55 protein-coding genes and 1 pseudogene (2 of these 56 cut by a window edge) are annotated in these 54,900 nt (G+C 70.8%); 23 read left to right on the top strand and 33 right to left on the bottom strand.

Features of this window, described 5'->3' with window-relative positions; all coding sequences use genetic code 11:
- On the bottom strand, positions 1-324 hold the 5' portion of the coding sequence (locus ACQEU8_RS18340) for an NAD-dependent epimerase/dehydratase family protein (protein WP_433101876.1). 663 nt of this gene lie to the left of the window's left edge; the window shows 324 of its 987 coding nt (coding positions 1-324); its start codon is at positions 322-324; its stop codon lies beyond the left edge, outside the window.
- A 122-nt stretch (positions 325-446) separates the two neighbouring features.
- Positions 447-1,079, bottom strand: a complete 633-nt coding sequence (locus ACQEU8_RS18335) for a hypothetical protein (RefSeq protein ID WP_433101874.1) — start codon at positions 1,077-1,079, stop codon at positions 447-449.
- 472 nt (positions 1,080-1,551) lie between these two features.
- On the opposite strand from ACQEU8_RS18335, the gene ACQEU8_RS18330 reads away from it, so the two are divergent.
- Positions 1,552-2,571, top strand: coding sequence for an endonuclease/exonuclease/phosphatase family protein (locus ACQEU8_RS18330; RefSeq protein ID WP_433101872.1), 1,020 nt, complete (start codon positions 1,552-1,554; stop codon positions 2,569-2,571).
- A 24-nt stretch (positions 2,572-2,595) separates the two neighbouring features.
- Here the strand turns inward: ACQEU8_RS18330 and pspAB are convergent, their stop codons facing one another.
- Both pspAB and htpX read right to left on the bottom strand, forming a co-directional pair.
- Positions 2,596-3,183, bottom strand: a complete 588-nt coding sequence (pspAB, locus tag ACQEU8_RS18325) for a PspA-associated protein PspAB (RefSeq protein ID WP_433101870.1) — start codon at positions 3,181-3,183, stop codon at positions 2,596-2,598.
- Between the two features lie 112 nt (positions 3,184-3,295).
- Positions 3,296-4,207 carry a zinc metalloprotease HtpX gene (htpX, locus tag ACQEU8_RS18320; RefSeq protein WP_433101868.1) on the bottom strand — a complete coding sequence of 304 codons (912 nt, stop codon included), beginning with the start codon at positions 4,205-4,207 and terminating at the stop codon, positions 3,296-3,298.
- 299 nt (positions 4,208-4,506) lie between these two features.
- Between htpX and ACQEU8_RS18315 the strand changes: the two genes are divergently transcribed.
- Positions 4,507-5,421 (top strand): Cof-type HAD-IIB family hydrolase, encoded by a 915-nt coding sequence (locus ACQEU8_RS18315; RefSeq protein ID WP_433101866.1) that lies wholly within the window; start codon positions 4,507-4,509, stop codon positions 5,419-5,421.
- 43 nt (positions 5,422-5,464) lie between these two features.
- On the opposite strand, the gene ACQEU8_RS18310 is transcribed toward ACQEU8_RS18315, so the two are convergent.
- Positions 5,465-6,340, bottom strand: a complete 876-nt coding sequence (locus ACQEU8_RS18310) for a LysR family transcriptional regulator (RefSeq protein ID WP_433101864.1) — start codon at positions 6,338-6,340, stop codon at positions 5,465-5,467.
- Between the two features lie 179 nt (positions 6,341-6,519).
- On the opposite strand from ACQEU8_RS18310, the gene ACQEU8_RS18305 reads away from it, so the two are divergent.
- Complete coding sequence (locus ACQEU8_RS18305) at positions 6,520-7,380, top strand: EamA family transporter (protein ID WP_433102503.1); 861 nt, start codon at positions 6,520-6,522, stop codon at positions 7,378-7,380.
- A 7-nt stretch (positions 7,381-7,387) separates the two neighbouring features.
- Positions 7,388-7,771, top strand: a complete 384-nt coding sequence (locus ACQEU8_RS18300) for a VOC family protein (RefSeq protein WP_433101862.1) — start codon at positions 7,388-7,390, stop codon at positions 7,769-7,771.
- Here the strand turns inward: ACQEU8_RS18300 and cydD are convergent.
- The 4 genes from cydD to hisC all read right to left on the bottom strand — a co-directional run bounded on the left by cydD (position 7,757) and on the right by hisC (position 15,247).
- Positions 7,757-11,329: a thiol reductant ABC exporter subunit CydD gene (gene cydD, locus ACQEU8_RS18295; RefSeq protein WP_433101860.1), complete on the bottom strand. Its 3,573-nt coding sequence runs from the start codon at positions 11,327-11,329 to the stop codon at positions 7,757-7,759. The two genes, ACQEU8_RS18300 and cydD, sit on opposite strands and share 15 nt — an antisense overlap.
- A gap of 15 nt (positions 11,330-11,344) precedes the next feature.
- The gene (cydB, locus tag ACQEU8_RS18290; RefSeq protein WP_433101858.1) at positions 11,345-12,352 is read right to left on the bottom strand and encodes a cytochrome d ubiquinol oxidase subunit II; all 1,008 of its coding nucleotides are present in this window, start codon (positions 12,350-12,352) and stop codon (positions 11,345-11,347) included.
- Between the two features lie 30 nt (positions 12,353-12,382).
- Complete coding sequence (locus ACQEU8_RS18285) at positions 12,383-13,921, bottom strand: cytochrome ubiquinol oxidase subunit I (RefSeq protein WP_433101856.1); 1,539 nt, start codon at positions 13,919-13,921, stop codon at positions 12,383-12,385.
- Positions 13,922-14,140: 219 nt separating this feature from the next.
- On the bottom strand, positions 14,141-15,247 hold the full coding sequence (gene hisC / locus ACQEU8_RS18280; RefSeq protein WP_433101854.1) for a histidinol-phosphate transaminase: 1,107 nt from the start codon (positions 15,245-15,247) through the stop codon (positions 14,141-14,143).
- 411 nt (positions 15,248-15,658) lie between these two features.
- Between hisC and ACQEU8_RS18275 the strand changes: the two genes are divergently transcribed.
- The 3 genes from ACQEU8_RS18275 to ACQEU8_RS18265 all read left to right on the top strand — a co-directional run bounded on the left by ACQEU8_RS18275 (position 15,659) and on the right by ACQEU8_RS18265 (position 20,139).
- Positions 15,659-16,834 carry a LacI family DNA-binding transcriptional regulator gene (locus ACQEU8_RS18275; protein ID WP_433101852.1) on the top strand — a complete coding sequence of 392 codons (1,176 nt, stop codon included), beginning with the start codon at positions 15,659-15,661 and terminating at the stop codon, positions 16,832-16,834.
- Positions 16,835-17,709: 875 nt separating this feature from the next.
- Positions 17,710-18,894, top strand: a complete 1,185-nt coding sequence (locus ACQEU8_RS18270; protein ID WP_433102501.1) for a metallophosphoesterase — start codon at positions 17,710-17,712, stop codon at positions 18,892-18,894.
- Positions 18,895-19,182: 288 nt separating this feature from the next.
- Positions 19,183-20,139, top strand: a complete 957-nt coding sequence (locus tag ACQEU8_RS18265) for a hypothetical protein (RefSeq protein WP_433101850.1) — start codon at positions 19,183-19,185, stop codon at positions 20,137-20,139.
- Positions 20,140-20,201: 62 nt separating this feature from the next.
- Here ACQEU8_RS18265 and ACQEU8_RS18260 read toward each other — a convergent pair whose 3' ends face one another.
- The 4 genes from ACQEU8_RS18260 to ACQEU8_RS18245 form a co-directional block, all read right to left on the bottom strand.
- Positions 20,202-21,380, bottom strand: a complete 1,179-nt coding sequence (locus ACQEU8_RS18260) for a cystathionine gamma-lyase (protein ID WP_433101848.1) — start codon at positions 21,378-21,380, stop codon at positions 20,202-20,204.
- A gap of 80 nt (positions 21,381-21,460) precedes the next feature.
- The gene (locus tag ACQEU8_RS18255; RefSeq protein WP_433101846.1) at positions 21,461-22,381 is read right to left on the bottom strand and encodes a fructosamine kinase family protein; all 921 of its coding nucleotides are present in this window, start codon (positions 22,379-22,381) and stop codon (positions 21,461-21,463) included.
- Positions 22,381-22,875, bottom strand: coding sequence for a low molecular weight protein-tyrosine-phosphatase (locus ACQEU8_RS18250; RefSeq protein WP_433101844.1), 495 nt, complete (start codon positions 22,873-22,875; stop codon positions 22,381-22,383). Before ACQEU8_RS18250 ends, ACQEU8_RS18255 begins: the two co-directional genes overlap by 1 nt.
- Positions 22,876-22,907: 32 nt before the next feature.
- Entirely contained in the window at positions 22,908-23,285 is a 378-nt protein-coding gene (locus ACQEU8_RS18245) for a phage holin family protein (protein ID WP_433101842.1), read from the bottom strand.
- Between the two features lie 48 nt (positions 23,286-23,333).
- Here ACQEU8_RS18245 and ACQEU8_RS18240 point away from each other — a divergent pair, with 48 nt between their 5' ends.
- The gene (locus ACQEU8_RS18240; RefSeq protein WP_433102499.1) at positions 23,334-23,651 is read left to right on the top strand and encodes a cupin domain-containing protein; all 318 of its coding nucleotides are present in this window, start codon (positions 23,334-23,336) and stop codon (positions 23,649-23,651) included.
- Positions 23,652-23,806: 155 nt separating this feature from the next.
- On the top strand, positions 23,807-24,025 hold the full coding sequence (locus ACQEU8_RS18235; protein ID WP_433101840.1) for a DUF5326 family protein: 219 nt from the start codon (positions 23,807-23,809) through the stop codon (positions 24,023-24,025).
- 79 nt (positions 24,026-24,104) lie between these two features.
- On the opposite strand, the gene ACQEU8_RS18230 is transcribed toward ACQEU8_RS18235, so the two are convergent.
- Positions 24,105-25,583 carry a YibE/F family protein gene (locus ACQEU8_RS18230; RefSeq protein WP_433101838.1) on the bottom strand — a complete coding sequence of 493 codons (1,479 nt, stop codon included), beginning with the start codon at positions 25,581-25,583 and terminating at the stop codon, positions 24,105-24,107.
- Positions 25,584-25,782: 199 nt separating this feature from the next.
- Here ACQEU8_RS18230 and thiC point away from each other — a divergent pair, with 199 nt between their 5' ends.
- Positions 25,783-27,585, top strand: coding sequence for a phosphomethylpyrimidine synthase ThiC (gene thiC, locus ACQEU8_RS18225; protein ID WP_433101836.1), 1,803 nt, complete (start codon positions 25,783-25,785; stop codon positions 27,583-27,585).
- 270 nt (positions 27,586-27,855) lie between these two features.
- Positions 27,856-28,359 (top strand): NUDIX domain-containing protein, encoded by a 504-nt coding sequence (locus ACQEU8_RS18220; protein ID WP_433101834.1) that lies wholly within the window; start codon positions 27,856-27,858, stop codon positions 28,357-28,359.
- A 1-nt stretch (position 28,360) separates the two neighbouring features.
- Here ACQEU8_RS18220 and ACQEU8_RS18215 read toward each other — a convergent pair whose 3' ends face one another.
- The 4 genes from ACQEU8_RS18215 to ACQEU8_RS18200 all read right to left on the bottom strand — a co-directional run bounded on the left by ACQEU8_RS18215 (position 28,361) and on the right by ACQEU8_RS18200 (position 33,678).
- Positions 28,361-29,803 (bottom strand): pyridoxamine 5'-phosphate oxidase family protein, encoded by a 1,443-nt coding sequence (locus ACQEU8_RS18215; protein WP_433101832.1) that lies wholly within the window; start codon positions 29,801-29,803, stop codon positions 28,361-28,363.
- A gap of 94 nt (positions 29,804-29,897) precedes the next feature.
- Positions 29,898-31,355 (bottom strand): globin domain-containing protein, encoded by a 1,458-nt coding sequence (locus ACQEU8_RS18210; protein WP_433101830.1) that lies wholly within the window; start codon positions 31,353-31,355, stop codon positions 29,898-29,900.
- A gap of 211 nt (positions 31,356-31,566) precedes the next feature.
- On the bottom strand, positions 31,567-32,274 hold the full coding sequence (locus ACQEU8_RS18205) for an HAD family hydrolase (protein WP_433101828.1): 708 nt from the start codon (positions 32,272-32,274) through the stop codon (positions 31,567-31,569).
- A gap of 96 nt (positions 32,275-32,370) precedes the next feature.
- On the bottom strand, positions 32,371-33,678 hold the full coding sequence (locus ACQEU8_RS18200; protein WP_433101826.1) for an MFS transporter: 1,308 nt from the start codon (positions 33,676-33,678) through the stop codon (positions 32,371-32,373).
- A gap of 174 nt (positions 33,679-33,852) precedes the next feature.
- Between ACQEU8_RS18200 and ACQEU8_RS18195 the strand changes: the two genes are divergently transcribed.
- Together ACQEU8_RS18195 and ACQEU8_RS18190 are read left to right on the top strand one after the other, a co-directional pair.
- Entirely contained in the window at positions 33,853-34,314 is a 462-nt protein-coding gene (locus ACQEU8_RS18195) for a MarR family winged helix-turn-helix transcriptional regulator (RefSeq protein WP_433101824.1), read from the top strand.
- Between the two features lie 43 nt (positions 34,315-34,357).
- Complete coding sequence (locus tag ACQEU8_RS18190; protein WP_433101822.1) at positions 34,358-34,861, top strand: N-acetyltransferase family protein; 504 nt, start codon at positions 34,358-34,360, stop codon at positions 34,859-34,861.
- Positions 34,862-34,893: 32 nt separating this feature from the next.
- Here ACQEU8_RS18190 and ACQEU8_RS18185 read toward each other — a convergent pair whose 3' ends face one another.
- Positions 34,894-35,331 (bottom strand): MarR family winged helix-turn-helix transcriptional regulator, encoded by a 438-nt coding sequence (locus tag ACQEU8_RS18185; RefSeq protein WP_433101820.1) that lies wholly within the window; start codon positions 35,329-35,331, stop codon positions 34,894-34,896.
- 118 nt (positions 35,332-35,449) lie between these two features.
- Here ACQEU8_RS18185 and ACQEU8_RS18180 point away from each other — a divergent pair, with 118 nt between their 5' ends.
- Entirely contained in the window at positions 35,450-36,433 is a 984-nt protein-coding gene (locus tag ACQEU8_RS18180) for a quinone oxidoreductase family protein (protein WP_433101818.1), read from the top strand.
- Here the strand turns inward: ACQEU8_RS18180 and ACQEU8_RS18175 are convergent.
- Positions 36,387-36,935, bottom strand: coding sequence for a YunG family protein (locus ACQEU8_RS18175; protein ID WP_433101816.1), 549 nt, complete (start codon positions 36,933-36,935; stop codon positions 36,387-36,389). The genes ACQEU8_RS18180 and ACQEU8_RS18175 overlap by 47 nt on opposite strands.
- Positions 36,936-37,202: 267 nt before the next feature.
- On the bottom strand, positions 37,203-38,057 hold the full coding sequence (locus ACQEU8_RS18170) for an alpha/beta fold hydrolase (RefSeq protein ID WP_433101814.1): 855 nt from the start codon (positions 38,055-38,057) through the stop codon (positions 37,203-37,205).
- 76 nt (positions 38,058-38,133) lie between these two features.
- Here ACQEU8_RS18170 and ACQEU8_RS18165 point away from each other — a divergent pair, with 76 nt between their 5' ends.
- Positions 38,134-38,718, top strand: coding sequence for a CGNR zinc finger domain-containing protein (locus tag ACQEU8_RS18165; protein WP_433101812.1), 585 nt, complete (start codon positions 38,134-38,136; stop codon positions 38,716-38,718).
- Between the two features lie 64 nt (positions 38,719-38,782).
- On the opposite strand, the gene ACQEU8_RS18160 is transcribed toward ACQEU8_RS18165, so the two are convergent.
- Together ACQEU8_RS18160 and map are read right to left on the bottom strand one after the other, a co-directional pair.
- On the bottom strand, positions 38,783-39,319 hold the full coding sequence (locus tag ACQEU8_RS18160) for a GNAT family N-acetyltransferase (protein ID WP_433101810.1): 537 nt from the start codon (positions 39,317-39,319) through the stop codon (positions 38,783-38,785).
- 255 nt (positions 39,320-39,574) lie between these two features.
- Positions 39,575-40,342 (bottom strand): type I methionyl aminopeptidase, encoded by a 768-nt coding sequence (gene map, locus ACQEU8_RS18155; RefSeq protein WP_433102497.1) that lies wholly within the window; start codon positions 40,340-40,342, stop codon positions 39,575-39,577.
- A gap of 121 nt (positions 40,343-40,463) precedes the next feature.
- Between map and ACQEU8_RS18150 the strand changes: the two genes are divergently transcribed.
- Positions 40,464-40,739, top strand: coding sequence for a helix-turn-helix domain-containing protein (locus ACQEU8_RS18150; RefSeq protein ID WP_433101808.1), 276 nt, complete (start codon positions 40,464-40,466; stop codon positions 40,737-40,739).
- A gap of 21 nt (positions 40,740-40,760) precedes the next feature.
- Here ACQEU8_RS18150 and ACQEU8_RS18145 read toward each other — a convergent pair whose 3' ends face one another.
- The 3 genes from ACQEU8_RS18145 to ACQEU8_RS18135 form a co-directional block, all read right to left on the bottom strand.
- A complete protein-coding gene (locus tag ACQEU8_RS18145) occupies positions 40,761-41,375 on the bottom strand; it encodes a class I SAM-dependent methyltransferase (RefSeq protein ID WP_433101806.1) in 615 nt (204 codons plus the stop codon).
- 177 nt (positions 41,376-41,552) lie between these two features.
- Positions 41,553-42,350 carry a MerR family transcriptional regulator gene (locus tag ACQEU8_RS18140; protein ID WP_433101804.1) on the bottom strand — a complete coding sequence of 266 codons (798 nt, stop codon included), beginning with the start codon at positions 42,348-42,350 and terminating at the stop codon, positions 41,553-41,555.
- The gene (locus ACQEU8_RS18135; RefSeq protein WP_433101802.1) at positions 42,334-43,266 is read right to left on the bottom strand and encodes an alpha/beta fold hydrolase; all 933 of its coding nucleotides are present in this window, start codon (positions 43,264-43,266) and stop codon (positions 42,334-42,336) included. Before ACQEU8_RS18135 ends, ACQEU8_RS18140 begins: the two co-directional genes overlap by 17 nt.
- 178 nt (positions 43,267-43,444) lie before the next feature.
- On the opposite strand from ACQEU8_RS18135, the gene ACQEU8_RS18130 reads away from it, so the two are divergent.
- Positions 43,445-44,188, top strand: a complete 744-nt coding sequence (locus ACQEU8_RS18130) for a dienelactone hydrolase family protein (RefSeq protein ID WP_433101800.1) — start codon at positions 43,445-43,447, stop codon at positions 44,186-44,188.
- Positions 44,189-44,228: 40 nt separating this feature from the next.
- On the opposite strand, the pseudogene ACQEU8_RS18125 reads toward ACQEU8_RS18130, so the two are convergent.
- A pseudogene (locus ACQEU8_RS18125) lies at positions 44,229-44,330 on the bottom strand (VOC family protein); the annotation flags it as partial.
- Positions 44,331-44,658: 328 nt separating this feature from the next.
- On the opposite strand from ACQEU8_RS18125, the gene ACQEU8_RS18120 reads away from it, so the two are divergent.
- Complete coding sequence (locus ACQEU8_RS18120; protein WP_433102495.1) at positions 44,659-45,228, top strand: DUF1062 domain-containing protein; 570 nt, start codon at positions 44,659-44,661, stop codon at positions 45,226-45,228.
- A 52-nt stretch (positions 45,229-45,280) separates the two neighbouring features.
- Here the strand turns inward: ACQEU8_RS18120 and ACQEU8_RS18115 are convergent, their stop codons facing one another.
- Positions 45,281-46,258, bottom strand: a complete 978-nt coding sequence (locus ACQEU8_RS18115; protein WP_433101798.1) for a helix-turn-helix domain-containing protein — start codon at positions 46,256-46,258, stop codon at positions 45,281-45,283.
- A 79-nt stretch (positions 46,259-46,337) separates the two neighbouring features.
- Between ACQEU8_RS18115 and ACQEU8_RS18110 the strand changes: the two genes are divergently transcribed.
- Complete coding sequence (locus ACQEU8_RS18110) at positions 46,338-47,225, top strand: alpha/beta fold hydrolase (protein WP_433101796.1); 888 nt, start codon at positions 46,338-46,340, stop codon at positions 47,223-47,225.
- A 76-nt stretch (positions 47,226-47,301) separates the two neighbouring features.
- Here ACQEU8_RS18110 and dnaB read toward each other — a convergent pair whose 3' ends face one another.
- Positions 47,302-48,864 (bottom strand): replicative DNA helicase, encoded by a 1,563-nt coding sequence (gene dnaB / locus ACQEU8_RS18105; RefSeq protein ID WP_433101794.1) that lies wholly within the window; start codon positions 48,862-48,864, stop codon positions 47,302-47,304.
- A gap of 472 nt (positions 48,865-49,336) precedes the next feature.
- On the opposite strand from dnaB, the gene ACQEU8_RS18100 reads away from it, so the two are divergent.
- Entirely contained in the window at positions 49,337-50,680 is a 1,344-nt protein-coding gene (locus ACQEU8_RS18100) for an MATE family efflux transporter (RefSeq protein WP_433101792.1), read from the top strand.
- Between the two features lie 72 nt (positions 50,681-50,752).
- Here ACQEU8_RS18100 and rplI read toward each other — a convergent pair whose 3' ends face one another.
- From rplI to rpsF, 4 genes are all read right to left on the bottom strand, one after another.
- The gene (rplI, locus tag ACQEU8_RS18095) at positions 50,753-51,199 is read right to left on the bottom strand and encodes a 50S ribosomal protein L9 (protein WP_433101790.1); all 447 of its coding nucleotides are present in this window, start codon (positions 51,197-51,199) and stop codon (positions 50,753-50,755) included.
- Between the two features lie 18 nt (positions 51,200-51,217).
- On the bottom strand, positions 51,218-51,454 hold the full coding sequence (gene rpsR / locus ACQEU8_RS18090; protein ID WP_003978893.1) for a 30S ribosomal protein S18: 237 nt from the start codon (positions 51,452-51,454) through the stop codon (positions 51,218-51,220).
- A gap of 23 nt (positions 51,455-51,477) precedes the next feature.
- Positions 51,478-52,053, bottom strand: coding sequence for a single-stranded DNA-binding protein (locus ACQEU8_RS18085; protein WP_433101788.1), 576 nt, complete (start codon positions 52,051-52,053; stop codon positions 51,478-51,480).
- A gap of 99 nt (positions 52,054-52,152) precedes the next feature.
- On the bottom strand, positions 52,153-52,443 hold the full coding sequence (rpsF, locus tag ACQEU8_RS18080) for a 30S ribosomal protein S6 (protein WP_209241002.1): 291 nt from the start codon (positions 52,441-52,443) through the stop codon (positions 52,153-52,155).
- 214 nt (positions 52,444-52,657) lie between these two features.
- Here rpsF and ACQEU8_RS18075 point away from each other — a divergent pair, with 214 nt between their 5' ends.
- From ACQEU8_RS18075 to ACQEU8_RS18065, 3 genes are all read left to right on the top strand, one after another.
- The gene (locus ACQEU8_RS18075; protein ID WP_433101786.1) at positions 52,658-52,960 is read left to right on the top strand and encodes a hypothetical protein; all 303 of its coding nucleotides are present in this window, start codon (positions 52,658-52,660) and stop codon (positions 52,958-52,960) included.
- 147 nt (positions 52,961-53,107) lie between these two features.
- Positions 53,108-54,238: a lipid II:glycine glycyltransferase FemX gene (locus ACQEU8_RS18070; RefSeq protein WP_433101784.1), complete on the top strand. Its 1,131-nt coding sequence runs from the start codon at positions 53,108-53,110 to the stop codon at positions 54,236-54,238.
- 63 nt (positions 54,239-54,301) lie between these two features.
- A protein-coding gene (locus tag ACQEU8_RS18065) for an alanine racemase (RefSeq protein ID WP_433101782.1) crosses the window boundary here: on the top strand, positions 54,302-54,900 show its 5' portion. The gene runs 433 nt beyond the window's last position; 599 of the gene's 1,032 nt are visible here — the first part of the coding sequence; it begins with the start codon at positions 54,302-54,304; the stop codon falls past the right edge of the window.

The raw sequence follows: 54,900 nt of genomic DNA, 5'->3' as shown, positions 1-54,900 counted from the left end.
GTCCGCGCCGACCGTGCCGTGCGAGGCGTAGGCGTTGACGGAGGAGACATAGGTCCAGTGCCCGGCCCGCTCGCCCAGCGCGTCGAGCGCGCCGCGTACGAAGCCCGGCTGCCACGACACCTCGATGACCGCGTCCCATTCCCGGTCGAGCAGCGGCTCGTACGCCGCCGGATCCCGCCGGTCGGCCGCCACCAGCCGCGCGCCCTCGGCAACGTCGCCGCTCTCGCCGCGCGCCAGACACGTCACCCGGTGCCCGCGCTCGGCCGCCTGCCGCGACAGCTCCCGCCCGACCCACGCCGTCCCACCCAGAACCAAGGTCTCCATCCGGCCAACCAACCATCCCGCGCCCCGAACTCCCACCCGAATTCGCCCAGGGCGGAGGGGAACAACGACAAGTGCGCGCACCCGGGATGTGGGTGCGCGCACTTGTCAGTTGTGGACGGCGATCAGTTCTTGACCGGCCACTCCAGCGGGTCCTTGTAGAAGCCCTGGCTCAGTTCGACCGCGGCGGCCTTCTGGCCCTCGGGGATGAGGAAGGCGGTGCAGACCTTCTCCGAGTCGCCCGCGCTCAGCTTCTTGGTGGTTTCGGTGGCGGGGCAGTTGGGCCACTTGGCCTGGCCCATGAGCACGATGAGGGCCTTGGTGCGCTTGCCCTTGTCCGTCTTGACGACCAGGTCGTCGTCCATGTCGCCGATCTCCATGGTCTTACCGCTCTTGTGGCTGAGCGTCGACCAGACGTACACGGGGATCTGCGGGCCGTCTTCCTTGTCCTTCTTCAGCCCGGAGTTGTCCATGTCGGCCTTCGTACCGGTCTGCACCTTAGTGGGGGTGACCGTGTACTTCGCGCCCTTCGAGGCCGTCTGGTCGCTCGTCTGCACCGGGCTGGACTGACCCAGGGCGAAGGTCTTCTTGCCGCCGCCCGACGAGTCGGAACCGGAGCTGGAGCCGGAGCCGGAGTCGGAGGAGTCCGAGCCGGAACCGCGGCTCTTCTTCCCGCCGCCAATGTCGCAGCCGGTCACAGCCATGGCCAGCACCAGTGCTCCCGCCACCGCAGGAACAGCACGAGTCCACGTACGCATGTCTTCCTCACTTTCCCCGTTGAATAGCCCCGTCATCCGGCCGGGGCGCTCGCCCTGCACGGCCGGACCAGTGTTAGGCGCCTGATCCTGCCAGAGCGGAATCCGTACCTCATCGGGAGGGGTTGCCCCTGCCCGTTTTCTACGGGCTGCGGGTCGCGTTGTGGCTGGTGGGGGCACCTCGCGGCCGGAGGCTGGGGGAGCAGTTCCCCGCGCCCCTGACGGGGCGCGTCTCCCCTGCGGAGCTTGGGCAGTCTGCGCCAGGGGCGCAGGGTGGGCAAGCGCAGCCCCTCGCCGGGCGCGCAAGACCCGCCGGGCACGCCCTCGCGGTACCGCCGCGGTTGACCCGCACAGCGGCCCTGCCGCGAGGGTCCACCGCGATGTCGGGTCGACGGCTGACGCGCCAACCCCGCGCCCGCCCCTACGTTCTGAACAGCCCCGCGACAGCGGGAGCGCAACCAACGGGGGATTCACCATGGAACGGAGCAGCAGCACCCGCGGCCCGCGCCGGCGCCGTACCGTCCTGTCCGCCACCGCCGTGGCAGCGGCACTCGCCGTCGCCGGCGTGGGCGTCGCCGTCACCGGCGGAAACGACAACGGCGACAGCGACAGCGACGGAAACGGCAAGCCCCACCGGGCCGAAGCCAACACCGCCGCCAAAGCCGGAAAGGGCGCCAAGCGCGACAAGGGCGACAAGGGCGACCAACTCCGCAACAAGGCGGCAGGCCAGACAGGCGGCGGCGCCGCCTCCGCGCCGTACGAGAACCGCGTCGTCACCTGGAACCTGCACGGACCCGGCCACCACAGCGCCCACGAGCAGGCGCGGCAGATCGCCCAATACCGGCCCGGCGTCATCGGCTTCCAGGAAGCCTGCAAAACGAAGGTGGACCGGATCGCGAAGGCGCTGAAGGAGATCCACAAGCTCGACTACCACGTCACGTACGGCACCATCAACCGCAAGCGCGGCCAGTGCGGCGGCGTCTTCAAGGGCGGCGCGTACGGCCAGGCCATGCTGACAGCCGCACCCGCCAAGGACCCGGTCAACGTGCGCTACAGCAACGGCGGCTCGGAACCGCGCGGCTACATGGCCGTCACCGTACCCATCCAGGGCAAGGACGTACGGATCTTCACCACGCACCTCGCGCAGAAGACAGCGGAAGACCAGCAGACCGAGGTGCGAGCCCAGCAGGTGCGCGAACTGGAGGCAGCAGCCAGGCCGCACAACAGGGCGGTCGTACTCGGCGACTTCAACACCCTCCCCAGCTCCGGCGAGCTGGCCCCGATGTGGCAGCACTTCGCCGACGCCGACCCGCACTGCGGCGCCAAGCCGGACGCCCGCTGCCAGGGGACGATCGGCGCCCCGTCCGCCGGCAAGAAACTGGACTACATCCTGCTGCGGCGCGGCGCCTTCAACCCGCCGGGCGTCGGCATCCACGACCCGCAGGGCCAGTCGGACCACTCACTGGTGCACGCGGACCTGAAGCCGCTGTTCTGAGGCCGTACGGCCGACAGCAGCAGCTCACAGCCCCGGGGCGCCCCAGACGGGGAACCAGCGGCTGAGGTCCTCCTCCAGCGGCAGGTCGTTGGCCAGCAGGCTGCGTACCTGGAGCTCCAGCCCGTTGTCCCGCTTCTCGGTGCCGCCGGGGAGCGGGGCGAAGGGGTAGAAGGTGCCGCGCTTGTAGAGGTAGATCAGCGCGAGAGGGGCGCCCGAGCCCTCCTGCCGGAACGACACGAGCGAGCAGAGCAGTTGCGGGCCGAAACCGCCCTCGGCGAGCAGCGTGTTGACGGCGTGCAGATCGTTGACCAGCGCCGCCATGTCGTCGGCCGACTGGCGGGCGGTGAGCCACGTATAGCCGTAGGAGTCCTGGTCGAACTCGACGGGGATACCGCCGCGCCCGGTATCCGCGTCCAGCAGCTCCCGTACGTCCTGCCGGAGCCGGGTGAAGGCGCCACCCTCCACGCTGGCGAAGCAGACGGCGCCGATGCCGGTCGGCAGGAACGCGGTCCCCGCCTGAAGGGTCAGCGCGGCGGCGGGCAGCGCGAAGAGCTGGTCGAGATCGGGCCGCTTGGGCTTGCTGCGGCCGAGGAGCGCGTCCAGAAAGCCCACGGTCCTTCTCCCTTCGGGTCCCTTCAGGTCTTCAGGTGTCGTACCGGTCTTCAGGTCTCGTACGACAGGCGTCGCCCCGACAGGCGTCGTCCCGGCGTCATCAGGGCTGCTGTCACGCGCCGTGTCCGAGCTGGCTCGATATCCGGCCGAGCTGATCCAGGCGCTTCTCCAGCGTCGGGTGCGAGGAGAACAGCGACGCGAGGCTCTCGCCGGAGAAGGCGGGCACGAAGAAGAACGCGTTGTACGGCTCGGCCTTGCGCAGGTCCCTGGTGGGGATCCGGGCCATATCGCCGCTGATCTTGGTGAGGGCCGAGGCGAGCGCGGAGGGGCGCCCGGTCAGCAGTGCGCCGGCCCGGTCCGCTGACAGCTCGCGGTAGCGGGACAGCAGCCGGGTGAGCAGGAAGCTGATCACGTAGACCACGGCGCTGACCAGCGGAACGATCAGCAGGAGCAGCCCCACCCCGTTGTTGTCGCGGCCCGCGCTGCGGCCGATACCGCCCCACAGGGCCACCCGGGTCATGATCCCCGCCAGTACGCCGAGGAACGAGGCGATGGTCATGACGGCGACGTCACGGTGTGCGACGTGCGACAACTCGTGGGAGAGCACTCCTTCGAGTTCCTCCCGCTCCAGGCGGCGCATCAGCCCGGTGGTGGCACACACCAGGGCGTTCTGCTGGTTACGGCCCGTGGCGAACGCGTTGGGTACGTCACTGTCGGCGATGGCGACCCGGGGTTTGGGCATATCGGCGAGGGCGCACAACCGGTCCACGGCGCCATGCAGTTCCGGGGCCTGCTGCGGGGTGACCTCGTGGGCGCCCATGCTGAAGGCCGCGATCTTGTCGCTGAACCAGAACTGGGCGATGAACAGCGCGCCCGCGATCACCAGCACAATGGGCCAGGCCTTGCCCAGCGCGGCGACCAGGACACCGACGAGAACGACGTAGAGCAGGCCGATCAGGAACATGGTGGTGACCATCCGTGTGGTCAGACCACGGTCTGCGACGTAGCGCGAGTGACGAGCCATGACGGCCGCTCCTTCCCGAAGCGCGGACTCCCTCCAGGCACCTTGGCGGCCCGGCGTGGAAGCACAGCGCTCATGAAGCACTCACTTCGATTGTGCCTGTTTGGTAGGTGAGAGGACGATAAGAGCGCTCTGCCCTCCTCCGGCCCTCTCTGCCCCCTCGGTCCCCGCATATGCCGGTGCCCACTCGTGCCCCGTGCGCCCCTCTGTGCGCTCGCGTGCCCCCACGGCCTCAAGACGTGCTCTCATCGGGCTCTCATCCGTGCGGAGCTTCGCACGCATGTTCAGGCATATGCGCGAAGATGGTGCCTGTGACTCATCCGACTCGCCCGTCCCCATATCCCGCCCCGCACCGAGCCCCGCAGAGCCCGCCGTCGCCGGGCAACCCGCCGTCGCCGGGCAGGCGCACCGCGCCCCGGCTGATCGCCACCGACCTGGACGGCACCCTGCTGCGGAACGACAAGACGGTCTCCGACCGCACCATCGCGGCACTCGCCGCAGCGGAGGCCGCCGGGATCGAGGTGTTCTTCGTCACCGGCCGGCCCGCCCGCTGGATGGGCGTCGTCAGCGAGCACGTACACGGCCATGGCCTTGCCATCTGCGCCAACGGCGCGGCCATCGTCGACCTGCACGCGGGCCGCCGGGTGATCAAGGTGCGGGAGCTCGCGCGCCGGGACGCCCTCGCAGTCGTCCACGCGCTGCGCGCCGCCGCCCCCGGCGTCAGCTTCGCCGTCGAACGCACCGGGGGCATCCACTACGAACCCGAGTACCCGTCCTTCCCCCATGACCCGGGCGCCTCGTTCGCCCCCGCGGACGAACTGCTCACCGACAGCCGTGAAGGCCACTACGCCGAGCCGATCGTCAAACTCCTCGCGTACCACCCGAGCGGCGACCCCGACGAGTTCCTCGCCCTCGGCCGAAAGGCCGCCGGCGCCCACGCCGAGTTCACCCGCTCCAGCCCCAGCGCCCTGCTGGAGATCTCGGGCCGCGGCGTCAGCAAGGCCAGCACCCTCGCTCTGGCCTGCGAAGAACGCGGCATCACCCCCCAAGAGGTCGTCGCCTTCGGCGACATGCCCAACGACCTGGCCATGCTCTCCTGGGCCGGCACCTCCTACGCCATGGCCAACGCCCACCCCGAAGTCCTCCTGTGCACCACCCACACCACCGCCACCAACGAAGACGACGGCGTAGCCACCATCATCGAGAGCTTCCTCTGAGGCAGTCGCCCGCAGCCGGTCGCTCCCTCGCCGGGCGGGCGGATCAGCCGCGTTCGCGGTAGAGCTCCGTGAGGAGGGCGGCTGTGGCGTGGGTGGCGGGGTGGGGGTCGTGGGGTTGCCAGATGAGGTGGACGGGGACGGGGGCGGCGTCGCGGAGGGGACGGTAGGTGATGCCGACGCGGCGGTACTGGGTGGTGGTCGCCTCGGGCGTGATGCCGATGCAGCGGCCTGTGGCGATGGCGGCGAGCCAGTCGTCGATGTCGTGGGTGTACTCCGTCGCCGGGCGCGCGTCCTCGGGCCAGAGGGCCAGGGTGGTGGTGCCGGTGCGCCGGTCCACCACGACGGTGCGCTCCCTCGCCTCGTCGAGACGGATGCTGCGACGCCTGGCCCAGGGGTCGTCGGAGGCCAGCGCGAGGTAGCGGCGTTCGTGGCCGAGGACCGCGTGCGCGTACCGGTGCCGGTCGATGGCAGTGCGGACGATGGCCAGATCGCACACCCCCTCGGCCAGGCCGCCGGTGGGGCTGTTGTGGCGGACCAGATGCAGCTCGGCATCGGGGTGCCGCTCCGCCCAGCGGCGCTGGAACTCGGCGGTGTGGCGGCCCACCGCTGACCAGGCGTGGCCCAGGCGGAGCCGGGTGTGCCCGGTGGTGGCCGCCCGTACGAGGTTGTCGGCCTCCGCCAGCAGCTGGCGGGCGCGGGCCAGGACCTCCACGCCGGCGGTGGTGGTGGAGACGGTACGGCTGGTGCGATGCAGCAGTCGTACGCCGAGCAGTTGCTCCAGGCCCCGCAGGGTGCGGCTGACGGAGGCCTGGGAGACGCCGAGTTCCAGGGCGGCGTCCGTGAAGCTGCCGGTGTCGACGATCGCGACCAGGCAGCGCAGATGGCGCAGTTCCAGCTCCGCCTCCGAGGGCTTGTCCATACGCCCAGCGTATAGGTGGCCTCGCGGATGCATTTTGCGTATGCACGAACGCGGTGGACAGTGCGGACATGGCACTGCCCACCGGACCCGCACGCCGATCGGCCAACGCGCCGTGTGCAACCGACGTGCCCGACGAGCCCCGCGCCGCAGGTCGGGGCCGGCTGTCCGGGCTGGCGCTGATGCTGGTCAGCAGCCTGTCCAACCAGTCAGGCGCGGCCATCGCCTCCGTCGCCTTCCCCACGATCGGTCCCGTCGGCGTGGTGGCCGTGCGCCAGTGGGTGGCCGCAGTACTGCTGCTGGCCGTGGGGCGTCCGCGGCTGAGGTCGTTCACCGCCGCGCAGTGGCGGCCCGTGCTCGGGCTGGCCGTGGTGTTCGCGGCCATGAATCTGTCGCTGTACTCGGCGATCGACCGGATCGGTCTCGGCCTCGCGGTCACGCTGGAGTTCCTCGGTCCGCTGACCGTCGCGCTGGCCGGTTCGCGGCGCCGGCTGCATCTGGGGTGCGCGGTGGCAGCCGCCGCAGCGGTCGCCGTCCTGTTGCGCCCCGAGCCGAGCACCGACTACTTCGGCATCGGGCTCGCCTTGTTGGCCGCGGTCTGCTGGGGCTGCTACATCCTGCTCAACCGTACGGTGGGAGAGCGTCTGCCCGGCGCACAGGGCTCGGCCGCCGCCGCGCTGGTCTCGGGAGCGCTGTATCTGCCGATCGGCATCGCCGTGCTGCTACGCCATCGGCCGACGCCCACCGCTGCGGCCTGCGCGCTGGCCGCCGGGGTGCTGTCCTCCGCCGTCCCGTTCCTGTCGGACCTGCTGGCGCTGCGCCGCGTCCCGGCCCACTTCTTCGGGGTCTTCATGAGCGTCAACCCGGTGTTCGCCGCGCTGATCGGCCTGGTCGCTCTCGGCCAGCAACTCCCGGCCGTCTCCTGGCTGGCCGTCCTCGTGATCGTGGCCGCGAACACCGTCGCCGTGGGCACCGCGGCTCACCCCCGTCGGCCCGCGAAGGTGAGGAAACCCGGTGGACCCGCGCGCGGGGGTGGCCGATAGTGCGGCCATGTCTTCTCTCGTGCGCCACCTCACAATTGACTGCCATGACGCATACCGCCTCGGGCAGTTCTGGGCTGCCGTGTTGGACGGAAGCCTCTCCGATGATGACCAGCCGGGCGATCCCGAAGCGCTGGTGGAGGCTCCCGGCTCGGCGCTGTTGTTCGTCAGTGTCGAGGAGGCGAAGAGCGTCAAGAACCGGGTGCACATCGATCTCCAGCCGCAGGACCGTACGCGGGATGAGGAGGTGGAGCGGATTCTGGCGTTGGGGGCCACGGTCGTCGGTGATCACCGTACGTCCGACGGCAAGGGGTGGGTGACGCTCGCCGATCCGGAGGGGAACGAGTTCTGCGTCGAACGGAGCGCGGCGGAGCGCGCTTCAGCCGGCGGGTAGGGGCGTGGTGGCGCCCGCGGCTTCCCGTTCACGCGCCAGCATTGCTGCGAACGGGCCGTCGGCGTAGGCGAGTTGGTCGTAGGTGCCGCGTTCGACCGGGTGGCCTTCGGCCAGGACGATGATCTCGTCCACGGCGGCGAGGCCCTGGAGGCGGTGGGTGATCAGTACGGTGGTGCGGCCCTCCGTGGCTGTCAGCAGATCGGCGGTCAGGGCATCGGCGGTGGGCAGGTCGAGGTGTTCGGCGGGCTCGTCCAGGACGAGGACGGGGAAGTCCGCGAGGAGCGCGCGGGCCAGTGCGAGGCGCTGGCGCTGGCCGCCGGAGAGCTTGGCGCCGTGCTCGCCGACGAGGGTTTCCAGGCCGTCCGGGAGGGTCGCCACCCAGTCGTCGAGGCGGGCGGCGGCGAGCGCAGCGTGCAGTTCGGACTCGCTCGCGGACGGCTTGGCCAGCCGCAGGTTCTCCCGCAGCGAGCTGTCGAACAGATGGGCGTCCTGCGCGCAGAGGCCGACCTGCCGTCGTACGGCGTCCGGGTCGGCGGCGAGCGCGGAGACGGCGGGGGCCGCGCCGAAGGTGTAGGAGCCCGCCGCCGGGTCCACGAAGCGGAGCAGCGCGTTGGCGAGCGTCGTTTTGCCGGAGCCCGACGCTCCGACGACGGCCACCCGGCGGCCCGGCGTCAGATCGAGATCAAGGCCGGAGAGGGCGGGCGGCGCCTCGGGGGCGGCATCCACATACCGAACGGTCAGTCTGCGGATACGGACCGGGAACGGGTCCGCCGGCAGCGGCTCCGGGTGCTCCGGCTCCCGTACGGGCGCGGGCGCGTCCAGCACCTCGTACACCCGTTCCGCCGAGCGCCGCACCCGCTGCCGGAACTGCACCGCCTGCGGGAGCGGGGTCACCACCTCGAACGTGGCGAGGGGCGTGAGGACGACGGTGGCCAGGAGGAGCCCGTCGAGCGCGCCGTCCGTGGCGGCCCGCGCGCCCACCCATGCTGCCGCCGTGACCGTCAGCCCGGCGGCCAGGGTGCTCAGCCCTGACGCCAGCGCCGTACGGGACGCGGAGCGCGCCGCGAGGCGGGTGAGCGCCGCGTCGGCAGCGGTCGCCGCGGCGCGGCGGGCGGGGAGGGCGCCGGTGACCGGGAGTTCGCCGGATGCGGTGCCGGTCAGCAGGTCGACCGTACGGACCGCGAGCTCGGCCCGCGCGGGGGCCAGGCGGCGCTCCGTACGGCGGGAGAGCGCGGCCGTGAGGGCCGGTACGGCAACGCCCGCCACCACCAAGCCCGCGGCGAGGGCCGCGCCGGCGGCGGGGAGCAGCCAGGTGGTGAAGGCGACGGCCGCCACGCCGACCGTTCCGGCGACGGTGGCCGGGAGCAGCCAGCGCAGGAAGTAGTCCTGGAGGGCGTCCACATCGGCGACCAGGCGGGTGAGCAGGTCGCCACGTGCCTTGCGCTTCAGGCCCGCCGGGGCGAGGCGTTCCAGGCGCTGGTAAACGGTGACGCGGAGGGCCGCGAGGACACGGAGGGCGGCGTCGTGGGAGACGAGGCGTTCCGCGTAGCGGAAGACGGCGCGGCCGATGCCGAACGCTCGGGTCGCTGTGACCGCGACCATGAGGTAGAGGATCGGGGGCTGTTGGGCGGCCCGCGAGATGAGCCAGCCTGATGTGGCCATCAGCCCCACCGCGCTGGCCAGCGCGAGGGCCCCCAGTGTGAGTGCGAGGGCGAACTTGCGGCCCAGCCCGCGCGCGTTGCCCCGCACCCGAACGAGAGGGCCCTGCGCCGTGGCGGCGCCCACGGCAGCGTCGTGCTGCAGGCCGGTTGGCGTGTGCGCGCCGCCTTGGCCCACCCTGCCGCCTCTGGCGGCAGCCTGCCCCAAGGCGTTTGGGGACTGCGCGGGGGCCGGGGCCGAGCCCCGGTGGGGGGTTCGGGGGGCTTGCCCCCCGATTTCGGGAAGGGGCGGGATTGGGGAAAGCTCCAGCACCCTGTCAGCCGCGGCCAGCAGTGCCGGTCGGTGGGTGACCAGGACCACCGTCTTGGACCTGGTGAGACGGCGTACGGCAGTCAGGACAGCCGCCTCCGTCGCACCGTCCAACGCGGCCGTCGGCTCATCCAGCAGAACGAGGGGCCGGTCCGCGAGGAAGGCCCTCGCCAGAGCAACGCGGCGGCGTTGGCCCGCGGACAGACCCGCACCCGACTCCCCCAACTCCAGCGCCAGGTCGAGATCCGGCGCCCCCGCGTCGGCGAGCGCGCGACGGACGGCTCCCTCATCCGCGTCGGGCCGCGCCAGCCGCACGTTCTCCGCGACCGTCCCCGCGAAGAGGTACGGATGCTGGGGCACCCAGGCGACCTGCTCGTGCCAGTCGGCGAGGTCCAGCGAGTCGAGCCGAACCCCTCCCACCAGCACCCGGCCCTCCGTCGGAGGCGTGAAGCCCAACAGCACCGACAGCAAAGTGGACTTGCCGCCACCGGAGGGGCCGGTGAGGGCCACCGTTTCACCGGGGCGTACGACCAGGTCCGTCGGCGCCAGCGAGTAGCCCGCACGCCCCTCGTGCCGTACGGCGACCCCCTCCAGCGTCAGCGCGGCCTCCCGTACGTCCACCCGGTCCGAACCGTGCGCCGGCACCGGGCGCTCCAGGACCTCGAAGACGGACTCGGCGGCGGCGAGCCCCTCGGCCGCGGCGTGGTAGTGGGTGCCCACCTGCCGCAGCGGCAGATACGCCTCGGGAGCAAGGATCAGCACCATGAGCCCGGTGTGCAGGTCCAGCTCTCCGTGCACCAGCCGGGTTCCGATGCTCACCGCGACGATGGCCACCGAAATCGTCGCCAGCAGCTCCAGCGCGAACGACGACAGGAACGCCAGCCGCAGGGTGCGCAGGGTGGCGCGGCGGTAGTCGCCGGTGATGGTGCGGATGTTGTCGGCCTGCGCCTTGGCGCGGCCGAACACCTTCAGCGTCGGCAGCCCGGCGACGACGTCGAGGAAGTGCCCGGAAAGCCGGGCGAGCAGCTTCCACTGGCGGTCCATCCGGGACTGGGTCGCCCAGCCGATGAGCGCCATGAAGAGCGGGATCAGCGGCAGGGTGACGACGATGATGGCCGCCGAGATCCAGTCGGCGGTGACGATCCGGGCCAGTACGGCGACGGGCACCACGACCGCGAGTCCCAGCTGGGGCAGGTAGCGGGCGAAGTAGTCGTCGAGTGCGTCGATGCCCCGGGTGGCGAGGGCCGTCAGCTCGCCGGTGCGCTGCGTGGTGAGGAAGCCGGGCCCCAGCGCCGTGGCCCGCTCCAGCAGCCGGACCCGCAGCTGGGACTTGACGGCTGCGCCCGACCGGTGCGCGGCGAGTTCGGTCAGCCAGGAGACCAGGCCCCGGGCGAGCGAGACGGCGGCCAGCATCAGCAGCGCGCCGCGCTCGAACTCGCCGTGCCGGAAGGCGCCGACGATCACGTCCGCGAGCAGCACGGCCTGGGCGACGACGAGTCCGGCGCCGGCCAGCCCGAGGGCCACGGACGCGAGGAGGAACACGCGTGTGGCACGGGCGTGGTGCAGCAGCCGTGGATCGACGGGCTTCATGACGACCCGCCTCCCTCAGTGTCCGCCGGACGGTGCCAGGTGCTGGGTGCCGATGCGCTTGCGGAACACCCAGTACGTCCAGCCCTGGTAGAGCAGCACGATGGGGGTGGCAATGGCCGCGCACCAGGTCATGATCTTCAGCGTGTACGGGGTGGAGGCCGCGTTGGTGACGGTCAGGCTCCACTCCTCGTTCAGCGTCGAGGGCATGACGTCGGGGAAGAGCGAGAGGAACAGCATCGCCACGGCCGCCACGATGGCCAGCCCGGAGAAGCTGAACGACCAGCCCTCGCGGCCCGCGAGGTTGGTGCCCAGCGCTGCCACCAGCGCGAACGCCGCGACCAGCAGGGCCACCAGCGAAGCGCTGTCGCCCCGCTCTGCCTGCGTCCACAGCAGGAAGATCACGGCGAGCACCCCGGCGGCGGCACCCACCCCGGTGGCCGTCCGCCGCGCCCGCGTCCGGATGTCGCCGACGGTCTTGAGCGCGGTGAAGACGGCGCCGTGGAAGGTGAAGAGGGTCAGCGTGACCAGCCCGCCCAGCAGGGCGTACGGGTTGAACAGGTCGGCCAGGTTACCCACGTACTCCATGTCCGCGTCGATCCGCACGCCCCGCACGATGTTGGCGAACGCGACACCCCACAGGAACGCGGTGATCAGCGAGGTCCAGAAGATCGCGTGCTCCCAGTTGCGCTGCCAGTACTCCTCCGGCCGCTTGGCGCGGTACTCGAAGGCGACGCCGCGCACGATCAGGCAGAGCAGGATGACCAGCAGCGGCAGGTAGAAGCCGGAGAAGAGCGTGGCGTACCACTCGGGAAAGGCGGCGAAGGTGGCGCCGCCCGCGGTGAGCAGCCACACCTCGTTGCCGTCCCAGACGGGCCCGATGGTGTTGATCAGTACCCGCCGCTCGGCCCGGTCGCGGGCCAGCAGCTTGGTGAGGATGCCGACCCCGAAGTCGAAGCCCTCCAGGAAGAAGTAGCCGATCCACAGGACGGCGATGACGACGAACCAGACGTCATGGAGTTGCATAGCTCAGCGCCCCTGTCTGTCAGTACGAGCTCAGTACGAGAAGGCCATGGGCCGGTCTTCGGAGTCGGCGTCGGCACCCGCGGGGCCGCCGCCGATCCGGGTGGGCGGGTTGAGGTCGGCCTCGGTCAGCTCGGGCGGACCGGCCTTGACGTACTTGACCAGCAGCCGCACCTCGATCACGGCGAGCAGCGCGTACAGCGTCGTGAAGGCGATCAGCGAGGTGAGGACCTCGCCCTGGGAGACGCTGGGGGAGACGGCGGAGGCGGTGGGCAGTACGCCGTAGACGACCCAGGGCTGCCGACCCGTCTCGGTGAAGATCCAGCCCCAGGCGTTGGCGATCAGCGGGAAGCCGAGGGTGAGCACGGACAGCCGCCAGTACCAGGTGCCCAGCCGCGGGTTCAGCTCCCGGTTCCTGGTGAGGGCGAGCCGCGGCAGCTCGTCCTCACCGGTACGCAGCCGCTCGGCCAGCCAGAACCTGCGGCGGGTGAGATAGAGGCCGACGACGCCGAGGGTGAACGAGGCCATCCCGAAGCCGATCATCCAGCGGAACGACCAGTAGGCGACGGGGATGTTGGGCCGGTAGTCGTCCAGGCCCACACTGTCCTTGAACTTCTTCTTCAGGTGCGCGTTGGTGTCGTTGATGCCGGGGACGGCCTCGTGGAAGTTGTCGTGCGCGAGGAAGGAGAGCACGCCGGGGATCTCGATGGCGACCTTGTTGTGGCCCTCGTCGACATCCCCGTAGGAGAAGACGGAGAACGGAGCCGGGGCCTGGGTCTCCCACAGCGCCTCAGCGGAGGCCATCTTCATCGGCTGCTGCTCGTACATGATCTTGCCGAGCCGGTCGCCGCTGACCACGGTGAGCAACCCGGCGGCCACCAGCGTGACCAGCCCGAGCCGCAGCGAGCTGCGCATCACGGCTATGTGCTTCTTGCGCAGCAGGTGGTACGCGGCGATGCCGACCATGAACGCGCCGCCGGTGAGGAAGGCGGCGGTCATGGTGTGGAAGAACTGCGCCAGCGCGGTGTTCTGGAACAGGATGCCGAAGAAATCAGTCATCTCGGCGCGGCCGGTCTTCTCGTTGAGGCGGTAGCCGACCGGGTGCTGCATCCACGAGTTCGCGGCCAGGATGAAGTACGCCGAGGCGACGGTGCCGAACGCCACCAGCCAGATCGTCGCCAGGTGCAGCTTCTTCGGCAGCTTGTCGCGGCCGAAGATCCACAGCCCGATGAACGTCGACTCCATGAAGAACGCGATCAGCGCCTCGAAGGCGAGCGGGGCGCCGAAGACGTCGCCGACGAAGCGGGAGTAGGCGGACCAGTTCATCCCGAACTGGAACTCCTGCACGATGCCGGTGACCACGCCCATGGCGATGTTGATCAGGAAGAGCTTGCCCCAGAACCGGGTGGCCTTGAGGTACTTCTCCTTGTTCGTCCGCACCCACGCCGTCTGGAGCACCGCGGTGAGGGTGGCCAGCGAGATGGTGAGGGGGACGAAGAGGAAGTGGTAGACGGTCGTGATGCCGAACTGCCAGCGCGCCAGTGTCTCCGGCGCCAACGCAAGGTCTGTCACGTCGCTCTCTCCCTCACAGCGCGGCAGGACTTCGTGAATGAGTTCACATTCACAAGACCTAGCGTACGACGCGGCCAATTCGGACATGCGAGCGGGGGGTGCCTATGCCGTCCGTCCGGCGTGGGCGGGCGCTCCGCGAGGGGACACCCGCCCAAGGGGGACCGCCCGCTCAAGGGGAACGCCCGCCCAAAGGGGCCGCCCGCCCACACCGGAAAAGCGCTACAGCTCCTTCTGGAAAGCCGCCGCGACCTGCAAAAAGATGTCATTCGCCGCGGTCTCGCCCACCGTGACCCGCACGCCCTCGCCGGGGAACGGCCGCACCGTGACGCCGGCCTCCTCAGCGCGCTCCGCAAAGGCGGCGGTGCGCTCTCCCAGCCGCAGCCAGACGAAGTTGGCCTGCGACTCGGCCACTGTCCAGCCCTGTCCCCGCAGCTCCGCGAGCACTCGTGTGCGCTCTTTCACAAGCGCCTCGACCCGCTCCAGCAGTGCGTCCTCGCTGCGCAGCGAGGCAATGGCAGCCTCCTGTGCGAGCTGGCTCACACCGAAGGGCACGGCCGTCTTCCGCAGCGCGGCAGCCACCGGTTCATGCGCGACCGCGAAGCCGACCCGCAGCCCGGCCAGTCCGTACGCCTTCGAGAACGTCCTCAGCACGCACACGTTCGGCCGGTCGCGGTAGAGCTCCAGCCCGTCGACCACCTGCTCGTCCCGGACGAACTCGCGGTACGCCTCGTCCAGCACCACCAGCACATCGCCCGGGACCCGGTCCAGGAAGCGCTCCAGGTCGGCGCCGGAGATGGCGGCGCCCGTCGGATTGTTGGGGTTGCAGACGAAGACGAGGCGGGTGCGCTCGGTGATCGCGTCCGCCATCGCGTCCAGGTCGTGCGCCTCCTGTTCCGCGCCCCCGGTCAGCGGCACCCGCACCGAGGCGGCACCGGAGATCTGGGTGATGATCGGGTACGCCTCGAAGGAGCGCCAGGCGTAGATCACCTCGTCGCCGGGACCGGCCGTGGCCTGGAGGAGCTGCTGGGCAACGCCGACCGAGCCGGTGCCGGTCGCCAGATGCGAGACGGGCACCCCGAACCGCTCGGCCAGCTCCGCGTACAGCCCGGTGCAGGCCATGTCGGGGTAGCGGTTGAAGGACGACGCGGCAGACGTCACCGACTCCAGCACCCCGGGCAGCGGCGGGTAGGGGTTCTCGTTCGAGGACAGCTTGTAGGAGACGGGGCCGCCGGCGGCTGCCGGACGCCCCGGCTTGTAGCTGGGAATGCCCTCCAGCGCCTCGCGCAGCCGGGGCCCGCCCGCACTCCGCTCGCTCTTGTCACTCACCGCTGCTCCTCCTCCGTCGTCACCCTCGAGACCTCCGGCGTCAAGCGCCAATGCTCTTCACCCTATGAGGATTCACCCGCGCGGCGTAGGGGCTGAGCGGCTCCGGGACGGAGCGGCCCTCCCCGGAGCACGTATACGGCCGCTCCCTCCCGTGCGTACGCCTGCGTGCGCGGATAGGCCACGCGCGCCTGTGGCGGGCGCGGTGGCGCGCATCCCTCATGAAGGTGAGTTGAGACCGGTTCGCAACCTCGCCCGCACACCGGCACAGCCCGTCTCCACGACCGGATCCACCCGTTCCGAGCTGGGGTTTCCATGGTCGTCGGCGAGAGTGGCTCATGCAGAATCGTGCCTCCACACCGCCCTCGAACGGTCCACGCCGTCAGCCTGAACCGGGCCTACGATCGGCTCGCCATGACAGCAGCAGAGAAGCATCAGGCGGGTCGGACATCGGCCTCCGTCCCCTCGCCCGTGGCCGGGAGGTGCCCTCCGCCGCGCGGCGGGGCCCGGCTGAACGGACGGGCGGGCATCAGAGATGTCGCCGCCGCAGCCGGTGTCTCCATCACGACTGTCTCCGACGCCCTCAATGGAAAGGGCCGCCTCCCGGACGCGACGCGCAGCCACGTCCGCGAGGTCGCCGAGCGGCTGGGCTACCGCCCGTCGGCCGCCGCACGGACGCTGCGCACGGGAAAGTCGGGGCTGATCGGCCTCACAGTGACGACCTATGGCGAAGAACCGTTCACCTTCACGGAGTTCGCCTACTTCGCCGAGATGGCCAGAGCCGCCACCTCGGCCGCACTCGACCGCGGCTACGCGCTGGTCATCCTGCCCGCACCGGCCCGGCGCGGGCCCGCGGGCGGCGGCGGTCCCGACGTGTGGTCGAACGTCGCGCTGGACGGCACCGTCGTCGTCGACCCCTCGGCGCAGGATCCGATCGTCAGCGAACTGCTGCGCTCCGGGCTGCCCGTGGTCTCCGACGGACGCCCCAGCGACTCGCTGCCGGTGGCCGCATGGGTGGACAACGACCACGAGGCGGCGGTCCGCGGCATCCTCGACCACCTCGCCGAATCCGGAGCCCGCCGTATCGGGCTGCTGACCGGCACCAGCACCGACACCTACACCCGGCTCTCGACCACCGCGTATCTGGACTGGTGCGAGCGAGTGGGCCAGGAACCCGTCTACGAGCGCTACCCGGCGCACGACCCGTGCGCGGGAGCCGTCGCCGCCGACCGGCTGCTCGCCAGACCCGACCGCCCCGACGCGGTGTACGGGCTCTTCGACCCCAACGGCACCGACCTGCTGGCCGCAGCGCGCCGCTACGGACTGCGGGTGCCGGAGGATCTGCTGCTGGTGTGCTGCAGCGAGTCCCCCGCCTACGCCACGACGGCGCCGCCCATCACCACGCTGTCGCTTAAGCCGGGACGTATCGGCAACGCGGTCATCCAGCTGCTGATCGACGCCATCGAGGGGCTGGCCCCGGCCCGCCCCGTCCAGCGGGTGATGCCGACCGAGCTGATCGTGCGCACGTCCTCCCAGCGCGGCAGCGCCCGCTCGACGGTCAGTGCGCCGCGCGCCCCGACGACCGAATGAGGGCCAGGAACCGCCGGCCAGGACCGGCGGAACGGTCGAGGTCGGGCCGGGGCGGAGCTGTCGGCGGCCGGTCGCGTCGGCGTGGCGTGGCCGCGCGAATCCCCTGCCACGAATTCCGTAGGGTACGTCAGCGGAGAATTCAGGAGGAATTCCCGTCGGGTCGGGCCACCTCGCCAAATGCGCGCCCCCAGGTGCGTCACAAGCCGCGACCAGCGTTCCTATGATTGGGGGCACCACCGGCCGTAGGCCGGGGGAGGACGACACCGGGACCAGCTCCCGACCTGGGGCGGCACCCCGGCCGATAGACCAGCGACTGGGGCCCCATGGAAGGGGGAGGTCCTGCGGTGCACGGCGGCGGCGCGATGGTGGAGGGGTCGATGACTCAGGGGGCCGGTCAGGGACCCGACGTATGGCACGGCGGGTCGACAACGCACGGCGCGGGCTCCGCGCCGGCGCTGTCGGCGGCGGCGCAGGACGCTCCGGTGCCGCTCGGCACCCATGTCCCGCAGCAGGCCGGCGCGGCGGCCGCGCCACCCGCGACAGCCGCGGAGGAGAGTCCCAAAGCGGCGCTCACCCAGCCCACTCCGCCCGCCGCCCCGCTCACCGCGGAGACCCCGGCAGCGCACGGGCCGACGCCGGACATCGCCCCGACGGCTCCACGCGGTCCCGAGGCCCCGGCAGTTCCTCACGGCACCGAGGCGCCGGGAGCAGCACCGGCTGCGTCGCGGGTCCCGGCCGACGGCGTCGACGTACGGCAGGGTGAGCCGGCTGAGCCGGGCGGGCGGCGCGATCCGCGGTCGGCCGAGCCGTCGGGAGGGCCGAGCGCACCGGCTTCCGTCCGCGCCGATCCCCGCGCCACCGACCTCCGTCCCCCCATCCCGGCGCCCGCGTCGGGCGGGCCCGCACTGAGCGCACCCGTACCGGACGCCTCCGTACCGAACGACCCCGCGCCCGCAGGTCCTGCGTCTGCAAGCCCCGTACCGGGCGGCCCCGCACTGAGCGAGCCCGCGCCGAGCGAGCCCGTACCGGAGACCTCCGTACCGAACGACCCCACACCCGCAGGCCCCGTACCCAGCGGGCCCGGGCCGGGCGCTCCGGCCGGGACCGGGGACGGGTTGCCCGGGGACTACACGCCCACGGCGCGGGATCTGCCGGTCGTGGGGGCGGTGGCCGCCGCGCGTGGTGGGGGGCCTGAGCCGACGATGGTGGACGTGCAGCTTCCGGCCGGGGCGGGCAACGACGGGGAAGGTCCGCTGTACGTCGTCGGGGACGTGCACGGCTATCTCGAGGAACTCCGCACCGCGCTGCGCCGGTTCGGCATCATCGACGCGGACAACCACTGGATCGCGGGCAACGCGCGCCTGTGGTTCCTGGGCGACTTCACCGACCGCGGCCCCGACGGCATCGGCGTCATCGATCTGGTCAGGCAGCTGTCCGCCGAGGCCGCGGCAGCCGGCGGGTACTGCAAGGCGCTGATGGGCAACCACGAACTGCTGCTGCTCGGTGCGAAGCGGTTCGGGGACACACCGGTCAACTCCGGCGCCGGTACGGCCTCGTTCCAGGCGGCGTGGCTGCTCAACGGCGGCCAGCGCACCGACATGGAGCGGCTGGCGGACCACCATGTGCAGTGGATGTCCCGGCTGGACGCCATCGCGCTGGCCGACAACCACCTGCTGGTGCACTCGGACGCCACCTGCTACCTGGACTACGGCAGCACGATCGAGGACGTCAACGACGCGATCACCGAGGCCCTCCAGCGCAACGACGCCGAGGAGACCTGGGAGCTGTTCCGTAAGTTCACCAAGCGCTTCGCCTTCCGCGAGGAGACGGCCGGTCCGGCCGCCGTACGTGAACTGCTGGACACCTTCGGGGGCAAGCGGATCGTGCACGGGCACAGCCCGATCCCGTATCTGCTGGGCGAGGTGGACAGCGAGGACGGCGAGAGCGCGCCCGACGTCACCGGCCCGCATGTGTACGCCGACGGGCTGGCCGTGGCCATGGACGGCGGCGTCACCATGGCCGGGAAGCTGCTCATCGCGCAGCTCCCGCTGGTGCAGTGACCCCGGCCCCCGGCGGTCCGGTGACCCGCGCCCGGGGCGCGGGGAACCGGGTCGGCGGGGGCGCGCGGAGCGAGGTTCCACACCACTTCTGATTCGCGCGCGGATAACCGGGCAGGTGTTTTCCCAGAAGTGATCGGCTGGGGGGCATCGCTGTAGCGGGTCAATTCTGGAAACTCTCTGTCACGCAGCGCCGGAACGGCTCTACCATCGGCTTGCCGAGACGAGTTGTCCGCCTGCTGACCTGCCCCGCCCTCGACCGGCCGCCTGGGCCCTACGGAGCATCGGGGGATGCACATGAACAGCGCTCCGCACTTGCTGCGCGAAGACCGGCCCGAGTTCGAGCGGGTCCTCGACGAGGCACTGCGAACCGCTCACCGACGCCCCGACCTGGCGGCGATCGGCCAACGGCTGAACGCCGAGCAGTTGCGCACGATGGCGCTCAGCGCAGCCACCGCGATAGCCGCCTGCGCGGAGGCCGAGTACCAGCAGTTCGTACGGCTGCGGGACGAGCTGCGCCGCCCGGAGAACGCCCCGTCCGTCTCGGGCGTCGCGGCGCAGGGCGGTTCCGGCTCCGGAAGCGGGAACGGCACGGCCGAGGTGCGCGGCCCGGGTCAGGGCGGCGGCAGCAGCGTCGGCGAGAAACTGGTGGGCGCGATGGGCGGCGAATCCCTCGTGGAGGCGTCAGGCGCCGGGCTGATGGCGGTCGTCTCGGTGCTCGCTCCCGTGCTGGCCGCCACGGCCGCGGTCATCTTCCTGCTGCTGGGATACGCGTTGCGGCTGCTCTCCCCCGAGCCGGCCGTCGCGGGGCCGATCCGTAGCGCGGGCTGGGTGTTCGCGGCGTTCGCGGCGGCCGGGATCCTGGTGGCCATGGCGGGCCTGCTGCTCACGGCGCTGCGCAACGGCGCCAGTTCGGTCAGAGCCCCCGGTGGCGGGCAGGGCACCGATCCGGGCGGCAGCAACCTCGCGGAAGAGGTGGCGCTGGCCCGCGCCGCCTGGCGGAACGCGCTGCTGGAGCGGGGCGTGGTGCCGTTCCTCCGCGAGGCGCTGGCCGATCCGAACGGTCCTGAACAGGCCCCGGCGGCGTATGTGCCGCAGCAGCCCGGCAGTCGGCTCGGCTATTCGCATCCCGGGTTCTCCAGCCGCCCCTCGTCCGAGACGCAGGAGGAGACGCACTCCCGGCCGCGCTTCAGCAGCCCCGACTACTCCAGCCCCGAGTACGGCGGCCCGGAGACCCCGACGGCCTGACCGAAGACCCCGACGGCCTGAACGGTAGAGCCTGCTCCGGCAGGCCCCGGCCGGTCGGTGCTTCAGCCCGCCTCGTCCAGGGCGCGACGGATGTCCATCACCAGGTCCGCGCTGTCCTCCACCCCCACCGACAGCCGGATGAAACCGTCCGGCACCTCGTCGCCGCCCCAGCGGCCGCGGCGTTCGGCCGTGGAACGTACCCCGCCGAAGCTGGTGGCGTCGCTCACCAGGCGCAGCTGCGCCAGGAACCGGTTCGCGAATGCCTGGTCGGGCAGGGTGAAGGAGACCACGCAGCCGTAGCGGCTCATCTGCCGGGCCGCCAGCGGATGCGCGGGGTCGTCCGGCAGCCCCGGGTGGCGGACGTCGGTCACCTCGGGGCGCGCGGACAGCGCCTCCGCGACGGCGAGCGCGTTCCCCGCCTGGCGCTGGGTACGGACATCGAGCGTCGCCAGCGAACGGTGCGCGAGCCACGCCTCCATCGGCCCCGGAATCGCGCCGACCGTCTTGCGCCAGTCGCGTACCGCCGCCGCGACCTGCGGGTTCCGGGTGGCGACATAGCCGAGGAGCACATCGCCGTGCCCGGTCAGCGCCTTGGTGCCGCTGGCCACCGAGATGTCGGCGCCCAGCAGGAGGGGGCGCTGCCCGAGCGGGGTGGCCAGCGTGTTGTCCACCGCGACCAGTGCGCCCTGCTCGTGCGCCGCGTCCGCCAGCCTGCGGATGTCGCATACGTCCAGCCCCGGGTTGCACGGCGTCTCCAGCCACAGCAGGCTCGCCCCGCCCAGTTCGCCGAGCTGCGCGTCACCGCCCGTGGGCGCCGTCCGCACCCCGACTCCGAAGCCCTCCAGCTGCTCGTGGAGCGCGGCCAGCAGGTTGTAGCCGTCCGAGGGCAGCACCACCGTCTGCCCAGGGCGGGTCTGCGAGAACAGCACCGCGGAGATCGCGCCCATCCCGGACGAGAACGCGATCACCTCGGCGTCCGGGTCCCCCGGCACCTCCAACTCGGCAATCGCCCTCTCCAGCCGCGACCAGGTGGGGTTCGCGTCCCGCCCGTACGCGTACGGCGCCCCCTCCACCTCACCGGGCAAGTGGTAATGCGCGGCGAACACCGGCCCGGGCAGCGGCGGCTCATACGGCTCCTCCACCGGCAACCCGGCCCGCACCACCCGGGTAGCGTCCGCGTCATTGGCCGGCCCATAGTCCAGCCGCGAACCGGTGAGGGGCGCATCGTCCGATTCGGTCATGGGTGCCTCCCTACTTGCGGGGTCTCAAAGGCAAAGCCCTGAAGGGGTTCCAGGGCGAAGCCCCTGGACAACGTTCGCCCTCAGCCAAGCGCAGCCCTCGCCGCGGCGCCGCTCTGGGCACCGTAACCGCCGCCGAAGAGCACCGCATGGACGAGCAGATGCTGGAGCTGGTGCAGCGGCACCCGGGACTGGCGGCCGGGGAGCGGGCGTACCTCCTCGTACGCGGCGAGGACGCTCGGCAGTTCGGGGCAGCCGAACAGCTGAAGCATCGCCAGGTCCGTCTCCGGATGGCCGCCCTGCGCCGCCGGGTCGATCAGTACGGCGCGGCCGTCCGCCGCCCAGTGCACATTGCCGGACCACAGGTCACCGTGGATGACGGCGGGCGGCTGCGGCGGGCCCGCGACGGCCTCGTCGTCCAGCCGGTCGCACAGCCGCTCGACGTCCCGCGCGTCCCGCGGCCCGATATGGGCGCTGTCCACAGCGGCCCGCAGCAGCGGCAGCAGCCGGTGCTCGGCGTGGAAGCGGGGCCAGGCGGCCGGGTCGGCTACTGGCTCGGGCGGCGAGGTCAGCGGCAACGGCCCGAGGTAGCAGGGCTCACCGGGGGTGCCCCAGGACGGCGCCGGGCTCTCGTGCAGTGCGGCCAGCTGGCGGCCGAACCGTTCGGCGGCCGACCGGTCGGGCGCTCCCGGCTCCACCCACTGGAGGACGAGCACATCCCGCTCGGCCGCGTACACCTCGGGCACATGGACGGTGCCGGTGGCACGCAGCCGCGCGAGCCCGGCGGCCTCGGCGGCGAAGAAGTCGGCGGGCGCGGCATCCAGCGCCTTGGCGAAGACGGTGTGGAACGGACCCCCGTCCTGCTCGCCGCCGAGGCCGCCGGAGACCCGGTAGGCGTCACAGATCGAGCCACCGCCGACCGGAGCGGCACGCACGACGGCGTACCCCAGCAGTTGGGCGATGCGCCGTTCCAAGTTCCGGCTCCCGGGCGGTGTCCCGCCCATCAGCCGGCCTCCCGCGCTTCGAGCGCGGCGCCAACCTCCGACAGCAGCCCCGGAACGGCCGCCTCCACCATGGCCAGGCACTCCGCGAAGCCGCGCGAGCCGCCGTAGTAGGGGTCGGGCACGCTCAGCTCGTCCGGGTCGGCTTCGGGGTCGTACGAGCGCAGCAGCCGCACCTTCGCGGCCTCGGCGGTGTTGCGCGCCATGGAGCGCAGTTCGGCGGCGTGGCCCTCGTCGAGCGCGACGACGAGATCGTGCTGGTCGAACCAGTCCGGCTCGAACAGTCGCGCGATGTGGCGCAGCGGGTAGCCCGCGGCGTCCAGTACGGCCGTCGTCCGGGGGTCGGCGGCATCCCCCAGGTGCCAGCTGCCGGTGCCCGCGCTGCTGACCTCGACCAGGCCGTCCAGCCCCGCCTCGCGCACATGCGCACGGAAGACGGCCTCGGCCATGGGCGAGCGGCAGATGTTGCCCGTACACACGAAACAGACGCGGTACATACGGCTCGTTCCCTCCGTCGTCCCTCGGTCGCTCAGTCCCGGTCCCGGTCCAGGACCAGGTGCAGGGCCCAGGCGACGATCGAGATGATCAGGCCGCCGAGGAACGCCGCGCCGAACCCGTCCACGTGGAAGCTCACATCCAGCTTGTCCGCGACCCACGAGGTCAGCATCAGCATCAGCGCGTTGATCACCAGCGTGAACAGTCCGAGCGTGATCACCAGCAGCGGCAGCGAGAGCAGCTTCACGATCGGCTTGACCACGACGTTGACGACGCCGAAGATCAGGGCGACGACGAGCAGCGTCAGCGCCTTCTCACCTCCGGAGCCGCCGGTCAGCTCGATATCGCTGAGCAGCCAGGTCGCCACGGCGAGGGCTGCTGCGTTGGCCAGCGTCTTGATGAGGAAGTTCATACTCCGATCGTGGCAGAACGGCCGCCGGGTCAGGGAGAGGGGACAGCGGTGAAGGCATTCCGGCTGGAGGAACTGGAGGCGGAACGCGCCGCGAACGACGGTGCGTATCTGCGGTTCCTGCACGAGCGCAACATGTCGGCCGGCCTCTACGCGCTGGACGCGGGCGCCGCCGACCGACAGCAGCCGCACGCCCAGGACGAGGTGTACTTCGTCGTCAGCGGGCGCGGTTCGATCACCGTCGGGGACGAGACGACGTACGTGGCGCGGGGCAGCGTCGTCTACGTACCGGCCGGGGTGACGCACAAGTTCCACCACATCTCGGAGGATCTGCGCGTCCTCGTGGTCTTCTCGCCGCCCGAGGGCTGAGGCGGGACTCCGGCCCCCCTGCTTCAGGGTCACCTCAGGGTCGGATTCAGGGGAGGACGGGGGCCCGCACCGCCCCGTCGCCTTGCGGCCCGCCCTAGCATCGAGGTCAGAGGGCACGAAGCCTTCGAAAACTCTCGGATACGGAGCACACAGTCATGGACGCGAAAGGCACCCTCTCCAGCCTGCCGTGGTGGGTCACATGGATCGTCATACCGGTGATCGCGCTGGTCGTCTTCGGCGGACTGATCGCCAACCTGGTCGGCTTCCTCATCGGCCTGCTGTTCAAGGTGCTGATTTTTGTCGCCCTGGTCGGCGGTGTGGTCTACCTTGTCCGCCGAGTGAAGGCCGGCGCCTCCAGCCGCAGTGATTGGTGAGCCGCTGTCTTTGCGGCGCTCCCCCTTGCCGCCGCTTCACCTTCTCCGCCGCTTCGGAAGCGCGGCGAAATCGGAGCCCTCACTTCGGCTTGCGGCGTCTGCCGCGGCCCGCGGGGCGGCGCGTTGCCGCCGGGCCACCAGGTGAGGGGGCCGGAATGCTCGGCGGAGCCCCCAGGGGCGGCGAGCCCATGGGCGGTGCGCCCGGGGCCGGAGCCCCCACGTGCGGGGCGCCCTCCCGGGGGCGGTTCCGGTCCGCCGAGACCACCAGTGCGGCCAGCAGGGTCGTGACCGGGACCGAGGCGACCAGCCCGATGGAGCCGACGAGCGTACGGACGATCTCCTCGGCGACCACCTCGCTCGTGGCGACCATGGTCACATCGCTGCGCGCGATCGAGAAGAGCAGCAGCAGCGGCAGCGCGGCGCCCGCGTAGGCCAGCACCAGGGTGTTGACGACCGACGCGATGTGATCGCGCCCGATCCGCATCGCCGAGCGGTAGATCTGGCGCCAACTGGCCCCGGGATCCGCCGCTCTGAGCTCCCACACGGCCGACGTCTGGGTGACCGTCACATCGTCGAGCACGCCGAGCGAGCCGATCAGTACGCCCGCCAGCAGCAGGCCGCGGATCTCGATGCCGGGATAGAGCCCGTGCACCAGTCCGGTCTGGTCGTCGGTGTTGCCGGTCAACTGCGCCCAGCCGATGAACAGCGAGCCGAGCATCCCGATCAGCAGCAGCGACACCAGCGTGCCCAGCACCGCCACCGACGTACGGGCCGAGAGTCCGTGGCACAGATACAGCGTGGCCAGCATGATGGCGCTGCCTCCGACCACCGCGACCACCAGCGGGTTCGAACCCTGCAATATGGCGGGCAGGATGAACAGCGTCAGCACCGCGAAGCTGATGACGAGGCCCACCAGCGCCAGCACCCCGCGCAGCCGTCCCACCAGCACCACCACCAGCGCGAAGACGCCAGCGAGCAGCACCATCGGCAGATCGCGGTTGGTGTCGACGACGCTGTACTGGAGGTCGCGCGGCGCCTTTTCCGCGTACGCGACGACGACGCCCTGGCCGACCGAGTAGGTGCGGGTGGCGTCCGGGGGCACCACCTCGGTGAAGGTGTGACCCTTGTCCTTGCCCTCGGTGACCTCGATCGTCGCCTTGCGGCACGGGCCCTTCGAGCCGCCGCTGCCCGGTGTGCCGCCGGGGGGCTGGGCGGCGCCACCGCCCGAGGAGGCGGGCGGCTGGCGGACGTTGGCCTTCTCACAGTCCACTTCGACCTGCTTGGTCACTTTCGCATCGAAAGTCGGCCGGTCGAAGCCGACACCGGAGTGGTCGTGCTTGTGGCCCGGCGCGCCCCCCGGCCACAGCACCACCAGCCCGGTCAGCACGGCCACCGCGAACGGCACGAGCACAGCCGCGATGACCTTCCGCAGATGGCGGGAGACAGGCGTGGCGGGCCCATGTGCGTGCGCGTGCGAATGCGTATGGCCAGGGGCTTGTGAGTGGCCGGTTGGGGGGCCTGGAGGGTTCGCGGGGCCGGGGGCGTCGGAGTGGGTCACCGACCGATCATCGCAAGAACAACCGTGCGGGGTGTTCAGTACCGCCCGTGTGCCGTTAGCGTAGAGACGCCTTTGCACATCGCGGGAGCTCCGAGCACGGGGCTGAGAGGGCGCTGACCTCCGTGGAAGGAACCACGGAAACGGCTGCGCCGACCGCCGAACCTGTTACCGGGTAATGCCGGCGTAGGGAGTGGGTCTCATGACCACGCAGGATGCACACGCGCGCGCCGAAAACGCGACTGACGTCACAGCCGAGCAGGCCATCGGCTCGCACAAGGGATATCTGCAAGGACCGCGCCCGGACATCCGGGTCCCCGTCCGACGGGTGCATCTCACCAACGGCACGGATGTGACGCTCTACGACACGTCCGGGCCGTACACCGACCCCAACATCGACACCGACGTGCGCCGCGGTCTGGCGCCGCTGCGCGAGAACTGGATCATCCAGCGGGGGGACACCGAGGAGTACGCGGGCCGCGAACTGCGGCCCGAGGACGACGGCATCAAGCACACCAGCCCCCGCGGCGGGCTGGTGCGGAACGGGGCGGCCGATCTGGCAGGTCTGGACGCGGTCTTCCCCGGCCGCCCCCGCCAGCCGCGCCGGGGCCGGAACGGCACCGCCGTCACCCAGCTCGCGTACGCGAAGCGGGGCGAGATCACCGCGGAGATGGAGTACGTCGCGCTCCGCGAGAACCTGACCCCCGAGTTCGTCCGGGACGAGATCGCCGCGGGCCGCGCCGTACTGCCCGCCAACGTCAACCACCCGGAGACCGAGCCGATGATCATCGGGAAGAACTTCCTGGTGAAGGTGAACGCCAACATCGGCAACTCGGCCGTCACCTCCTCCATCGAGGAGGAGGTCGAGAAGATGACGTGGGCGACCCGGTGGGGCGCCGACACCGTCATGGACCTCTCGACCGGCCGCAACATCCACACCACCCGCGAGTGGGTGCTGCGCAACTCCCCCGTCCCCATCGGCACGGTGCCGCTGTACCAGGCGCTGGAGAAGGTGGACGGCAAGGCGGAGGAGCTGTCCTGGGAGGTGTACAAGGACACCGTCATCGAACAGTGCGAGCAGGGCGTCGACTACATGACGGTGCACGCCGGCGTACTCCTGCGCTACGTACCGCTGACGGCGCGCCGCAAGACCGGCATCGTCTCGCGCGGCGGCTCGATCATGGCCGCCTGGTGCCTGGCGCACCACCAGGAGAGCTTCCTGTACGAGCACTTCAGCGAACTCTGCGAGATCCTGCGCTCGTACGACGTGACGTTCTCGCTCGGCGACGGGCTGCGCCCCGGCTCGATCGCGGACGCCAACGACGCGGCGCAGATGGCCGAGTTGGACACCCTGGGCGAGCTCAACCGGATCGCCAAGGCGCACGATGTGCAGACCATGATCGAGGGTCCGGGGCATGTGCCCATGCACAAGATCAAGGAGAACATCGACCGCCAGCAGGAGGTCTGCGAGGAGGCCCCGTTCTACACGCTGGGCCCGCTCACCACGGACATCGCTCCCGCCTACGACCACATCACCAGCGGCATCGGCGCCGCGATGATCGGCTGGTGGGGCACGGCGATGCTCTGCTACGTCACCCCGAAGGAACACCTGGGGCTGCCGGACCGGGACGACGTCAAGACGGGCGTGATCACCTACAAGATCGCCGCGCACGCCGCCGACGTGGCCAAGGGCCACCCCGGTGCGCAGGACTGGGACGACGCGCTGTCCGACGCCCGCTTCGAGTTCCGCTGGGAGGACCAGTTCAATCTGGCCCTCGACCCGGACACGGCCCGCTCGTTCCACGACGAGACGCTCCCGGCCGAACCGGCCAAGACCGCGCACTTCTGCTCCATGTGCGGCCCGAAGTTCTGCTCGATGAAGATCTCCCACGAGATCCGTGAGCAGCACGGGGCCACGTTGGAGGAGGTCGAGGCCGGAATGGCGGAGAAGTCCCGGGAGTTCGCTGAGGCGGGGAACCGGGTGTATCTGCCGCTGGCGCAGTGAGTACGGGGCGCGGTGGGCCCGTTGACGCGGTGACCACTCGCCGCTGAGCAGGAAGGGCGGTTCGTGGCTCCCCCCTCTTGCCACGAACCGCCCGGCTCTGTGCGCTGCGCGGCTCTACGCGCGAAGCTGCGCAGACAACAAGAGTAGTTGACTCAGCGTCAGTGTCCAATCACTTATCGATATAGACTTATCGGGAGATTTAATTTTCCACCACGCACAGTGACGAAAGCGGAGGGTTTGGCCCGGGGCTTTGCGGGCCAGACCTCCTGCATGTTCGTCGAACGTCCCGTGGTCAAGCGGACTGCCCGCGCCATCCTCCTCGCGCCCGCCGACGGCCCGGGCGGGCACGCGGAGCTGATCCTCATCAAGCGCACCAAGCCCGGTCAGGAGCCGTACTGGATCACGCCGGGGGGCGGCGTCGAACCGGATGTGGACCGGACCGTGGTGGACGCCCTGCACCGTGAGGTGGCGGAGGAGTTGGGGGCCGAGATCACTGACGTGGTGCCCGCGTTCGTGGACACGGTGAGTGATCCCGCGGAGACACCGGGTGGAGTGAAGGTTCAGCACTTCTTCGTGTGCCGGCTCGTCTCCCTCAATCCCCGCCTACGGCATGGACCCGAAGTGGAGGAGCCACAGGGGGAGTACGAGATCGTACGGCTGCCCTTCACCCCGGAGGGCGTCACCTCCGTTGAGGTCGTGCCCCCGTCGCTGCGGGCCTACCTCGCCGCCAACGTCGAGGGCGTCCAGGCCCTGCTCGCGTCCGACCTGGGCTGACCTACCCGAACCAGCCCTGAAACGGGGCGGTTTCACGTGATTCGTCCGACTCGGTGCTGCGGCCCCGGCGCTGTGCCTCGGCCAGCGCCCGTTCGGCCTCCAGCCGCCAGGCGGAGATGTCCCGGGCGTGCTCGGCGGTCTCCCCGTTCCCGGAGCGCGCCGAGATGGCGGCGGAGACCGCCGAGGAGGCGGCGGGAACGGCGGCCGACGGGGTGGGAGCGGCGGTCGACGGGGCAGGAGCCGCATGCCGTCGCCGCGGCAGCGGTGGCGGCCCGGCCGCGTACGCGGGTTCGAGCTCCGCGGCAGGCTCCGGCTCCGCGGCTGCCGGTTGCCCGTTCGCGGCGGGTTCGGGTGCGGGCTCGGGTGCGGGCTCGGATGCGGGTTCGTGGGCCGGCTCGGGTGCGGACTTGTGCGCGGACTCGGATGCGGGTTCGTGGGCCGGCTCCGGTGCGGGCGGGGTGGTGGGAGCGGGCGGCACTACGGGCACCGGCGGTGCGGCCGGGACCGGCGGGACGTGCGGTGCCCCCGTGGCCGCCTCGGCGGCTGCGGCTGCGGTTGCCGGTGCGGGCGGGGCCCCCGGGACCGGGGGGAGGCCGGGCGGCAACGGTGGCGCCGCGAGGGTGAGCGTGTCCTCGCCGAGCGCGCTCGCCACCTCCTCCGCCGCGGCGGTCTCCGAAGTGGGCTCCGGGACGGCCTCCGTTGCCGCCGTGCCCGTACGAGTGGCTGCCGCCGCCTCCCGGCGGGCCTCGCGGGCGTCGCGGGCGGCGCCGAAGAAGTCGCCGCCCTTGCGCTTGTGGTCGTCGGTGCCCCATTCGCGCGCGGGGCGGCGCGGGGCCTTCTGGAGGTGGGGGATGTGCTTGGCGCAGTGGATGTACGCCTCCTCCACCTCGACCCTTACCCACAGCACGGCCCGGCGTCCGGGCACCGGGTCCTGCGGCAGGTCCGGGACCCAGGGGCGCAGTTCGGCGTCGTCCAGCACCTCGGCGCGGCCGTTGATGTGCAGTCCGATCCGGGCGCGGAGGAAGTCGATGAGGAGGATGCCCACATGGGGGTTCTCCTCGATGTTGCCGAGGCTGGCGTGCACGCCGTTGCCGCGGTACTCCGGAAAGACCAGCGTCCGTTCGTCCAGCACCCGCAGAAATCCGGGCGGTCCGGCGCGGAAGCTGCTGTCGCACTCGCCGTGGCGGTCGGCTGTGGCGAGGAAGAACATCTCCTGCTGGCGGGTGAACTCCCGCATCCGCTCGTTGAGATGGTCGAGCACCTGGTCCTGGTAGAACCGGCCGGCGCGGCCGTCCGAACCGATCCGCTGCTGGAGCGCGTGCTCCCCGTCGCTGCCGGGCAGCCGCCGCGGCGGGCCGTGGTCGGTGTCCACGCCGTGGTCCGTGCCCGCTATGTGCCCCGCGGATCCGTCGCCGTATCCGTTCGCGTCACTCAACGCCGCCACTCGTCCCTTTCCTCGACCGGTCTGCCCGGGCGCCGTTCCGCAACCGGCGCCGGGTGCCAGGTCCTCGACAGCCACGATCCGAACACCCCACCATCTAGGCCCCCTGCGCGACCAGTTCGTCGAGGGAATCGTGGCGTATGCGGTGGGTCGGGATGCCGAGCCCGACCAACGTCTCGACCCCGGTCCTGATCATTCCGGGCGGACCGGACAGATAGCCGTCGTACGCGGACCACGGGCCGTATCTGCGTACCGCGTCGGGAAGCTCGCCCGCAAGCGCCTGTGCCGCGGCCTGTCCCCCGCCCGCCGCGACGACGGGGCGTACCGACAGCCAGTTGTGCTGGTCCCGCAGGCGCAGCATCGTGTCCAGGTCGTAGAGGTCGTGATTGGTGCGTGCGCCGTAGAAGACCTCGACCGGACGCGGCCTGCCCTGCCCTGCCACGTCCTCGACCAGCGCCTTGATGGGGGCGATACCGGTGCCGCCGCCCAGGCACAGCAGACCGCTGTCGGCGCGGTGGTCGACGACCATGGAGCCGGCGGGCGGGCCGAGCCGCAGCACATCGCCGGGGCGGGCCCGCTGCACCAGCGCGGTGGAGACCCACCCGGCGGGCACCGACTTGACGTGGAAGGTCAGCAATCCGTCGGGGCGGGGCGCCGACGCGAACGAGTAGTGCCGCCACACCCGCGGCCACCAGGGGGTCTCCAGGCTGGTGTACTGCCCGGCGCGGAACGGGTACGGCTGGTCCGGGCGGACGGTGATCACGGCGATCTCCGGGGTGCGGAGCTCGTGCGAGACGATCTCCGCGTCCCACCAGGGCGGCGCGCGGAGCTCGTCCTCGGCCGCCGCGTCGATCATCGTCTGCGAGATCGCGGTGTAGGCACGCACCCACGCCGCCTCGGTACGCGGGCCCCAGGTGGTCGGCGCATAACGGGCGATCGCGGCCATCAGACACTCGCCGACGGCCGGGTAATGGCTGGGCAGGGTGCCGTACTTGCGGTGGCCGCGGCCCAGGTTGCCGAGGTAGTCGGTGAGCAGTTTGCCGTCGTCGTAGAGGCGTACGGCGGTCAGCAGCGCGCGGAAGAGCCGGTCACGCTGGTTGTCCATGGCGGCCGGGAACATCTCGCGCAACTGCGGGTACTGGACGAACAGCAGCGCGTAGAAGTACGCGGTCGCCGCGTCGGCGGAACGTTCAAGCTCGGCCATGGAAGCGCGGATCAGCTCGGAGTCGACGAGCTGTTCGGCGGCCGGGGGTGTTGCGGTGGCGGGAGCCGCCGTGGCTGTTGCCGGGGGGACCGCCGGCTGCGGCTGAGCGGGGGCTGCCGCCTGCGGTTGCGCGGGGGCCGCCGGTTCGGGTGCTGGTTCCGCTTCAGCTTCCGCTTGCCGTTCCGGTTGTGGCTCGGGTGCGGCCGTTGTGGTGCCCTGCGGGGTCGGTGTCGCGTCCAGTGCGCCTGGCGCGGGGCGCTCCGCGGGTGCGGCATCGGACGCCGGGGTGAACCATCCCCGTCCGCCGCTGCCACCGGCGGACGCACCGTCGCTGCCCGACATGGTGGTCATGCTCGCCTCGCCTCGTACCTCTTCCGGACGTTCTGTGCACATCCGTGTTCCGAAAGTTTCGGTAAACCGCCCCCTGCGAACATCGAGCGAGGAAACCTTTGCAGTCCTTACAGCACGATGCGGGAGGGAACCGACCATACCGTGAAGCCTTCACGCCACAACCCCTGTCCGTGGTTCCGGTGAATTCCGTCATTCGGAACACGAACATGAATTACCGTGCCAGGGAGACGAGTCCGTAGGCATCCCGGAGATCACGACCGGTGTAGTGGTGCGAAGCGAGGGAGCGGACGTGCTGGTCGGCGTTTACCGCGACGGAGACCGGGACGGCGGCGAACAGTTCGGCGTCGGACAGGGAGTCGCCGTAGGCCACGCAGTCCTCGGCCCGAACGCCGAATTGGGCGCACAGCTGCTTCGCGATCTTGACCTTGGACGACGGCGAAAGAATGCCGGCCGGATCGAGGGGACGCGTCGGATACTTCGTACTTCCGTTCGGAATTGCGCGAGGAACCTCCGGCCACCGTGAACCGTGGGTAACCTCGGCCCCCCAATCCTGTAGTCGGCGTACAAAGAAATCCGGCGAGAGCGAAATCACCGCACAGCGCTCCCCGTTCGCCCTGATGTCCGCCCACACCTCCCGAATTCCCGCCAACCACGGCGCTTGGGCGAAGGCTGCACTCACGATCTCGTCGTTGAGCGCGGACCACAACGCGCATGCCTGGAGGGCGAACCGATCGGGCGTCAGTTTGCGTTCCGCAAAGGCGCGTTCGAGCTCTCTGATCTCTCGCTCGACGCCGAGTTGCTGGGATATCTCGACGGAGGCGGCCGAGCCGTACAGGAGGGTGCCGTCGAGGTCGAAGAGATGCAGCCGGGGCCGGGGCTGTGGCCCCGGCCCCGATCGATTGGTCGCATTCGCATGCATACCCGCGATCGTACGGCCGTACGGGAGGGGGTGCCCCTGTCTGTTCGACGCGGACTGCGGGTGCGTTGTGGTTGCTCGCGCAGTTCCCCGCGCCCCTTACGGGGCGCGGGTCCCCTGCTGTGCTTGGGCAGTCTGCTCCCCCAGCCTCCGGCCGGGAGGTGCCCCCAGGGGCGCAGGGTGGGCAAGCGCAGCGCCCATTGCGGGGCATTCAGGAACCGCCGGGTAAGCGCTGGTCCGCGCTGCAGCCGACCGTTCCAGCAGGGCTGAGGTCACCGCCAGGGCTAGGGCGGCGAGGGCCAGGGTGGCGCCGGCGAGGTTGGGGGAGGTGGGGCCCCAGCCGGCGCCGAGTACCAGGCCGCCGAGCCAAGTGGCGAGCGCATTGCCCAGATTGAAGGCGCCGATGTTCATCGCGGAGGCGAGCGTCGGCGCGCTCGCCGTCTGGTCGAGCACCCGCTTCTGCAGCGGCGGGACCGTGGCGAAGCCGAACGCGCCGATCAGCGTGAGCGTGACCGCCGCCGCCACCTTGTCGTGCGCGGTGAAGGTGAACGCCGCCAGCGCGACGGTCAGCGCGATCAGCGCCGTGTACAGCATCGGCAGCAGCGCCCGGTCCGCGAACCGGCCGCCGACCAGGTTCCCGGCGACCATGCCGACGCCGAAGAGCACCAACAGCCAGGTCACCGAGGTGTCGGCGTATCCGGCCGCGTCCGTCATCATCGGCGCGATGTAGGTGATCGCGGCGAAGACCCCGCCGAAGCCGAGCACCGTCATCCCCATCGCCAGCAGCACCTGGACGTTGCGGAAGGCGGCCAGCTCACCACGGATCCGGCCGCCGGCCGAAGCGGCGTTCCGGGGCTCCGGGACGTCCTGCGGCACCAGCGCGGCGACGCCCGCCAGCCCCAGCACCCCCAGCGCGGCGACGGCCACGAACGTGAGCCGCCAGCCCGCCTGCTGTCCCAGCATGGTCCCGAGCGGCACACCGATCACATTGGCGAGGGTCAGCCCCGTGAACATCAGCGAGATGGCGGCGGCCTTGCGGTGCGGGGCCACGAGCCCGGCCGCGACGATCGAGCCGATGCCGAAGAAGGCACCGTGCGCGAGTGAGGCGATGACCCGGCCCGCGAGCATCACGCCGAAGACGGGCGCGATCGCGGAGACCAGGTTGCCCACGATGAACAGTCCCATCAGCAGCATCAGCATCCGCTTGCGGGACATCCGGGTGCCGAGCACGGCGAAGACGGGGGCGCCCAGCAGCACCCCGATCGCATAGCCGGAGGCCAGATAGCCGGCCGTGGGGATGGAGACACCGAACTCGGCGGCGACCTCGGGCAGCAAGCCCATGATCACGAACTCGGTCGTCCCGATGCCGAAGGCGCCGATGGCGAGCGCCAGCAGGGCGAGAGGCATGAGGGAGCCTTCCATGGGGGTGGGGGGATCAGTGCGCATGGCGATTACACACGTCGACATTAATTGCAGGCGCTGGATATATGCAAGCGCCGTATATTGCGAAGCGGCGGGATGACCTAACCTGGGAGCTGCGCCCTGTGGCGGGGCGCGGAGCCGCCAGGAGAGGAGCCGCTCATGTCACGTCGCGCCGACCTCGGTCTCGCGCACGGCTGGTGCGCGCTCTCCGCGCTGCACGGCCGTATCGAGGCGCACATCGAACGGGAGCTCCAGGCCGCACACGAGCTCAGCGTGCGCGAGTTCTCCGTGCTGGACGTGCTGAGCGAGCAGCACGACGGGGACGGCGGCCACTTCCGTATGAACCAGCTCGCCGACGCCGTCGTACTCAGTCAGAGCGCCACGACCCGGCTGGTCAGCCGGCTCGAGGACCGCGGACTGCTGCGGCGCTATCTGTGCCCCGACGACCGGCGCGGTATCTACACGGACGTGACCGAGGAGGGCCACGCCCTGCTGGACGCGGCACGCCCCACCCATGACGTGGCGCTCAAGGAAGCCCTCGCCGCGGCGGAGGCCCGGCCCGAACTGGCCCCGCTGGCCGCGGCCGTCCGCACCCTCGCCCACAGCGGACCCCAGGACTGAGGCGGCTGCGGCCGTCCGTACACCTGGGCGTATGGTGCGGAGGATGACCACGACTTCCAGCGGCTCGGCAGCCCGCCCGCAGGAGCCGCCCGACGAGGAGTTCGCCGTCCGCCGGGCGACCGCCGAGGACCTCCCCGAGATCGTCGCCCTGCTCGCCGACGACGCGCTCGGCGCCGGCCGGGAGACCCCGTCGGATCTCGCCCCGTACCGCGCCGCGTTCGACCGGATCGCCGCCGACTCCAACCAGCATCTCGTCGTCGCCGAGTTCGGCGGCAGGACGGTCGGCACCCTGCACCTCACCGTCATCCCCGGCCTGTCCCGGCGCGGATCCGCCCGCTCCCTCATCGAGGCGGTACGGATCCACACCGATCTCCGCGGCAGCGGACTGGGCACCCGGCTCATCGAGTGGGCCGTCGACGAGTCCCGGCGCCTGGGGTGTGCGCTGGTGCAGCTCACCTCCGACGCCACCCGCGTCGAAGCACACCGCTTCTATGAGCGCCTGGGCTTCCAGGCGTCACACCTCGGCTTCAAGATGCCGCTGGCCTGAGAGCCAGCGGCCGTCCCTGGTGGGCCGCACCCTCATACGCGGGCCGCGCGCTCCAGCATCGCCAGGAAGTCGGCGCGTTCGCGCGCGGAAAAGCCTTCCAGCAGCGCGTCGTTGGCGCGTTCGGCCGCCGCGGCGCACCGCGCCAGCAGCCGCTCGCCTTCGGGGGTGAGGCGTACGGCGTTCTTGCGCCGGTCCTCGGGGTGCGGCTCGCGCCGCACATAGCCGTCCTGCTGCAGGTCGTTGAGAATGCCGACGACGTCCTTGGGGTCGAGCGCCACGCTGCGGGCGAGCTCCGCCTGGGCCACGGGCTGGTGATCGGAGGCGGCGGCCAGCACCACGTGGTGCCACATCCGCAGCCCCTCCTCGGCCAGCGCCTCGGCGACGAGCGCGCGCCCGCGCGCCGCGGCCCGGCCGAGCAGCCAGCTCGGCAGCGTACGGATCAGCGTGGGGGCGGGTGGCGTCTCGGGCATGACTCCAGCGTACGGGACCGTGGGGAACCCCCACGGATATTCGTTGGTGTTCCCCAGGGTTTCTTGTTTATCGTTGGTGCGCCCCACGGTAATCAGAAGCCATCACACCGGGAGTCCCATGCGTCGCGTCCGCCATACCTCCGGCACGCTCACCCTCCAAGAAGTCCCCCGCCCCGTCCCCGGACCGGGCGAGCTCCTCATCCGTACCGAGGCCATCGGCGTCACCCTCCCCGCCATCCGCAATCTCCGCACAGCCGGAGCCGCGTCACACACCGACGCCGAGGCCCGTACCGAACCACAGCCGGTGTCCGGCGAGGTCGCCGGGACGATCGAGGCGGTCGGACCGGCCGCGGGCACCCCCGGATCCCGTCCGGAAGAAGGTCTCGCGCCGGGCGACCGCGTCACCGGGCTCTGCTTCGGCGACGCGTACGCCGAATTCGCCCTGCTGCACACCTCCATGGCCACCCCGGTCCCCGCACACGCGACAGCGCGCGAAGCCGTGGCACTGCTGCGCGGCGGGCTCGTGGCGATCGGCGCACTGGAGGCCGCGGGGCCCCGGCCCGGCGAGACCGCGCTGATCACCGCCGCTGCCGGCGGCGCCGGTCATCTCGCCGTCCAGCTGGCCCGGCTGCACGGCGGCGCCGCCCGCGTCGTCGCGGCCGTCAGCGATCCGGGCGCCAAGGGGGCGTTCCTCCGCGACCTGGGCGCCGACGCGGTCATCGGCTACGACGACCTCGGCAGGCCGGACGCGACCGAACCCGCCGACTACGTACTGGACGCCGTCGGCGGCGAGTTGCTCACCCCCGCCGTCCGCGCACTGGCCGACCACGGCCGACTGATCGCCTACAGCTCGGGCGGCGGTACCGTCGACGCCCATCAGCTGCTGATCGGCGCCAAATCGGTGACCGGCTTCCAGATCGGCCGCACGGCCCGGGACCAGCCCGACCGCTACGCCGCCTGGTGCCGGGAGCTGTGGCGGCTGCACGCGGCGGGCACCCTGCGCGCCGCCGTCGCCGCCGCGCTCCCGCTGGAGCGGGCGGCAGAGGCGCACGACCTCATCCAGCGCCGCGCAAACCTCGGCAAGGTGCTGCTGATCCCCTGACAGCCGCCCCGCCCCGGGGCCCCGATCCGCACGCGCCCTGCGCTATGCCACCGGCCCCCGCCGCGCCCCCGGTCTGGAGGCCGAGCCGCTCCCAGACCCGCCCGCGAAGCAGTGCGTACTCCGCGGCTCTGCGCAGCGAGTGCCCCATCGGGCGGGGCACGGAGACCCCCTCCATGACGACCTGACCCGCATGGAACTGGTCACGGGTGAGATCGATCTCGGAGCCGTCAGGCAGCCTGTTCCACCAGTGGAAACCCTGCCGCTCACCGTTCTCCGCATACACCTCCCCGCACATCAGCTGCCCGCCGAGCAGGTCGTGCACGACCAGCGCCGTCACATCGCACTGCCCCCGCGCGGGGTTCGCCGGACTCCAGCCGGCGCGGGCCAGGTCCTCCGGGGAGCAGGTGTCCGCGCCCCAGGACGCCCGCAACGCCCCCTCGATCCGGCCCAACTCCGAAGCACCCACGCCCACACCGGAAACCCCGACCGCATCCACACTCATGTCCGCAAGCATGCCCCACCCCACTGACAACGACCCCTGCCGACCGCGTCACACCGTGGATCTCCGACCGAGGACGCCGACGGAATCAGGCATCCCGCAACAACTGGCCCGTATCGAGCGGCCCGGAACGAGCGGTCCGTATCCAGCGGCCCGTATCGAGATGCAGCGGCCCGCATCGAGCGGCCGTACCGACCGGCGTACCGACCGGCCAGTATGCCGATGCCTATGTCCCGGCTACGTCACCTCGCCCGCATCACCCCGCCCGTATCACGCAGCGAAGCGCCTCAGTGCGTGTGCCGTCTCCAGCGGTCGGTCCTCCGGCAGGAAGTGGCCGCCGCCGGGGATCAACTCCCGCCGGGCGCCCGGGATCGCGGCGGCCAGCAGGTCCGCGGTACGTGGAGCGAGCCAGCGGTCCTCCGCGCCCCACAGCACCAGCGACGGCACCGCCACCTCACCGAGCCGGTCCACCACTTCGCGGGTGTCCTCGAAGCTGACGGCCTCGACCTGATCGAGCCAGCGGCGCTGCCCGTCGGCCCCCTGCCACGGCGCGGCGTACGCGCGGGCGACCTCGGGCGGCATGGGGTGGTGGGTCGCCGAGGCGAAGCGGGCGGCGACGAGGTCGCCGAAGATGTCCGCGGGCATGGTGCGGTAGACCTCAGCGTGCCGCTGCTGATGCTCGGTGAAGGGGGTGTTCCAGGGCCCGAGCACTGCCGCGTCCACCAGCGCGAGCCGCGCGGCGGCCAGCCCCTCCAGCAGATACGCGCGCATGACCACCCCGCCCCCGATGTCGTGCCCGACCAGCAAGGCCGTCCCGTCGTCGATGCCCCAGTGGGCGGCGAGTTCGGCCAACGTACGGGCCTGCCGCGCGATGGTCGGCGCGACACCCTCCGCCGCCCGGGAATCCCCGTATCCGAGCAGGTCCCAGACATGGACGGTGTGATCGCGCGCGAGTACGGGAGCGACCTCGCGCCACAGATAGGACGACGCGGGAGAACCGTGGGTCAGCACGACGGGCGGCCCATCCCCCATGACGTACGTGGCCACTTCGCCGCCGGACACCCGGACCGGCCGCGCCGTACCCGAATCCGTAACCGTGCTCGTGCTCGTCCACATGCCGACCATGCCGATCACTCCCGCGTAAGGGGTAGAATTTCAATTCTCCGGTTACGGTAGCAGTCACGACGGCAGGGAGTAAGGCGTGCAGATTCTCTTTTCCGATTACGGCTGGGGAGCCGGGACGGCCACCGATCTGGTCAACACCTCGCCCCGGGTCAGAAGCGCGGGTGAGGCCCTGCCCGACCCCGAGGCGCTCAGCCGTTTCCTCACCGAGCACCAGGTCCCGGCCCCGGCCGACCGGACCGGCTCCGCCCCGAGCACCGCTGACGTGCTGGCCGTCCACACCCTGCGCGACGAGCTGCGCGCCATGTTGGAGTACGACAGCGAGACGGAAATGGCCGCCGCCGCCAATGCGTTGCTGAGCCGCAGCACGCTGGGCGCCCGCCTCGCGCGTGACGAGGCGGGAAGCTGGCAGTGGTACGTACACACGGCACCGGACGCGGCTCCCCAGGTGCGGCTCGCCGCGCTGTCCGCCGTCGGCGTTCTCGGCACCCTGCGCACTCTGGGCGCCGCCCGTTTCCGCGGCTGTGCCGCTCCGGACTGCGACGGCGCATTCATCGACACCAGCCGAGCGGGACGTCGCCGCTACTGCATGCCGGAGTTGTGCGGCAACCGCAGGAACGTGGCCAACCACCGCGCCCGCGGCAACCGGCGGGGAGGGCCCTGACGGCCGCTCCCCACCGGTGGTGTGCCCGGGGCCGGAGCCCAGGGCCCGCCTCACACAGCCGACCTCACACAGCCGACCTCGTACAGCTGTAGCGGACCACTCCGTCCTGGGCTGCCGTGCGCCGGAACCCCGCTTTCTCCAGCACCCGGAGCGAGGCGGGGTTCGCCGGCTCCACGTCGGCGAACACAGTGCGGACTTCGGGCGCGGTGAAGGCGAACTCCGTCAGGGCGCGAGTCGCCTCGGCGGCGTAGCCCCGGCCACGGCGGGAGCCGACCACGCCGTAGCCGATCTCCAGTGCGCCCTCGGTCGGCGGCCAGAACAGGCCGATCGAGCCCACCACCAGGCCGGTATCCCGCTCGATGACCAGGCGGTGGCCATAGCCGCCGAGCCACGCGGGGAACTGTGCGAAGAGGCCGGCGACGACGCTGTCGCCTTCGGCGGGAAAGTCGGCCGCCCACCGCTCGGACCTGACGTCACTGAGCACCGCGGCCACATCGGCCGTGGTCCACGGCCGCAGCACAAGCCGCTCGGTGACGAGATCCGCGGCAGCAGCAGCGGGAGTTGAGGCATCGGGGGAAGAGGGGGAGGAAGAGGAAGACACGCGTCACTCCTGATCGTCGGAACGATCCGGACCGCGCTCTCCTATCGCGCGGGCCGGACAAGGGCATGCTGATGACGGCCGACGGCGGCCATATTCATCAACCTCCCTGTCCGTACTCACGCTGTCCGTGCTCACGCATCCACGCCTCTCGCGGTGCGCCTCGCGCTGCCGGGACGCTAACAACACCTCCCCGTCCGGGCAACGGCTTTGTCGACTCCCCCCCCGGCGTCAGAACGCCGCACCCCTGTGCCGCGGTCACGGAAGGGTCAGAATGCGGGGCCCCTCCTCGGTGACGGCGATGGTGTGTTCGATGTGGGCGGCTCGGCTGCCGTCGACGGTCAGCAGAGTCCAACCGTCGCCGCCGACGCGGTACTCGTCGCGGCCACCGGCCATGAGCATCGGCTCGATGGCGAGGGCCAGCCCGGGCCTGAGGGGGAAACCGCGGCCGGGCCGCCCCCGGTTGGGGACGTGGGGGTCTTCGTGCATACGCCTGCCGATGCCGTGGCCGCCGAAGTCGGCGGGCATACCGCAGCGCGCTGCCTGGGCCACCGTGTCGACGGCGTGCGAGATGTCGCCGATGCGGTTTCCCGGCCGGGCGGCTGCGATGCCGGCGTCGAGGGCCTGCTGGGTGGAGTCGATCAGCTCCCGGTCAGCCGGCCGCGGAGTACCCACGGTGAAGGTGATGGCGGCGTCACCGGTCCAGCCGTCGAGTTCGGCGCCGCAGTCGATGCTGACCAGATCGCCGTCGCGCAGCCGGTAGTCGGTGGGTATGCCGTGGGAGACGGCGTCGTTGACCGAGGTGCAGATGACCGCGGGGAACGGGGTGGGGGCGAAGGAGGGCCGGTAGCCGAGGAAGGGGGAGCGGGCACCGGCCTTGTCCAGGACGGTACGGGCCGCTTCGTCCAGTTCCCGCAGGGACACTCCCACGGCTGCCGCGTCGCGGACGGCGGCGAGTGCCTGCGCCACAACACGCCCGGCCTCGCGCATCGCCTCAAGTGCCGCTTCGGTCTTGATCTCCACCATGCCCCGCATCTCCTCGTCCGCCACCGAACCGGGCACACCTGGCGCACGCCTGACGCACGCCTGGCGCGCACCCGGACCCGGCCCCGGAGCCAATTCTTATACCGGTATTAGTATCACGGGCATGGTGCGGACTCCTTTGACCCCTTGGGAACGGCAGCGCGGCGAGCAGTTGGGCGCGCTGCTGCGTCAGGCGCGCGGCGAACGCAGCATGGTGGAGGTCGCCTCGGCGGCGGGAGTGTCCGCCGAGACGCTGCGCAAGATCGAGACCGGCCGTGCCCCGACCCCGGCCTTCTTCACCGTGTCAGCGCTGGCCGTCGCCCTCGGCATGTCCCTGGACGAGCTGGCCGCCGCCTGCGCCCAGGACGCCGGATGGGACGACCCCGCGCTGTCGGCCTGAACCCTCGCGCGGGGCACCGGATCACCGCACGCGGCGCGCTCGCAGGACGGTGTCGTGGGTGTGGTGTGTGCCGGCGGGGGCGGGAGCGGTGCGCGGCCGGGTTTCGTTGATCAGGACGGCCCAGTTGTCGTCGAGGAGCCCGGCGATCTCCTCGGGCTGGTAGTAGTCGGCGGGGACGATGCCGTCCTCCAGGCGCGGAGGCAGGTCGGCGAGGTCGTGGCCGACGAAGAGCAGGGTGCCGCCGGGTGCGACGGCGGCCAGCAGACCGCGCAGCGCCGCGTGGTCCGGGCGGCGCGGCAACGGGAAGTACTGGACGGACACCAGGTCGAACGCGTCGGCGGGCGGCGGCGTTGCGGTCAGGTCCGCGCATTCCCACACCACCCGGCCTGCGATGTCGGCGCCGGCTGCCTCCGCACCGTCGGCGGCGCGTCGCAGCGCGATCCGCGAGATGTCGACCGCGGTGACCTGCCAGCCGCGCCGGGCCAGCCAGTGTGCGTCGCCGCCTTCCCCGCACCCCACATCCAGCGCCCGTCCCGGCGGCAGCCCGTCGGCTTCGGCGACGAGCACCCCGTTGGGGGCACCGCTGAAGAGCCGGTCGCGGCTGCCGTACCTCTCGTCCCAGAATTGTGCGTCCATGGTCCGTCCCTCAGCTGCTCGGCGGGCAGTTGCCGGAGGCGGTGGCCTCCGCTGCCGAAGGCGCCTCCACTGCCGAAGGCGGTGGCGCCTCCGCCCCCAAGCTGGACCCACAGCGACCAGTCGGCAAAGTTTGTTGCCGAACCCGCAAAAGCGTGGCCACCGGCGGGCCGTGGTGTCTCACTGGCCGGTTCCGGCCGCATCCCGTGCCGGGCCCACGCGTTCGAGCTTCGTCCAGCCCGTCCAGCCCCGCTCCTTCAGCAGCTCGATCAGCCGACGGGCCGGCGGCGCGGTGTCGAACGCCAGCGTGTCCATCAGCTTGGCGAACGGTGGCTCGATATCGGCGTCGCCGACGTAGTCCTCGCCCTGCTCGTCGGCCATCCGCGAGAGGTAGGCGGCCAGCTTGTCGGCCAGCTCGACCAGCCGCGGGTCGTCATCGGTCCGGTCGAGGGCCTGGCCCAGGGTGAGATAGAAGTCGACGAGCTGCGGGTCGGCGATCTGCTCCCGCTTACGGGCCACCCACTCCGGGACCCGCTCCGGCGAGTGCGCGGCCAGCGGGATCCAGCCGTCGCGTTCGACCTGGACGATCCGCTCGTCGACCCCGAGCGCCCGCAGTCGGTCGAGGAACTCGATCACGTCGCCAGGCAGCGCCAGGTTGTCCCCGGCGGCGAGGCGGGCGATCCGCTCGCGGTGCCGCTGCCGCTCCCGGATCTCCGCCCGCAGCCGCTTGTCGATGTCCGAGACAGCCGCGGCGAACTCCTCCTCGTCGGCCTGGAGCAGCTCCCGTACGCGCGCCAGCGGGACCCCGGCCTCGGCGAGGGTCCGGATCCTGATCAGCTCGACCACGGCGCCGGCGCCGTACCGCCGGTAGCCGGAGTGATCCCGTTCCGGCTCCGGCAGCAGCCCCTTGGCGTGATAGTGCCGCACCGCGCGCACCGTCACCCCGGCATACGACGCCAGCTCACCGATCGTCAGCATCGGTCCGTTCTCCTGCGAGTTCGACCGGTCGGCCTGCCGACCCGGTGGTGTGGCTGAGAATGAGCTCGGCGACTTCCGGGGCGTGGGTGAAGACCAGCCGGTGGTCGGCGTCGAGCCAGGACGTGGAGATGTGCGGCTGCTCGCGGACGAGCCGCTCAACACCGGCCCGCCAGAGCCGATTGTGCCGCGGTGCGCGCCCTTCGCCGCTGTCACCGGCGATCGCGGACGACATGACCATGCTGATGGGGCAGTCGATCTTCCGGTACCGGTCGAGGAGCCCGGACCGGATCACATCCATTTCGAGGTTCAGTCCATGGATGTCCTGCGCGGTGAGCGAGACCTGACGCGCGGTGCCCCTGATCCGCTCGGCCTCTTGCCCCGTCGCCAGATCCTCCGCCATCGTACGGAATCCTGCCAGGTCAACGGCGGTGATGAACGGTTCGGGCAACGGGTTCGCCCCGTCGATGAGGACCAGCCCGGCGACGGTGTCCGGGTGCTCGGAGGCATGGTGCACGGCCAGGTCCGCGCCCAGCGAGTAGCCGACGAGCACGGGCGCCGAGGGCAGGCCGAGACATCCCGGCTCCGCCAGCACGGCGCCGAGATCACTCAGAAACGCGTCGAAGGAGTACCGGTCGGCGGCCGAGGCGAGGCCATGGCCCCGAAGGTCGAACGTCACCACGTCGTGGTCGCGCCGCAGGAGCCCGGTCAGCTCGTGCAGGTCGGCCTGTGTCGAGTTCAGTCCCGGGCACAGGACCAGCGGTCGGCCCCGGCCGCCACGGGACACCGGGATCGTGACGCCGTCGTGGTGGACGGTGAAGTGCCGCACCCTGTGCCGCACTGTCCTGCCGCCCCTCTCGTCCCGCTCCCCGTCGTCGCCGCTCGGCATACCCGTGATCGCACCGGTTCTCGTCGTCATGCCGACCATGCTGGGAGGTTGACGCTGCGTCGGGGTCAACCGTCGCGTTCTGGGTTCCCGCAGAACGCGGGGCTCCGCGACACCTGTAGGTCGCAGGTCCGCTGCCCGGTGACCGCGCTGTTCTGCCGACGGTGAAGACCGGCCCGCCCGGGCCCGACGATCACTACAGTCCAGTCTCATGACGACGATCACGGCGCGCACAGTCGAATACCCGGCCGACGGCCTGACGATGATCGGGCACCTCGCGCTCCCCGCCGGTGTCGACCGCCGGCCCGCGGTGCTGCTCGGACCAGAGGGCATGGGACTCAGCGACGTCGAGCGCCGCCGGGCCGATGCTCTCGCCGAGCTGGGATACATAGCGCTGGCCTTCGACCTTCACGGCGGGCGCTATTTGGGCGACCCCGAGGAGATGCTGGCCCGTTGCATGCCGCTGCTCGCCGACCCCGACCGGATGCGGGGTATCGGCCACGCGGCGCTCGACGTGTTGCGCACCGAACCGCGGACCGACCCCGACCGGATCGCCGCCGTCGGCTACGGCACCGGGGGCGCGATCGCGCTGGAACTCGGGCGCGACGGCGTCAACCTGCGCGCGATCGGGACAGTCAACGCAACTACCACGGGCCGACCGGGCGAGGCAGCGCGCATTCGCTGCCCGGTGTGGGCCGGGGTCGGGTCGGAAGACCCGATCATGCCGCCCGCCCAACGGGACGCCTTCGCCGCCGAGATGCAGGCCGCGGGCGTCGACTGGCGCCTCGCGGTCTACGGCGGCGCCTTGCACGCCTTCCACCACCCGCCGGTCGACCACCCCACGGTCCCCGGCGTCGGCTACCACCCGCAGCACGCGCAGCGAGCCTGGCACGACATCGTCAACCTGCTCGCCGAGAGCGTGCCTGTGCCTGTGCCCGTTCCCGTGACGGAGTGAGCTGGAGCGTCAGACTGCCGACGTCATGGGCTTCTTCCACTTACTGACGCCGCTGGCCGAGGACGCAGAACTCGTTGCCTTCAGGGTCTGCCAATACGACCCACGACTGGTCGCCCTGGCCGATGTCGACCCGCCGCGCGCCAACGCCACCGGATCCACCGAGTGAACCAGCACCTGCTCCCATTCCAAGGTCATTCGCCGAGCTTAAACGGGCCAGGGGTTCGGGACCATTGGTGAGTGCGGCTGACGTGCAGACAGCTTCGAGGCTCCTCAAGGCCGCGGTGAGACTCTCGAAAACCAGTGGAGCAGCACCGCTGTGCGCCATTACCGTGCTGCCGGTCCAAGTCGTCTGGCCAAGGACATGCCGTTGTACACCCTGTGAGACCTCCCAAGCGCTGAATCGTCGCGCGTCGCGCATGTGCGCCGCGCTCCTTTTTGCTGCGGACTTCTCACTGAAACCGGTGTACTTCGTGCTCACAAACTGGGCGGTCGTGCCCACCTGCCTGCCTCTCGTTCTCCGCCGTTGCCACACGTGCGCGTCCGAGCGCTTCCGGGCAAGCGGAAAATTTCGCGTCAACGCAAACCACAAGCTCCTCGACGCCTGGCTCCTCGTGCTCTGTACCGCCTGCGGGGAAACCGCGAAGCTCACGGTCCTGGAGCGGATGAATGTGCGCTCCATACGACCCGAGCTGCTGGACCGGCTGCATGACAACGACCCTGGCCTGACAGCCGAGCTGCTCCAGGATCCGGCCGTACGGCGCCGCAATCGCATCGCCCTCGACTGGGACAACGCCTGGCGCCTCGACACCGGCGGACCGGATCACCGGAGCCTGCCGGGAGAAGCCGAGAACTCGGGGAAGATCGACGTCTCGGTCCACTTCGCGGCGCGCATACCCGTCCGGCCGGTACAGCTGATAGCTGAAGGCTGCGGCCTTCCGCGGGCCGAGGTCGAGAGATTGATCAAGGAGGGGAACCTCGTTTCGGCATCCCGACTGACCGGCAAGCTCTCCGACGACTTCACCTTCATACTCAAACGCTGAGTAGGGCATAACCGGCGGATCTCGCGTACCCGGCATCGCTCCCCGCGCCCCGTCAGGGGCACATCCCCCTGCTGTGCTTGGGCAGTCTGCGCCTTGGGGGTACCCCCTGCTCGAAGAGCTTGGGGGAGCAGGGTGGGCAAGCGCAGCCCCCATTGCGGGGTACGCAAGATCCGCCGGCCACGGCCGGCCACGCGCGGTCGTCCACCGTAAGAAACGGCTCTCCCACCACGGTCGTCGGCGTTGAGCCGGTCAACGCCGTGACGTCCCGATGCAGGTGGGACTGATCGCAGTAGCCACCATCCGCCGCGACTCGGGCCGCGCCCTCACCCGCGACCAGACGGTGCACGGCGTGGTCGAACCGGACCAGCTTCGCGGCGTATTTGGGCGGAATGCCGATGTGCGAGTGGAACCGGGACCACAGACGCTTGCGGCTCCATCCGAGTTCGGCCGCCAGGTGGTCGACCCGGAGAAGGCCCCTGCTGACCACGATCCGGTTCCAGGCCCAGGCCACCGCCGGGTCCACCGACGTCCGGGCCTCAAGACGGCGGGCGAGACGGCGGACGAGAACTGCCTCCGTGAACGCGAAGCGGCCCTCCCACGAGGGGATTTCGCCCAGTCTCTCGCGTATCCGTGACGCCTCCCTGACCCACAGATCATCGAGGGACACCGGGGAACCGGCCAGCTCAGCTGGGCAGGCGCCCAGAGCCATACCTGCGATCACCGGAGACAGGCGCACCTGCACGCACTCGACATGCTCGCCCCACGCCCGAACCCCGCCTCCGGAGCCGAACCCGGGCCCTGCGACGAGACTTCCCCGATGTCGCCGTCCAGCGCCGTCGTCCACAGTGGGCGCGCCCGCCCCGAACTCCAGGATCAGCATCACGGCCGGATGTGGGACCACCCGCAGCCCGCCGACGAGGGCCGGGACCCGGAACCCGGCCATGTCGACACCAGCCACCCGGCTGGGCCGCCGCGGACGTACGACGTCCCACTCAGCAGGATCGTCACGTTCACTCGTGGTGGACCCCATCGTCGAATGCTACGCGGGCGGGCCAAGAAGGGAACATTCGTACAAGCCGTCGGCGCACTCCGGAAGCCAGTGTGGCCTCATGACTCCTCCCGACAGGAACCCGCATGTGAACGCTGACAGGAACCCGCATGTGCACGGCGACGGCGGCACCACCGAGGATGCGATCCTCCACCTGGAGCACGGCGACATCCATGTCCGCCAGGACGGCCCTCGCGACGCCCCCACTCTCCTGCTCATCCACGGATCCGCCACGTCAAGCCGTTCATGGGATGCGCTGGTTCCGCTGCTGGCCGCGTCCCATCACGTCCTACGGATCGACCTACCGGGGCATGGCCGCTCGGCCGAACCGGTCGGCGGCGACTACGCGATCCCCGAGCAGGCACGCAGGATCAGCACGGCACTGGACCGGCTCGGCGTCGAGCACGCCATCGTCGTCGGCCACTCCAGCGGTGGCTATGCCGCCACCGCTCTCGCCGAGCAACGACCCGATCTGGTGACCGCGCTCGTGCTCATCAGCACCGGCCCCAGCATGGATGCCTTCATCGCGCCGGGGCCCACCGCGATGGACCCCGCGCAGTGGCCACCGACCGACGAGCAGATCCGTCAGTTCGCGAGCACCGGTTTCCGCCCGGGCCACCCGGTCCCACCGGAACTCGTCGAAGACTTGCGCGGTATGACCTACCGCGCAGTCACCGCGGCAATGCAGGCGTCCACCGCCTATCTGAACCAGAAGGCACTCCCGGATCGGCTGATGGCCCTCGGCAAACCGTTGCTGGTGATCTTCGGCGACCAGGACCGCAGATGGCGCCCCTCATCCGCAGCCGACTACCGCGTCGTTCCGGGCGCGAAAGTCGAGTTGCTGCCCGGCGCCGGACACACCCCCATCCTGGAGGAACCTCCACGGACCGCCGCACTTCTCCTGACCTTCGCCGAGACGCTCGCCGCTCAAGAGCCCGACGCCACTTGACGCCGCTCAACAGCCCGAGGCCACTTGACGATTCCGTCCTGCGACCTGCAAGTCTCAGCCCCGCGTCGGATCCTGCTCACGTCTGCGCCATGTCGACGAAGCGCGAGTAGTGGCCCTGGAAGGCGACCGTGATGGTGGCGGTGGGGCCGTTGCGGTGCTTGGCGACGATCAGGTCCGCCTCGCCCGCGCGCGGGGACTCCTTCTCGTAGGCGTCCTCGCGGTGCAGCAGGATCACCATGTCCGCGTCCTGCTCGATCGAGCCGGATTCACGCAGGTCGGAGACCATCGGCTTTTTGTCGGTGCGCTGTTCGGGACCGCGGTTGAGCTGGGAGAGGGCGATGACCGGGACTTCCAGCTCCTTGGCCAGGAGCTTGAGGTTACGGGACATCTCCGAGACCTCCTGCTGACGGCTCTCGGGGCGGCGGGAACCGCCCGTCTGCATCAGCTGGAGGTAGTCGATGACGATCATCTGGAGGTCATTGCGCTGCTTGAGGCGGCGGCACTTGGCGCGGATCTCCATCATCGACAGGTTCGGCGAATCGTCGATGTACAGCGGAGCGTCGGTGACCTGCGGCATCTGCCGCGCCAGCCGCGTCCAGTCCTCGTCCGTCATCGACCCGGACCGCATATGGTGCAGCGCCACCCGCGCCTCGGCGGACAGCAGCCGCATCGCGATCTCGTTCCGCCCCATCTCCAGCGAGAAGATAACGCTGGGCATTGCGTGCTTGATGGAGCAGGCGCGGGCGAAATCGAGGGCGAGGGTCGACTTTCCCATGGCGGGGCGGGCGGCGATGACGATCATCTGGCCGGGGTGCAGGCCGTTGGTGAGGGAGTCGAGGTCGGTGAAGCCGGTGGGGACGCCGGTCATCTGGCCGCTGCGGGAGCCGATGGCCTCGATCTCGTCGAGGGCGCCCTCCATGATGTCGCCGAGCGGGAGGTAGTCCTCGGAGGTGCGCTGCTCGGTGACGGCGTAGATCTCGGCCTGGGCACCGTTGACGATGTCGTCCACGTCGCCGTCCGCCGCATAACCCATTTGTGTGATGCGGGTGCCCGCCTCGACCAGCCGGCGGAGGATGGCGCGCTCGTGGACGATCTCCGCGTAGTACTCGGCGTTGGCCGCCGTGGGGACGGCCTGGACGAGGGACTGGACGTAGCCGGGTCCGCCGACGCGGGCGATCTCGCCGCGGCGGGTGAGCTCGGCGGTGACGGTGATGGGGTCGGCGGGCTCGCCCTTGGCGTAGAGGTCGAGGATGGCCTGATAGACCGTCTCGTGGGCGGGCCGGTAGAAGTCGTTGCCCTTGAGGACCTCGACCACGTCGGCGATGGCGTCCTTGGACAGCAGCATGCCGCCGAGGACGGACTTCTCCGCCTCCAGGTCCTGCGGCGGGACCCGCTCGAACCCTCCGGCGGGGCCCTCGGCACCACGTTCGTGCTGCTCGGGGAGGGCGAGCGCTGACCGGTCGCCACCGGAGCCGCCACGGGAGCCGTTGCCCGGTCCATTGCCGTATCCGCCACCACCGTTGCCGTTGCCCTGACGGCGCGGTGCCTGCTGCGGCGACTGCGCTGCGACCGGGAAGCTCCCCTCGGCGGCGAGGTCGGCGGCCCAGGGGTCTTCCACGTGTTCGGGCTGCTGCGTCACCCCGCTTCGCCTCCTCCCACCGGTCCTCCCACAGATCCCGTCGTACGGCACAGTCTTACGGCACAGCACTGACAAACGCTGGCAATCGAGCCGCCCGGCCCGGGTTACGGCGCGTCGGTGCGACGGTGAAGAGAGAGGGAACGGGGAACGGGCGCTGGTACACGGTAGGTGGCCCGTACGGTTCAGCCAATCACCTTATCCACAGGGTGGTGTGGACAGCCGCTGCCAACCTGTGGAGAAGCCGCCGAAAGCTGTGCACGAGTCGGGGGACAGTGCTGTGGATTACTCGTACGACCTTCTGCGGCAGCCCACTTGACCTGCTGCTTTACCGTCCACCGGCTGTGCGGGGAAAAAACTTCGGCGCTGTGCCCCCAGGAGGATCACCGAGGGTGTTCACACCTGTCGCGTACACCGTCAAGTAAGCGGCAGTCCAGCCTTGCGCTCATTACCTGTGGATGTTTGGATCGAACCTATGAGCTCCGCTTCCCCGACCACGCGCGCTGCCGTGCGACGCCACGACCGTGAGATCATCGCGCTCGCTCTGCCCGCCTTCGGCGCACTCGTCGCGGAACCCCTCTTCGTGATGGTCGACAGCGCCATGGTCGGCCACCTCGGCACCCCGCAACTCGCCGGACTCGGCGTCGCAGCCGCGCTCCTGCAGACCGGCGTCAACATCTTCGTCTTCCTCGCCTACGCCACCACCGCGGCCGTCGCCCGCCGCCTCGGCGCCGACGATCTGCCCGCCGCGCTCCGCCAGGGACTCGACGGCATCTGGCTCGCGCTGCTCCTCGGCGCCCTCGTCATCGCCGCCGTCGTACCGACCGCGCCCTGGCTCATCGACGCGTTCGGCGCCTCCGCCACCGCCGCCCCGTACGGCACCACTTATCTGCGCATCAGCGCACTGGGCATTCCCGCCATGCTCGTCGTCCTCGCCGCCACCGGCGTACTGCGCGGGCTGCAGGACACCAAGACCCCGCTGTACGTCGCCGTCGGCGGCTTCACCGCGAACGCCGCGCTCAACGCCCTGCTCGTCTACGGCGCCGGACTCGGCATCGCCGGCTCCGCCTGGGGAACGGTGCTCGCCCAGTGGGGGATGGCGGCCGTCTACCTGACCGTGGTGGTGCGGGCGGCCCGACGGCACGGCGCCCCGCTGCGGCCCGACCTCGCCGGGATACGCGCCAGCGGGCGGGCCGGCGTGCCGCTGCTGATCCGTACGCTCTCGCTGCGCGCCGTGCTGATGATCGCCACAGCGGTGGCGGCCCGGCTGGGCGACGCGGACATCGCCGCCCACCAGATCACCCTGACCCTGTGGACGCTGCTGGCCTTCGCGCTGGACGCCATCGCCATCGCGGGCCAGGCCATCATCGGACGCTATCTCGGAGCCTCGGACGCGGAGGGCGCCAGGGCGGCCTGCCGGCGAATGGTGCTGTGGGGGGTGGTGTCCGGCACGGTGCTGGGGGCGCTCGTCGCGCTGGTCCGGCCGCTGTTCATGCCGATCTTCACGACGGACCAGACCGTCATCGACCAGCTGACGCCGGTACTGCTGGTGGTGGCCCTCACCCAGCCCATCGCAGGCGTTGTCTTCGTGCTGGACGGCGTGCTGATGGGAGCCGGCGACGGCCCCTATCTGGCGGGCGCCATGCTGGTCACGCTCGCGGTCTTCGCCCCCGTCGCGGTAGCGGTACCTGCCCTCGGCGGCGGACTCACAGCGCTGTGGTGGACGGTCGCGGGACTGATGATGGGCACCCGCCTGGTGACCCTCGCCCTCCGTGCCCGCTCAGGGCGTTGGGCGGTGACGGGCGCGGTACGGGCGTGAACCACCCGCAAAGCGAAGAGGGCGCACCCCTCACGGGGCACGCCCTCTCATCGGCATAAGCCGAGCGCAGCGTTACGCGGCGGCGACGTCCACGTCGACCGTCGCGGTCACATCGGCGTGCAGCCGGACGGCGACCTGGTGGGCGCCCAGCGACTTGATGGGCGAGCCCACCTCGACGCGGCGCTTGTCCACGTCCGGACCGCCGGACGCCTTGATGGCGTCGGCGATGTCCGCCGGGGTGACGGAGCCGAACAGCCGGCCCTGCTCCCCGGCCCGCACCTTGAGGCCGACACGCAGGCCCTCGAGCTGGGACTTGATCTCGTTGGCCTGTTCGATCGTCGCGATCTCGCGGATCTTACGGGCACGGCGGATCTGCTCGACGTCCTTCTCGCCACCCTTGGTCCAGCGGATCGCGAAACCGCGCGGGACCAGGTAGTTGCGGGCGTAGCCGTCCTTCACCTCGACGACGTCGCCTGCGGCACCGAGGCCGGAGACCTCGTTGGTCAGGATGATCTTCATGTTGTGGTCACCCTTCCCTTAGCGCGCGGTCGAGGTGTAGGGCAGCAGTGCCATCTCACGGCTGTTCTTCACAGCAGTGGCGACGTCACGCTGGTGCTGGGTGCAGTTGCCGGTGACCCGGCGGGCACGGATCTTGCCGCGGTCGGAGATGAACTTCCGCAGCAGGTTCGTGTCCTTGTAGTCGACGTAGGAGATCTTCTCCTTGCAGAACACGCAAACCTTCTTCTTCGGCTTGCGAGCAGGCGGCTTCGCCATGTCTCTACTCCTATGAGTTTTGCTCAGAAGGGTGGCTCGTCCGAGTAGCCGCCACCGTTGCCACCGCCGGGGCCTCCGCCCCAGCCGCCGCCACCGCCCTGACCGCCACCGGCCGGGGCGGCCGTGGACCACGGGTCGCCCGCGGGGGCGCCGCCGCCCTGCTGGCCGCCAGGACCGCCGGGGCCGCCGCCCTGGCCGCCACCGCCGCCGAAGCCGCCACCCTGACCACCGCGGCCCGTGGTCTTGGTGACCTTGGCCGTGGCGTTGCGGAGGCTGGCGCCGACCTCGTCGACGTCCAGCTCGTAGACCGTGCGCTTGATCCCCTCACGGTCCTCGTACGAGCGCTGCTTGAGGCGGCCCTGCACGATGACGCGGGTGCCCTTGGTGAGGGACTCGGCGACGTTCTCCGCCGCCTGCCGCCAGACCGAGCAGGTCAGGAACAGGCTCTCGCCGTCCTTCCACTCGTTGGTCTGCCGGTCGAAGGTGCGGGGTGTGGACGCGACACGGAACTTCGCGACCGCCGCACCGGAGGGGGTGAAGCGCAGCTCGGGGTCGTCGACGAGATTGCCGACGACCGTGATGACGGTCTCGCCTGCCATGGGTGAACCTCTCGGCGTGCTGCTGGCTGCTGTGGTGCCTGGTGGTGCTCAGTGGAGCTGTGGTGGTGCGTGGTGCTCGGTGCTACTCGGGAGTCGGCCTCAGTGGGTCGACGGGCGGAGGACCTTGGTCCGCAGAACGGACTCGTTCAGGTTCATCTGCCGGTCGAGCTCCTTGACCACAGCGGGCTCGGCCGTCAGGTCGATGACCGAGTAGATGCCCTCGGGCTTCTTGTTGATCTCGTAGGAGAGACGACGACGGCCCCAGGTGTCGACCTTCTCGACCTTGCCGTTGCCCTCGCGGACGACGGAAAGGAAGCTCTCGATCAGGGGGGAGACAGCGCGCTCCTCCAGATCGGGGTCGAGGATGACCATCACCTCGTAGTGACGCATGTGGAACCCACCTCCTCTGGACTCAGCGGCCACGGTCGTTCCGTGGCAGGAGGGTCGTGATGCGTTTCCGCGCCCCGGGAACCGGGAACGCAGACAGGCCAGCCTACCTGGCCGCTGCCTTCCGGTTGAAATCCGGGGGTAACCCGGAGCAATCTGGACACCTCAGATGTGAGCGGCGTTACAGTTCGCGCCGCGCTCTGGCAGGAGGTGCCGCATGGCACAGGCAGTGCGCTGGACCCATCCTCTCTCCTATCTGAACTCCGACGGCAAGCGGCATCCCGTGGAGAACTCCTTCGCGGCCGCGACCATGCTGCTGGGCCTGGTGGCCGTGATCTCCGCATGGTGGCCAGGGCTGCATGTGCTCGGCTCGTGGACGGGGCTGGTCGGGATCCTCACCGGGGCCTGGGGCCAGTACATCTCGGCGACGACCGGTGAACGGTTCGTCACGATCATCGGGCTCGGCGCCGCGGCGACCGGCTTCTACCTGGGCGTGGCGCACGGCGGCCTGGTGCCATAGGGCAACACCCCGTACGAACCCGGGGAGGCGGTGCGCACCACGGCGTGAAACCGCCTCCCTGGGCCCGGCCCTGGGCCGAACGGGGCGTTGCGGGGCACAGTAGGCTTCCGGCGAGCATCAGTCAGTTCGCCGGAGGAGCGTCCCGCCATGAGCCTGACCCTGAGGACCGTCAGCCGAGAGCAGCATCTGGCGTATATCCAGAGCCTGCCGTCGGCAAGCCACTGTCAGGTGCCCGCATGGGCGGACGTCAAGAACGAGTGGCGCGCGGAGAATCTGGGCTGGTTCGACGAGCGTACGGGCCAGATGGTGGGAGCCGGGCTGGTGCTCTACCGGCAGCTGCCGAAGGTCAAGCGCTACCTCGCGTATCTGCCCGAGGGCCCGGTGATCAACTGGTACGCGCCCAACCTGGACGAGTGGCTCCGCCCGATGCTCGACCACCTCAAGAAGCAGGGCGCCTTCTCCGTGAAGATGGGCCCGCCCGTGGTGATCCGGCGCTGGGACGCGGCCGCCATCAAGAAGGGCATCCAGGACCAGGACGTCAAGCGGCTGCGGGACATCGAGGCCACCCACATCGAGCCGCGGGCCTTCGAGGTCGCCGACAAGCTGCGCCGGATGGGCTGGCAGCAAGGCGAGGACGGCGGCGCCGGCTTCGGCGACGTACAGCCGCGCTACGTCTTCCAGGTCCCGCTGGAGGGCCGCTCCCTCGAAGACGTGCACAAGAACTTCAACCAGCTGTGGCGCCGCAACATCAAGAAGGCCGACAAGGCCGGGGTGCAAGTGGTCCAGGGCAACATGGCCAACCCGTACGACCTGGACGAGTGGCAGCGGCTGTACGAGATCACCGCCGAGCGCGACAAGTTCCGGCCCCGCCCCAAGGCGTACTTCCAGCGGATGTGGAACGTCCTGAACGCCGAGGACCCGCAGCGGATGCGGCTGTACTTCGCCGAGCACGAGGGCGAGCGGATCTCGGCGGCCACCATGCTCGTCGTGGGCGGCCACGTCTGGTACTCCTACGGCGCCTCGGCCAACCACAAGCGCGAGGTGCGGCCCTCCAACGCGATGCAGTGGCGGATGCTCCAGGACGCCTACGCGCTGGGCGCGAGCGTGTACGACCTGCGCGGTATCAGCGACTCCCTGGACGAGAACGACCATCTGTTCGGCCTGATCCAGTTCAAGGTCGGCACCGGTGGGCAGGCGGCCGAGTACCTCGGTGAGTGGGACTTCCCGCTCAACAAGCTCCTGCACAAGGCGCTCGACATCTATATGTCGCGGCGCTGAGCGCGCTCCCCGCGCCTGACACGCCTGACATCCAGACTCCTTCAGAAAGGTTCCGTACCGGCCATGGCGCTCTCCCTCTACGTCGACACCGAACGCTGGCGGGCGCACCAGCAGACGGTGATTCAGCAGTTCCCGGGAATCGTTCCGGTCTGCAAGGGCAACGGCTACGGCTTCGGCCACGAGCGCCTGGCAGACGAGGCCACCAAGTTCGGTGCCGACATACTGGCCGTCGGTACGACCTATGAGGCGGCCCGTACGAAGGACCTGTTCGGCGGCGATCTGCTGGTGCTCACCCCGTTCCGCAAGGACGAGGAGCCGGTGCCGCTGCCGGACCGTGCCATCCGCTCGGTCTCCTCGGTGGAGGGCGTGGGCCTGATGCGCGGGGCCCGGGTCGTCATCGAGGTGATGAGCAGCATGAAGCGGCACGGCGTCTCCGAGCAGGACCTGCCCCGGCTGCACGCCGCCATCGACGAGGTCCGCCTGGAGGGCTTCGCCATCCATCTGCCGCTGGACCGGTCCGACGGCTCGGACGCGGTGGAGGAGGTCATCGGCTGGATGGACCGGCTGCGTGCCGCGCGGCTGCCGCTGGAGACGATGTTCGTCAGCCATCTGAAGCCGGAGGAGTTCGCCGTCCTCCAGCAGCAGTTCCCGCAGACCCGCTT

This window comes from Streptomyces sp. CA-250714, from assembly GCF_050936705.1.
GTDB lineage: Bacteria > Actinomycetota > Actinomycetes > Streptomycetales > Streptomycetaceae > Streptomyces.
This window is presented reverse-complemented; position numbering and strand designations above follow the sequence as displayed.

Excerpts from the sequence above, each read along its gene's own strand:
- ACQEU8_RS18070 (WP_433101784.1), top strand. The coding sequence starts at position 53,108 with ATGAGCCTGACCCTGAGGACCGTCAGCCGAGAGCAGCATCTGGCGTAT.
- ACQEU8_RS18110 (WP_433101796.1), top strand. The coding sequence starts at position 46,338 with ATGACTCCTCCCGACAGGAACCCGCATGTGAACGCTGACAGGAACCCG.
- ACQEU8_RS18210 (WP_433101830.1), bottom strand. The coding sequence starts at position 31,355 with ATGACCACCATGTCGGGCAGCGACGGTGCGTCCGCCGGTGGCAGCGGC.
- ACQEU8_RS18170 (WP_433101814.1), bottom strand. The coding sequence starts at position 38,057 with ATGGTCGGCATGTGGACGAGCACGAGCACGGTTACGGATTCGGGTACG.
- ACQEU8_RS18135 (WP_433101802.1), bottom strand. The coding sequence starts at position 43,266 with ATGACGACGAGAACCGGTGCGATCACGGGTATGCCGAGCGGCGACGAC.
- rpsR (WP_003978893.1), bottom strand. The coding sequence starts at position 51,454 with ATGGCGAAGCCGCCTGCTCGCAAGCCGAAGAAGAAGGTTTGCGTGTTC.
- ACQEU8_RS18150 (WP_433101808.1), top strand. The coding sequence starts at position 40,464 with ATGGTGCGGACTCCTTTGACCCCTTGGGAACGGCAGCGCGGCGAGCAG.
- ACQEU8_RS18305 (WP_433102503.1), top strand. The coding sequence starts at position 6,520 with ATGCTGGTCAGCAGCCTGTCCAACCAGTCAGGCGCGGCCATCGCCTCC.
- ACQEU8_RS18130 (WP_433101800.1), top strand. The coding sequence starts at position 43,445 with ATGACGACGATCACGGCGCGCACAGTCGAATACCCGGCCGACGGCCTG.
- ACQEU8_RS18185 (WP_433101820.1), bottom strand. The coding sequence starts at position 35,331 with ATGCCCGAGACGCCACCCGCCCCCACGCTGATCCGTACGCTGCCGAGC.
- ACQEU8_RS18115 (WP_433101798.1), bottom strand. The coding sequence starts at position 46,258 with ATGGGGTCCACCACGAGTGAACGTGACGATCCTGCTGAGTGGGACGTC.
- ACQEU8_RS18100 (WP_433101792.1), top strand. The coding sequence starts at position 49,337 with ATGAGCTCCGCTTCCCCGACCACGCGCGCTGCCGTGCGACGCCACGAC.
- ACQEU8_RS18145 (WP_433101806.1), bottom strand. The coding sequence starts at position 41,375 with ATGGACGCACAATTCTGGGACGAGAGGTACGGCAGCCGCGACCGGCTC.
- ACQEU8_RS18310 (WP_433101864.1), bottom strand. The coding sequence starts at position 6,340 with ATGGACAAGCCCTCGGAGGCGGAGCTGGAACTGCGCCATCTGCGCTGC.
- ACQEU8_RS18175 (WP_433101816.1), bottom strand. The coding sequence starts at position 36,935 with ATGAGTGTGGATGCGGTCGGGGTTTCCGGTGTGGGCGTGGGTGCTTCG.
- cydD (WP_433101860.1), bottom strand. The coding sequence starts at position 11,329 with ATGAAGCCCGTCGATCCACGGCTGCTGCACCACGCCCGTGCCACACGC.
- ACQEU8_RS18315 (WP_433101866.1), top strand. The coding sequence starts at position 4,507 with ATGGTGCCTGTGACTCATCCGACTCGCCCGTCCCCATATCCCGCCCCG.
- ACQEU8_RS18220 (WP_433101834.1), top strand. The coding sequence starts at position 27,856 with ATGTTCGTCGAACGTCCCGTGGTCAAGCGGACTGCCCGCGCCATCCTC.
- rplI (WP_433101790.1), bottom strand. The coding sequence starts at position 51,199 with ATGAAGATCATCCTGACCAACGAGGTCTCCGGCCTCGGTGCCGCAGGC.
- ACQEU8_RS18275 (WP_433101852.1), top strand. The coding sequence starts at position 15,659 with ATGACAGCAGCAGAGAAGCATCAGGCGGGTCGGACATCGGCCTCCGTC.
- ACQEU8_RS18245 (WP_433101842.1), bottom strand. The coding sequence starts at position 23,285 with ATGAACTTCCTCATCAAGACGCTGGCCAACGCAGCAGCCCTCGCCGTG.
- ACQEU8_RS18255 (WP_433101846.1), bottom strand. The coding sequence starts at position 22,381 with ATGGGCGGGACACCGCCCGGGAGCCGGAACTTGGAACGGCGCATCGCC.
- map (WP_433102497.1), bottom strand. The coding sequence starts at position 40,342 with ATGGTGGAGATCAAGACCGAAGCGGCACTTGAGGCGATGCGCGAGGCC.
- ACQEU8_RS18300 (WP_433101862.1), top strand. The coding sequence starts at position 7,388 with ATGTCTTCTCTCGTGCGCCACCTCACAATTGACTGCCATGACGCATAC.
- htpX (WP_433101868.1), bottom strand. The coding sequence starts at position 4,207 with ATGGCTCGTCACTCGCGCTACGTCGCAGACCGTGGTCTGACCACACGG.
- ACQEU8_RS18330 (WP_433101872.1), top strand. The coding sequence starts at position 1,552 with ATGGAACGGAGCAGCAGCACCCGCGGCCCGCGCCGGCGCCGTACCGTC.
- ACQEU8_RS18200 (WP_433101826.1), bottom strand. The coding sequence starts at position 33,678 with ATGCCTCTCGCCCTGCTGGCGCTCGCCATCGGCGCCTTCGGCATCGGG.
- cydB (WP_433101858.1), bottom strand. The coding sequence starts at position 12,352 with ATGCAACTCCATGACGTCTGGTTCGTCGTCATCGCCGTCCTGTGGATC.
- ACQEU8_RS18205 (WP_433101828.1), bottom strand. The coding sequence starts at position 32,274 with ATGCATGCGAATGCGACCAATCGATCGGGGCCGGGGCCACAGCCCCGG.
- ACQEU8_RS18180 (WP_433101818.1), top strand. The coding sequence starts at position 35,450 with ATGCGTCGCGTCCGCCATACCTCCGGCACGCTCACCCTCCAAGAAGTC.
- ACQEU8_RS18195 (WP_433101824.1), top strand. The coding sequence starts at position 33,853 with ATGTCACGTCGCGCCGACCTCGGTCTCGCGCACGGCTGGTGCGCGCTC.
- thiC (WP_433101836.1), top strand. The coding sequence starts at position 25,783 with ATGACCACGCAGGATGCACACGCGCGCGCCGAAAACGCGACTGACGTC.
- ACQEU8_RS18085 (WP_433101788.1), bottom strand. The coding sequence starts at position 52,053 with ATGGCAGGCGAGACCGTCATCACGGTCGTCGGCAATCTCGTCGACGAC.
- ACQEU8_RS18235 (WP_433101840.1), top strand. The coding sequence starts at position 23,807 with ATGGACGCGAAAGGCACCCTCTCCAGCCTGCCGTGGTGGGTCACATGG.
- ACQEU8_RS18075 (WP_433101786.1), top strand. The coding sequence starts at position 52,658 with ATGGCACAGGCAGTGCGCTGGACCCATCCTCTCTCCTATCTGAACTCC.
- ACQEU8_RS18250 (WP_433101844.1), bottom strand. The coding sequence starts at position 22,875 with ATGTACCGCGTCTGTTTCGTGTGTACGGGCAACATCTGCCGCTCGCCC.
- ACQEU8_RS18140 (WP_433101804.1), bottom strand. The coding sequence starts at position 42,350 with ATGCTGACGATCGGTGAGCTGGCGTCGTATGCCGGGGTGACGGTGCGC.
- ACQEU8_RS18190 (WP_433101822.1), top strand. The coding sequence starts at position 34,358 with ATGACCACGACTTCCAGCGGCTCGGCAGCCCGCCCGCAGGAGCCGCCC.
- rpsF (WP_209241002.1), bottom strand. The coding sequence starts at position 52,443 with ATGCGTCACTACGAGGTGATGGTCATCCTCGACCCCGATCTGGAGGAG.
- ACQEU8_RS18265 (WP_433101850.1), top strand. The coding sequence starts at position 19,183 with ATGCACATGAACAGCGCTCCGCACTTGCTGCGCGAAGACCGGCCCGAG.
- ACQEU8_RS18260 (WP_433101848.1), bottom strand. The coding sequence starts at position 21,380 with ATGACCGAATCGGACGATGCGCCCCTCACCGGTTCGCGGCTGGACTAT.
- ACQEU8_RS18335 (WP_433101874.1), bottom strand. The coding sequence starts at position 1,079 with ATGCGTACGTGGACTCGTGCTGTTCCTGCGGTGGCGGGAGCACTGGTG.